Genomic DNA, 55,460 nt, shown 5'->3' with positions numbered 1-55,460 from the left:
CCGGTCGGCCCACTCCCTGCGGTCGTTTGCCGACCGACGGTCACCTCGCTCCGCGCGGTGAACTCCCGGAACGGCGAAGCCGTTCCGACTCTCGCGAACGCTTCGCGTTCGCTCGGTCCCGGCCGGCGCACTTCTAGATTTCAAACGCTATAGTTGCACTTCTATCTCCTTTCCACAGCCGCTACGACCGCCAGTACGACGGCGTCAGCAGCACCAGCACCGGGATGATCTCGATCCGGCCGATCCACATCAGGAGGATCATCGCGACCTTCGTGCTCTCGGGGAACACCTCGTAGGTCTCGTAGGGGCCGGCGACCCCGAACCCCGGACCGATGTTGAAGAACGTCGCCGCCGCGGCGCCCAGCGCCTCGAACTCGGTGAGCTGGAAGCCGACGCGGGAGCTGTCGAACACCAGGAAGACGGTGGTGGCGATGAAAAAGACGAGGCTGATCAGGGTGTAGGCGTAGACGTCGCGGATCGTCTGCTCGTCAACGACGTCGCCGCTCAGGCGAACCGGCTTGACGACCGAGGGGTGGCTGGCGACGAACAGGTCCCGCCGGAACCCCTTCAGAACGATCAGCCAGCGCAGCGCCTTGATCGAGCAGGTCGTGGACCCGGCCATTCCGCCGATGAACATGCAGATAAAGAGGAGGTGCTTGGCGGGCGAGGACCACACGTTGAAGTCCGTGCTCGCGTAGCCCGTCGTGGTCGTGATCGAGACGACCTGGAAGACGCCGTGGCGGATCGTCCGCTCGACGTCGCCCGCGTAGGTCCCGTCCGAGAAGAGGATCGCGACGACGCCGACGCTGAAGAACGCCAGAACGCCGAGGTAGAACCGGAACTCGTCGCTCTCGCGGAGGCGCTCGAAGTCGCCCTGCAGGACCAGGTAGATCAGGACGAAACTCGTCGCGCCGATCGCCATGAATACCGTCACGGTCCACTGGACGATCGGCGCGAACGCGCCCAGACTCTCCCCGCGGGGCGAGAACCCGCTGGTCGAGATGGTGGTGAACGCGTGGGCGACGGCGTCGAACGGCGTCATGTTCGGCGCGGCGCCGACTAGCCCGAGCCCGTAGAGGATCCCGATCAGCAGGAGCGTCAGCCCGATGTACAGACTCCACAGGAGCTGCGCCGTGTTCGAGATCTTCGGCGTGAGCCGGTTGACGTTTCGAGTCTGCGATTCGGTCTCCATGAGCTGCGCGCCGGCGACGCCGAGCTGCGAGAGGATCGCGGTCGCGAGAATCAGGATGCCCAGCCCGCCGAGCCACTGGATGAGCTGACGCCACAGCAGTATCGCCCGCGAGTGGACCGAGAAGTCGACGGCGGCGGTCGCGCCCGTGGTCGTGATGCCGCTCATGCTCTCGAACAGCGCGTTGATCGGGTGGGCGAGCGCCCCCTCGCCCGCCGCGACGAACGGGATCGCGCCGACGAGCGCGACCGAGAGCCACGTGAGCGAAACCATGAGGAACGCCTCCCGGTTGCCGAGGTCCCGCTCGTCGGTGAGCCGTTCGAGGAGCGTTCCGACCGCGACCGTGACGGCGATCGTCAGGAGGAACGGGACGACGTCCTCGGCTTCGTACGCGGCGAGCGCGAGCGGTAGCAGGAGCGGCACCGAGAGCCACTTGAGGACCGTCCCGACGAGGCTACAGCTGGTGCGCCAGTCGACGCGGATCCTCATGGCTCCGGTGGACCATTCCGGTCCAGCGCAGAGTCCTCTCGAAGTGACGAGTTGTACATCGGTCGTGCGCAGATCCTAACTGTGTGCTCGCGTGGGATGTCTGTACTGGTTGCCGGCGACAGTTCGCCACGCTACGCGATAGCTTCATGCGTCGTCGAACTGGCCGTCGGGTCCAGGACGCTTACTGCGGGTGAAGCCCGTAGATTAGCGAACGGCCGAACACCAGCACCGGGATGATCTCCAGGCGGCCGATCCACATATTGAACACGAACATGGACTCGGCGAAGGGGTTCATTGAGGGGCCGGTGATCCCTGAGGAGAGGCCGACGTTGCCCTGCGCGCTGGCGACCTCGAAGACGGCATCAGCGAGACCGAAGTCGGGGCCGGCGACGTTCACCAGGACGATCGCGCTGGCGACGAGTAGTGCGATCCACAGCAGGCTGACGATCGCCGCCTCGCTGAACTCTCGTTCCATCTCGTTGCGCGAGAGGGTGCGGCCGTCGATCGTCGCCGTGACGACCGCGCTTTCGGGGAGGAACACCCTCGCGAACTGCCAGACGATGCCGCGGCCGATCGTGTACGCCCGGATGATCTTGATGCCGCCGACGGTCGACCCGGCGGCGCCGCCGATCACCATGGGCAGCGTGAGCACGAACTTTCCGGCGTCGCTCCAGCCGCCGATCGACGACGACTGAAAGCCCGTACAGGAGAGGGCGCTGATCCACTGGAACACCGAATCGCGGATAGCCGTCGTCTGGGCCGCCGACAGGCCGACCGCCTGCAATCCCCCGTAGTCGGTCGGGTCGAACACCTCGGTGACGGCGACCGCGTTCTGGAGCGAGAGGACGACGACGCCGGCGCCGAACAGCACGAACAGCCACCGTGTCTGGAGATCCTCCCAAAGGAGGCTGGTGTCGCGGTTCGCGAGGATGCCGTAGTGGATCGGGAACGCGATCGCGCCGAGGGTCATGATCGGCAGTAGGACGGTCTCGATGAGCGTCGAGTCGTACGTGCCGATGGAGTTGTCCGTGACGGAGAACCCGCCGGTCGATAGCCCCGTCATCGCGTGGTTGAGCGCCTGCCAGAAGGCTTGCCACGTCGGTAACTGGGAACCGTAGTCCGACAGTGAGATCGCGACAAACATCGCGACGACCGCGAGTGCAGTGTAGAGCACGAAGATCTTCCAGACCGTCTGGACCGTGTCGATGATGCTCGGGTGGATCTTCTCCTCTCGGGCCTCGCTCCGGTACAGCGCGTAGCTCCCGCTGCCAGGGCGGGCGAGGATCGCCGTCGTGAGGACGATCACGCCGACGCCGCCGACCCACTGCATCAGCGAGCGCCACCACTGGATCGCGCGGGGGAGCGTCGGCTCGTGGACCGCCATCGTCAGCCCCGAGCCGGTCCAGCCGCTCATGCTCTCGAACATCGCGTGCAGCGGGTTCCTGAAGTACACCAGGCTGGAGCGCGACTGCATCCCGAAGACGGTGACCGCCTCGTAGTCCTCGGGACTGGGCGCCGAGAGGACGTACGACTGCATGGCCTCCGCCGGCGTCAGATACGCCGACAGGAGGAACGGGATCGCCCCGAAAACGGCGACGCAGAACCAGCCCGCGGCCGCGATCACCATCCCGTGTTTCATCCGCGGATTGGGAGCGTCGGCGAACGCTCGTCGAGCGCCGAGGCCGACCGCGGCGGTGACGCCGCCGGCGACGAGAAACGCCAGCGCGGGGTACCACTCGGTAAACAGGAGCGCGACGGCGAACGTGAACGTCATCAGCGCGCCCTCCATGGCGAGCAGCGACCCGACGTCTCTCGCGATGATCGCGAGGTCCGTCGGAATTATACCGTCCGATCGATTTCGCGCCATATCAACGTTCGTCCGTCGAGCCGTCGTGATCCTCGAAGTGGCCGAACATGTCCGTCACCTCGGGCGTCGCGCCGTGCCCGGAGTACACCGTCACGAGGTCGCCGGCGTGAATTTCCGTGTTCCCGCGCGGGGTGATCGGGTGATCCGTTCCCTCCCGCTCGATCGCGACGATGAGCATGTCATCCTCGAGTAGCCCCTCCTGGGCGGCTTCTTGGATGGTCTTGCCGACGACGGTCGCCTCCTCGCCGACGCGGATCTCGAATACCTCGGCCTCCTCGCCGATGCGCATGTAATCGACGATGGTGGGGCGTTTGACCGCACGGTAGAGATATTCCGCGATGAGCCGCTGTGGATTCTGCATCGTGTTCACGCCAATCCGGCTAAACAGGTTCATGTGATCGGGGTTGTGGACGACCGAGACGATGTGGGGGACGTCGAGTTCCTTCGCGAGCAGGCTGACCATGATGTTGGTCGCGTCCTGATCGGTCGTGGAGATGAGCGCGTCCGCTCGGTCGGCTTCGGCGTCGAGCAGCGTCTCCTTTGACGTCGCGTCGTCGTTGAGGACCAGGCAGTCGTACTCCGTTGCCGCACGTTCCGCCTTCTGTTCGTCCTCTTCGATCACGACCACGTTGTTGCCGCCCGTCGTCGCGATCTCGATCAGAGGGGTGCCGATGCTCCCGGCGCCGACGATGACGATGTACATTATTGGATTCAGTATTCTATGAGGAGTACGAAAAGATGCCGTTCTCGCTCTGGCGCGCCTACGAGGTTCAGTATCGTCGGGAACATGGATTCTGACTCGCGGTCAAATATCGAATTTCTGGCCGTCGCTTCGCCGACAGACGAGAACCGTGTTGTCCGCGCGATCGCTGATATCGTCGGTGACCGAACCGAGAACGAACCGCTTGAGCCGGTTCTTCTGTGGCTCTCCGATCGCCGTCACGTCGTAGTACTCGGACTGTTCGACGATGGCGTCCGCGACGTCCGCGCGTTCGAGGTGCCACGTGTCGGCGTCGACGTCGTCCGGTAGCCGAGCGAGCGCGCGTTCGAAGAGTTCATCGACTCGGTCGGTATCGCCACCCGTGGACACGTGGAACAGTTCGACGGCGGCGTCCGCCCCTTTCCCGAGAGCGCCGGCGACCGACACGGCGAGCGGGGAGTGGGGGCCGTCGGCGATCGGAACGAGAATCGACGAGAGGCGGTCGTCGCCCGCGTGATCGACGGACACCGCGTCGCAGTGGACGCGGTCGCTGATGCGCTCCGCGACGTCGCCCCGGAGCGAATCGACGAGCGCGTCCGGCGTGTGGCGATCGAACACGATCAGGTGCACGTCGTACGCCTGCGCGATTTTCGCGACGGTCTCTGGGGGATCCGACGTCGTCTCGATCAGCGAACTGACGCTGACGTCGTGATGCTCGTCGAGCTTTGACCGCAAGAGCTGCTTGCCGACGGTGTGGGCCTCGTCCGTGAGGGACTCTTCGTCCTCCACGAGATCGAGGACGATCAGTCCGGCGTCGGCGCCCTCGGCGACATCGCGGGCGATCTCAAACGTGTACGCGTCGTGGTCCTCGAACACCGGATAGAGGATCGACTGCGTCCCGTCCTCGCCGCCTACCGCGTCGTCGGGGTGCTCAATATCGAGGCCCCTGTCGGCGGATTCCATGGTCGGTGGGTTGAGGCCGCGGGTATTAAATGTGGACCTCACACCTCCGTTTGTTAATCTAGATATCCACGGTTACGCGATCGAAAGTTGCGTATAGATCACGTCAACCGTGCTTCCAGCACGGACTGGACACCGTCCGTCGTTCGCCCCCGAGGGCTCACGCCAAGGCGATGGTACGAGACCAATACCGCCTCGAGACCGGTGGACTCGGTGTTCTTCCGCGGCGTCCCGATGTCGACGCTCTAATCGTTCGAGGGCCGATCCGATCTGGATGACGCCGTTTTTTCACTACCCCGTCGGTACCCACGGATCAATGCCGAGCCACGTCGACTACAGGTCCTCGCTCAGCTTCGTCGGGACCGTCCTGAAGTACATCTCCGTCCCGTTCGCGTTCCCCCTGCTTGCGGCAGTGTGGTACGGTGAAAGCCCGATCCCGTTCGTCGTGACGATTTTGGTCGCGCTCGCAGTCGGCGAGGGACTCGAACGCCTCGAACCCGACCCTCAGCTCGGCCACCGCGAGGGGTTCTTGCTCGTGGGCGCGACCTGGCTCGCGGTTCCTCTGATCGGGACGCTGCCCTACCTCGTCGCCGGGCAGGGGACCATCGCCCAACCGGTCGACGCGCTGTTCGAGAGCATGAGCGGGTTCACGACGACCGGCGCGACGGTGCTGGGCGAGATTTCGATCGACCGCCACGGCCGAGGGATCATGATGTACCGGCAGTTAACGCAGTGGCTCGGCGGGATGGGGATCGTCGTGCTGATGGTCGCGATCCTCCCCGAACTGTCGGTCGGCGGCGCCCAGTTGATGAAGGAGGAGGCGCCAGGCTTCGGTATCGACCGGCTCAAGCCGCGAATCGCACAGACGGCGCGGACGCTGTGGAAGATCTACGCGGGACTGACGCTGCTCGCGGCGCTGGTGTACTACGGGCTGGGCCTTTTCGGTGCGGCCCCCGAGATGAGCGCCTACAACGCCGTCGCCCACGCGCTGACGACGATGCCGACCGGCGGGTTCTCACCGGAAGCCAGGAGCGCCGAGGCGTTCGCGCCGGTCGTCCAGTGGGCGATGATCCCGTTCATGATCGTCGCCGGGACGAACTTCGCGCTACTGTGGTACGCGCTCGACGGGCATCCCTCGCGCCTGCTCGGCGACTCGGAGTTCCGGACGTACCTCGCGGCGCTGACCGGGATCGGGGCGCTGATCGCTGCGCTGCTGTACGCCGGCCCCGGTCTCGACTCGACGCCGAGCGAGGTCGCGCCGATCGTCGGCGCGGTCGAGCCCGCGCTCCGGCAGGCGCTGTTCCAGGTCGTCGCCATCGTCACGACGACCGGGTACGCGAGCATGGACTTCAACACCTGGAGCGCGCCGGCCCAGACCATACTCCTGTTCGCGATGTTCCTCGGGGGATCGGTCGGATCGGCCGCCGGCGGGATCAAGATCGTCCGCTGGTACGTGATCTACCGGATGGTCGACCGAGAGCTGTACACGACGGTCCACCCCGAGGCGGTTCGGCCGATCCGGGTTTCCGGGTCGGTCATCGACGAGGACACCATCACCGGACTGGTCGGCTTCACGCTGCTGTTCTTGCTGCTGTTTGCGTTCTCGACGGTTCTCATCTACCTCGACACGCTGCGGACGCCGGGACTATCGCTGAACGGGCTGGAGGCGATGAGCGTCACGATGGCGACGCTGGGCAACATCGGGCCGGGCTTCGGTCCCGTCGGACCGATGAACAGCTACGGTGAGTTTTCCGCCGCCGCGAGGCTGTACATGGTGTTCCTGATGTGGATCGGCCGCCTGGAGATCATCTCCGTGCTGGTGCTGCTGACGCCGACGTTCTGGCGGCGGTGACCGCCGTCCGACCCGGTCGCCACGCTGCGGTCACCGGTTCGCGCTCGCCCTGAACGCCGCGGCGAGGACGTAGGCCACGAGCAGGCTTCCGACGAGCGCTCCGAACCGGCCGACCGTCACCGCCAGCTCGACCGCGGCGACTGCGCCCGCGACTTCCAGCGCTAGCCCGACCGCGATCGCAGCGATCGACGCCGCTGCGAGCCGGTCGCCGACGCCCGGGAGCCGTCCGACCGCGGGCGGGTAGAAGTGATAGGAGACGCCGACGATCGTCAGGCCGAGAAAGCCCAGCACGTTCAGCCGGGCGTGGACCGCCGCCAGCGCCGCGGTCGGCCCCGCGGTCGCGAAGTGAAGCCCCAGCAAGACGCCGAGAAACCCCGCCAGGGCGCCGATCCCGACGCCGTAGCGGCCGACGCGCTCGCGGTCGGACCGGCGGAGCAGCGCGGCGACGGCCAGCGCGAAGCCGACGACCGCGACCGCCTCGATCGCGGCGCCGACGAGCAGCCGGGACGTTCCGATGCCGGTCGCCAGCAGCGCGGGCCCGGCGGCGCCGGTCGGCAGCACGAGCCACGCGAGCGCTCGCGGCGGCGTCGCGACGAGCAGGCGCGGGAGCAGCCGGAAGCCGATCGCGAACACGAGCAGCGCGCCGGCGCCCGCGGCGAGCAGGTGAACGGCGCGCGGCGGGTAGCCGTCGAGCAGCGGCGGGAGCGGCGTCGCGCCGGCGGCCGTCGCGTACGAGCCGACGAGCAGGTACGCCAGCGCGATCGGGACGAACGCGTTGGCGAGGCGATCGAGCTCCCGACGGTGGGCATTGTGATCACCTGTTCCCGTCCGCCGCCCCGAGAGATTTCCGCGGAGCGTCCATAGCAGCGTCGCGACGAAGACGACGACGCCGGCGAGCCACAGCGCGCTTCCGATGGCGGCGAGCCCGACCCCGGCAAGTTCAGCCGCGGGTCGTACGGCGTCCGCCGCCAGCAACAGCGTACCGAGCGCGGTCGCTGGAAACTGCGCCGCGAGCGGCGCGGCGCCGTCCAGTTCAGCCTCGAAGTACGCCGGGACGAGCGAGTACGCCTGCCCGAACACTGCGTGGAGGACGAAGCCGTAGACGCCGAGGCGAACGCCGACGCCCGCCGGAAGCCCGGCGACCGCGGCGACCTGCCACGACACGAGAAAGCAGACGCTCGCGGCGACGAACCAGCGGACGCGCCGAGAGATCGCCTGCGTTCCCGCCATCCGGTCGACAGTTGGCCTGCGCGCCCTTTGCAGTTCGGCCCGAACGTGTTCGCCGGGGCAGCGAACGTTGCCGGGCGTCCCCGTAACGGGCACGAAATGCTGACCGTAAGCCTGCGTTACCGCCGGAAAGGTCGGGATAGGCTTGGACAACCACAGCTGTACGACGATCGTTCAGCACCGTTTGTTCGTACCCGGTCAGTAACTAAGCGGATCCCACCCCCTGTGTACTCCCGTATGCCCACCTGCAACAACTGCGGTTCGTTCGTGACCCGCGACTTCGCGCGCGTGTTCGGCGACAACAAAGAGAACGTCAGCGCCTGCGTCGAGTGCACGACTGGGCGCGATCTCAAGTCGGGCGCGGCGAAACAGTAAGTCGTCAGTTGGCTTCGGCGGCTTCCAGCGCCTCGTCGACGTACTGGGCTTCCCAGTCGCGCCGGGCTTCGATCTCCCGGCGGCCTCGGGCCGTCAGCGAGTAGTAGTTGGTTCGCCGGTCGAGCTGGCCCTTCTCGGCGAGCCCTTTTTCGACGAGCGTGTCGAGGTTCGGGTACAGCCGCCCGTGGTGGATCTCCTTCTCGTAGTACTCCTCGAGTTCCTCCTTGATCGCGAGGCCGTGAGGATCGTCCAGTCCGGCGATCACGTACAGAAGGTCGCGCTGAAATCCGGTCAGGTCGTACATTGCTCTGTCTTCATTATACTATCTGTTATATGTTAAGTCTGTCGCTCCGACGAGCGAGCACCGGTTCTTCCCGTCGAAGGTTTCGGACCGGATCGCGTTTCAAAATGGATCGGCCGGCGCTGGGATCCGGATCGGGCGGTGCACGGGGCACCAATACGAATCCGCGAGATGACTGTCGATATCGTGACAGCCCTTCGTTACGTCCTTCGAATCCCCCGATCGAGTGAAGGTTACTCCAGCCGGTCGGCGTCGGCCGTCAGCTCGCGCAGTCGCTCGGTCGGGAACGATTCGAGCTGGTCGGTCGTACAGCGCCACTCCCAGTTGCCCGTGTCCGTCCCCGGCGAATTGAACCTGGCCCACTCGCCCAGGTCGAACAGGTCCTGGACCGGAACGACCGCGAGCACCGAATCAGAGTGCCAGGCCGCGTCGATCAGCTTCCAGTTGATCTCCTCGCCGTCGGCGCCGAGATAGTAGTGCAGGCAGTCCCGGTGCTCCTCCGAGAGGTTCTCGTACCAGCCCCGGACGGTGTTGGTGTCGTGGGTGCCGGGGTACGCGACGGTGGCCTCGTCGAACGTGTGGGGCAGGTAGATGTGGTCCTCGGAACACCAGTCGGCGTACTGGAGCACCTTCATGCCGGGCGCGTCGACGTCCCGGCGAAGCTGCTCGACCGACTCGTTGATGAACCCGATGTCTTCGGCGATCACGGGCAGCTCGCCGAGTTCGTCCTCGAGCCGCCGGAAAAAGTCCAGTCCCGGCCCCTCGTACCACCGGCCCTGCGAGGGGTCCTCGTCGGCGCCGATCGCGTAGTACTCGTCGAACCCGCGGAAGTGGTCGATCCGGATCAGATCCGACAGCTCCAGCTGCCAGGCGACCCGGTCGATCCACCACTCGTAGTCCTCGGCGACGACGGCGTCCCAGTCGTACACCGGCATCCCCCACTCCTGGGCGGGGTTGTTCGCGTCGGCGGGGACGCCCGAGATCAGCGCCGGCTCGCCCGCCTCGTCGAGCTCGAACAGCTCGGGGTTCGCCCAGACGTCGGCGCTGTCCTGGGCGACGTAGATCGGCAGGTCGCCGACGATATCGATCCCCCGTTCGGCGGCGTACTCGTGGAGCTCGTCCCACTGGTCGACGGCGAGGAACTGGCGGAACTTCCGGTAGCGGATCTCGTCGGCCAACTCCTCGCGGTACTCCGCCATGGCCTCGGGCTCGCGCGAGCGGATCGGGTCGGGCCAGTCGGTCCAGGCGACGTCGCCGAAGTGGTCCTTGAGCGAGCGGAACAGCGCGTAGTTGTCGAGCCAGTCGACCCGCTCTTCGAACGCGGCGAACTCCGACGCCACGTCCTCGGGCTCCTCGGCGTCGAACCGCTCGTAGGCCTCGCGGAGTAGCGGGTACTTGAACTCGCGGACCGCCTCGTAGTCCACGCGCTCGTCGGGGAACGTTTGGTCGGTCGCGATGTCGGCCTCGTCGAGTAGACCCCGCTCGACGAGGTCGTCGAGGTCGATCAGGAGCGGTTCCAGCGCGAACGCGGAGTAGGCCTGGTACGGCGAGAAGCCGTGGACCTCCGCGACGGGGCTCAGGGGACACAGTTGCCACAGCGACTGGCCGGCGTCGGCCGCCGCGTCGACGAATCGCTTCGCCGGCTCGCCGAACGATCCGACGCCGTGCCGCCCCGGCAACGCCGTCGGGTGCAGGTACACTCCGCTCTGTCGCGAAAAGCTGCTCATAGAGGGTGTACGTCGTCCCCCATTGTAAGGATGCTGCAATAATTCGGCAGATAAATTATACTGTCAGCCCGCGTGTGACTAACTGGCTCGAAAAGACGCTTCGGCCGACCCGTCGCGGTCGAGCGCGACGCCTCAGTCGAACCGGACGCTCGTGAGCGTCGTGCCCACGCCGGCGAGATCCTCCGAGTCGGACGCCGCGATCACGGAGACCGTCTCCGTGCCGGGCCGGACCTCGACGGTCGCCTCGAACTCGTCGTCCTCGACGGTCGCGAGCGCGGTGTCGTCGGCCGTCCACAGTACGACCTCGTCGCCGCGCGTCGTCCCGGCGACGGTCGCCTCGCCCTCGGAGAGCTCCACGTCGTCGACCGACAGCGGCGGCCCGTCGGGGTCGATCTCGCGGTAGCGACGCTCGAGGAACGTCGGCGTCTCGACGGGGCTTCCCGCGTCCAGCGCGTCGGCCAGGCGCACGAACTGCGCCATGCTCCAGGCCAGCGGCGTCGCAGCGCCGGTCCCCTCGCCGATCTCCCAGCCGAAGTCGGTCGGGTACTCGCGGTCCCAGACCTGCTCGGGGATCATCCGGCCGCTGTTGGCGAACCGCTGCATCGTCTTGAGCAGCTCCGCGGGCTCGTAGTCGCCGATCTCGTCGTGGTCGTCGGTTTCGGCGTCGGCGGCGGCCGCGGTGAGCTCGTACTCGCCGCGCTCGCCGGTAAAGATCGGCCAGAGTCGCCCCGAACCGTTGCGGTCGATCGACCACGGGCCGCCCTCGTCGGGCTCGATCTCGCCCATCTCGCCGTAGCCGTCGCCGTTGTAGCGGTACCAGCCCGGTCCGTTCGGCGTGTCGACCTCGATCGTGTCGTCGGCGACCGCCAGCGAGTTGCGGATCAGGTCGTAGTCGGGGTCGCGGATCCCGAGCCGGACGAGCTCGAGGAACCCGCCGTCGATGATGTCGCGCTCGTCGAGCGTCGGCCCGTTGTTCGCGAGTTCGCGCTTGACGCCGCTGTCGGGGTCGCCGTTCCGGGACACCCGGATGTAGTACGGCGTCCGGTCGTGGCGTTCGGTCCCCTCGCGGGTCGCACACCAGCGGTCGACGCCGGTGCGCCAGTAGTCCGCGAACCCGAGGTACGCCAGCGCGTCGGCCCGCTCGCCCTCGGCGGCCGCCAGCGGCGCCGCGCAGGCCGCGCCGGCGATCTCGGCGGCGATCGTCGACGGCGAGTAGCCGGCCTCCTCCTCCCAGCGCTCCTGGCCGCTCCGCGGCCCCGAGCGCAGGAGGTACTCGACCGACCGGCGGACGTGCTCGTACTCGTACCCGACGTCGTCGAACGCGACGCCGTGGCGGTTCCAGAGCTGGTAGGCCATCACCGACGGGAACGCGACGTTGTCGAGCTGCTCGCCGCCCCAGCGGATCCGGCCGTCGAGGAACGTGTTCTGCGAGACGAACCCGTTGGGCCGCTGCTGGTACTCGTAGATGTACTCCGTGGCCTCGGTGGCGCTGCGGACGTCGCCGATCGTCTCCAGGGCGGTGAAGACCTGGTAGAGGTCCCGCGCCCAGGTGAAGTTGTAGCCGAAGTCGCGGGGCTCGGTCGCGTCGACGTTGTCGCCCCACGGCACGCACGGGCTGGCGATGCCGGCGCCGAGGAACGTCTTGTCCTCGACCGCCTTGAGCACCATCACCGCCGCGCGGTACTGGTTCGCGAGGTCGGGGTCGTCGCGAACCGACTCGGGCAGTTCGACCGCCTCGAGATACTCGCGCCAGCCGTCGACGTAGGCGTCGCGGACGCCGACGTAGCCCCGCGAGAGCGCCCGCTGGGCCTCCGTCAGCGCCATCTCGGTGTCGGCGTCCTCGGCGAACCCGAGCGCGATCGTGTCGGCGATCGAGGTCGCGCGCTGGCCGACGCGGCCGACGAGCACGCTGTGGCCCGGTCCCGCTTTCGGCTCGCCGTCGACGGCCTCGCCCTCGCTAAATAGCGCCGCGAGGTGTTCGTCGGTGGCCTCGCCGACCGTCGCCCAGTCGAACGACCGCTGGGAGGCGATCGCCGCGGCGACCTGGTACGGTTCGCCGTTCGGGTCGACGAACGCGGGCTCGTGGGCGGCACCGGTGTCCCAGGCCGCCAGCGCGTAGCCGTCGCCCTCGTCGACCAGCTCGGCGCTTTTGTCCTCGATGTACCCCGAGAGCGCGGCGTCGCCGACGACGTACACGTCGTACTGGTTGTTGTCGTCGGCCGCGAAGTCGACGTCCATCACGATCGACTCGCTGTCGGGGTCGGTGACGTACTCGACGACGAGCTCCCACTCGTGGCCGTCGGCGCCGGTCTCGGTGATCGTCTGGCGGTACACCGGCGACTCCGAGCCGACCATCCGCGTCGAGCGCTCGATCGTCTCGATGGCGTCGTCGGTGCGCTCCTCGTTGTGCGTCCGGGCGGTGTAGGTCGACTCGTCGTCGGCGTCGACGACGAGGAAGTCCACAGTCCGAAAGTTCATCAGGTCGACCCGCGGGAACCGCGGCTCGGTCATCGCGCCCTCGGTCAGCGTGAACCAGACGCGCGAGGAGTTCGACTCCCAGTGGTCGGCCGCCGTGCCGACGCCGTAGGTCTCGCCAGTGGTCCACGTCGAGTGGGCCGCCGGTCCGCTGGGTTGGGTGAGTTCGGCCGAGGACTCCAGCGCGCCGTTCTCGTGGAGTCGCGCGACGACGGCCGAGCGCAGGCCGTGGGCCCACGCGAACGGCGTCGCGCTGTCCTTCCGGCCGTCGTCGAACACCTGCTCGGAGAGGTAGCCGCCCGGTCCGGAGAGGCGACCGTCGGGCTGGATCAGGTCCAGCAGCATCCGGGCGCGCTCGAAGGCCGCCTCGACCGGCGACGCTTCGGCGTCCGGCGAGTCCGCCGCGCTGTCGCCGTCCGCATCCGCCCCGTCGCCGACCGCGTCGAGGCCGTACTCGTCGATCATCCCGGCGAGGTCGGCGTTGGCCGACGCCGCCCAGCCGACCGCGAGCGGCCAGATCTTCGGCTGGTCCTGGCCGCGACGCCGCCACTCGTCGCCCTCGTAGCGGACGAGGCCGAGCAGTTCGCCGTCCGCCCCGTACCGCGAGAGCCCCTCGACGGTCGTCTCGACGTGCCGCCGGAGTCGATCGGCGCGCTCGGCGTCGAGCGAGTCGGTGAGCTCCGCGTACGCGCGGTGCGCGCAGACGAGGACGAGCGTCCCGACGTCGAGCCGGTCGTCGCCGGGCGCGCGCTCGAAGACGCCGCGGTCGCTCCAGCGCTCGCCGATCGCGCCGTACACCTCGGTCGCCAGCTCCTGCGCTCGCGACTGCAGCGTCTCGTCGACCGGCGCCCGGCCGATCGCCGAGAGCGCCAGCAGTATCGAGGCCGCAGTGTGGGTGAATCGTCCCGTGTCGCTCTCCCAGACGTCCTGGCAGGGCTTCGGGAACCCGTCGTCGGCGATCATCCCGTCGAGCGCGTCGAGACCGTCCTCGACGGTGCCGGTGATCCGGGCGACCAGATCGGTGTCCGGCGAGCCCAGGCGCAGGTAGCGTGCGAGATACGCGAGCACGCTCGCGGTGCCGTCGGCGGGGTACTGCACGCTGTCGCCGCCGGCCACGCGGGCGTTGCCCCAGCCCGGCGCGAGTCGTCCGTTGTGCGCCCAGACGCGCTGGGGCCAGGTGCCGTCCGAAAGCTGGGCGTCGGCGTAAAACCGGGCGCTGGCGGCGTGCTGGTCCTCGAGGTCGATGCCGAAGTTCGCGTCGACGGTCAGCAGGTGCCGGGCGACCTCGGCGTCGTCGCGGAACCAGCTGTAGCCGTAGCCGCCGGAGTAGACGTGGTGGGGATCGAACTCGGGGCCTTTGATGCGGGCGCCCGTCGGCGCCGTCAGCAGGGAGAGGGTCCGCAGGTCCGACACGACGGTCTGGCGGTGGGGAACGTCCGGGACGTCGAACCGGTTGCGCGACATCGCGCGGTTCCGGATCGCCCGATCCGTCTGGTAGTGGTCGGCGAACGCGTGGACGTGCGCGAGCGCGTCCGAGCGCGAGGTCTCCTCGTGATCGGCGACCAGCGAGACCAGCGTCGTCTGGGCGAGGCTCCCCTCGTCGTCGAGGGGGACTTCGGCGACAACGGTGTCCGAGAGGTCGTCGGTGGCGCCCTGCCCGGTCGGGAGCGCGTCTGGGTCGTCGGCCAGCAGCTCGTCGAACCCGTCGCGGCGCTGGCTGACCGCGCGCGCGATGCCGGTCGAGGCGGTGAGATAGTCGTGCTCTGCGTCGTGGAACACCTCGACCACGTCGTCGTGGTGCAGATGTCCGACGCTGTCGGTCTGGCCGTCGGGGGCGAAGGCCACCGCGGCGACGAGGCTCGGTCGCTCCGGAACGTCGCCGCGCAGCTCCAGGTGGGTGAGGTGGGCCTTCTCCAGCGTGTAGTCGTACTGGTGGATCGAGTAGCCGTCCGCCTGGTGGCGGGTGACGACCATCGTCGTCTCGCCTTCGTAGGCCTGCCGGGTCGTCTCCAGCTCGTCGAACCAGGTCACGCCGTCGCCCGACCGGATCCCGTACCGGGAGCTGTCGATCCCGTGCATGTCCAGCGTCGACCCGGAGTAATCTCGAACCGCCCCGGATCGGTCGACGTACACCAGCCGCCCCTCGTCGCCGGAGAACAGGCCGTCGGTCGACGGCCGCTCGCCCGGATGAGAGTCGTCGCTTCGGTCCCGCTTGTACTCGTTGATCGCGATGCGCATCGTCATGCTGTGAAGACCAGTCCCCCGCCTGCAAAGAAGGCGGAAATTGTTCGTCACGACTTAGCCGTGTGCGGCATATAAACTTGCCTATGCCATCACGGAACTTGCCATCTATTCACAGAGCGAGGGGTTTGTGACGACTTCGTTCGAACTGATAACTAAACGAAGGCGCCGTTTCGTCGTAACGAACCCGCGCGGATCTGTTGTAACATAGACAGTACGACGTATATGGCCAGTGACAGACCTGATGAATCAGTATGATAGAGCCTGACGATAACGTACCGCGTCGGGAATCGGGAAATAAAAGACCCCTCCCACTCACCATCTAGGTGACAATGCACCATCCAGGCCCCCCTCGGTTCGAGGCAGTCGGATCGACCGTCGATCTGGCGCCGCGCGACCCCGACCCCGCCGGCGCCTACCAGTGGCGTCTCGCCGACGCGCCCGACCGGAGCGTCGCCGAACTCGGCGACGATCCGGTCGAACAGTTCACGCCGGACAAGCCCGGCACGTACACGGTCGAGCTCGACGCACCCGACGGCACCCACGAGCTGACGATCCGTGCGTTCCCCGCGTCATACGCGCCGCCGGAGCCCGACCCGACGAAGTCCGGTTCGGGCATCTCCGGGTCGGGACTGCGCTCCGGGTCGGGGTTCCAGTCGGGCTCGGGCCTGCGCTCGGGCTACGCGAGCGGTTCGGCGACGACGGCGGCCGGCTACGACAGCGGCGGCCGTCCGCGCGTCCAGCTGTTCGCCCGCGTCGAGGGCGACGAGATCGTGTTCGAGGCCGAGCCCGCATCGGCACCCAGCAGCGACGTTCCGTCCGAGAACCTGGACGTCGAGTTCCACGCCGACGACCGCGACCCCCTCGACACCGACGAACTCGAGGTGGACGGACACGAGGCCCGAGCGTCGCTCGACGCGCTCGGCGAGTACAGCCGCGTCCACGTGGTCGCGCTCGGCGAGACGTTCAGCGTGGCCGACACCGTCGGCGTCGCGGTCGGCGAGGACGTCGAGATCGAGCGGCTGAACGAACCCCCGGAGTGGGGCAAGGAGGTGACCCTCTACGAGGTGTACGTCCGGACGTTCACGGGCGGCGAGGCCGCGACGTTCGACGCCATCGCCGACCGGCTGGAGTATCTCGCCGAGATGGGCGTCGACTGCATCTGGCTCTCGCCCGTGCTGCAGAACGACGACTTCGACCACGGCTACAACATCACGGACTTCTTCTCGATCGCCGACGATCTGGGGACGCGCGAGGAGTTCGAGGCGTTCGTCGACGAGGCCCACGACCACGGCATCAACGTGCTGTTCGACCTCGTGCTCAACCACTCCGCGCGCGAACACGAGTACTTCAAACGCGCCGAGGACGGCGATCCCGAGTACCGCGACTGGTACGAGTGGGACGATCCCGAGGAGGACGTGCCCGCGACGTACTTCGACTGGCCCTACATCGCGAACTTCAACTTCGACAACCTGGAGGTTCGCCGGCACCTGCTCGACGCCGTCGACGAGTGGGCGCCCGTCGTCGACGGGTTCCGCTGCGACATGGCCTGGGCGGTTCCCACGAGCTTCTGGAAGGAGGTCCGCGACCGCGTCAAATCCCACGACTCGGAGTTCCTGCTGCTCGACGAGACGATCCCCTACATCGCCGACTTCCACGAACTCTGCTTCGACGTTCACTTCGACACGACGCTGTACCACAACCTGCGACAGATCGGCAACGGGGCGGCGGACGCGACGGCGATCCACGACGCCATCGACAACCGCGCCGAGACCGGGTTCCCCGACCACGCCGGCTTCCTGCTGTACATCGAGAACCACGACGAGACGCGCTACGCCGAGGACTGCGGCCGCAAGCAGGCGTTCACCGCCGCGGGCGCGCTCTTCACGCTGCCCGGCGTCCCGCTGCTGTACGCCGGCCAGGAGATCGCCGAGGAGACCCGCCGCGAGAAAGTCGAGTGGGAGGCCGCCGACGAGGAACTGCGCGACCACTACCGCAGCCTGATCGAGACGCGCGACGCCCACCCCGCGCTGGGCTACGAGGGCGACTACGAGCCCGTCGAGGTCGAGGCGAGCCACGGCGGCGTCGTCGCGTACGCCCGCCAGGCCGAGGGCGAGCGAGTGGTCGTCGTGCTGAACTTCGGCCCCGTCGCGGAGTCCGTCGCCGTCGACGCCGACGTCGACACGACCGACCTGGTCTCCGGCGAGGACGTCAACGCGCCCGCCGCCGACGTCGAGGTCGACGACGTCGTCGTCCTGCGGGCCTGAGCGCGGCGTCGTACTGTAGTCCGGAACCGCCCGACGATCGCGATCCGCCGCGCTACCGCGGTCCGCGCCGACGATTGCGAACGCCTTTTGCGATCCCCGTCCGTCCGAGCCGGTAGAGACGTGTCCCGAACGAACGCACCGGGGCGGGGCGAGACGATACTTCTGATCGCAGTCGGCGGGTTCGCTGGGGCCGCCGCGCGTTACGGCGTCGAACTCGCGATCTCGTCCTCGCTGCTCTCGACGCTCGCGGTCAACGTCGTCGGGAGCTTCGCGCTAGGGGCGATCGTCTACGAGAACAGACTGGTCGGTTCGTTTTCGAAGCGCGCCCGGTTCGTCTTCGGGACGGGCTTTCTGTCGTCCTTCACGACCTACAGCACGTTCGTCGTCGACGCGCTGACGGCGGCGCCGCCGCTGGGACTGGCGTACCTGTTCGCGAGCTACGCCACCGGTTTCGGCGCCGTGCTGGCCGCGCGCGCCTCGGTTCGGGCGATCGCGAACCCCCGCGGCGAGGTGGTGGCCTGAATGGAGCCGGTCGTTCTCGTGGGCCTCGGCGGTGCGGTCGGCGCCGTCCTGCGATACCTCCTTGGAGAATCGCTGCCCGCCGATCCGTTCCCCTGGGGCACGCTCGCCGTCAACGTCGTGGGTAGTTTCGCGCTGGGCCTTGTCGTGTTCGGCGGTGTCGGCGGCGACGCCGCGCTGCTGGTCGGTACCGGCGCCTGCGGTGCGTTCACAACGTTCTCGTCCTTTTCAGTCGCTGGGGTCCGTCTCTGGGAGTCGGGCGAGCGGCGACTCGCAGCGGTCCACGCGGTCGGGAACTTCGGACTGAGCGCCGCAGCCGTCGGGGTCGCCTGGGGCGCTGCGACGCTGTTGGTCGGGTAGTGAGCAGGGGGCGGTGCTACGCGTGTCGAGGTTGTTTTCGCGGCCACCTGCCGGAAGATTTTTGTTACAAGAGCAAGAATCCGAAAGCTGCCGGGAGACTGGCGACGGAGCAAGACAGGCTCAGTTTCGGGGCGACTATCGCCCTTCCCATCGACGCGCGAGTCGGGGACTCGAACGCGTCGGTTCTTTGTTAGGCCAGCAGGAACGGGATCACGAACGCCACGAGCAGTCCGACCGCCGTGACGACGGCGCCGATGCCGACCTCGCGCATCCCGTAGGGGCTCTGGGGAGCGGTCGTCCGGGCCTCGGTCGGGACTTTCTCGCCCTCGGCGAACTCCGAGTCGGGTGCCTCGACGGTCTCGCCGTGCGGTTCGTCGGACGAGTGAACGTCCTCCGTTTCGTGGTCCGGAACGTCCTGATCGGTCATGATCGAGATTTTCCGCCGTGCGAACTTAAGCGATGCTGTCTTCGCCCGCCGAGCGGGATGCCCGATCGAGGGTCGGTTTCCGAGACGCGTCTGTCACGCGACCCGACGTATCGCGCCGCTTTTGCTTCTGGGCGGCGGACCACCGGACTATGACCGAGGCAGACGCGCCCGACGTCGACCGCGAGTGGTGGAAGGAAGCGGTCGTCTACCAGGTGTACCCGCGCAGCTTCAACGACTCGGACGGCGACGGGATCGGCGACATTCCCGGGATCGTCGAGAAGGTCGACTACCTCGACGAGCTCGGCGTCGACGTCGTCTGGCTCAACCCCGTCTACGAGTCGCCGATGGCCGACAACGGGTACGACATCGCCGACTACCAGTCGATCCATCCCGAGTTCGGCACGATGGACGACTGGGAGCGCCTACTGGAGGAGCTCCACGATCGAGACATGCGGCTGATCATGGACCTCGTCGTCAACCACACCTCCGACGAACACGAGTGGTTCGTCAACTCCCGCGAGGGCGACGAGCGGTACGACGACTACTACCACTGGCACGAGGGCGAGAAGGACGGCGAGACGCCCAACAACTGGGACTCCTTCTTCGGCGGCTCGGCGTGGTCCTACGACGACGAGCGCGGCGAGTACTACCTCCACCTGTTCGACGAGAAGCAGCCCGACCTCAACTGGCGCAACGAGGACGTCCGCGACGAGGTCTTCGAGATGATGAACTGGTGGTTAGAGAAAGGGATCGACGGCTTCCGCATGGACGTCGTCAACCTGATCTCCAAGACCGATGGCCTCCCCGACGGCGAGGAGAACGGCGGCCTCACCGGCGAGGAGCACTTCGTCGACGGTCCGAACATCGAGCAGTACTTCGAGGAGATGTACGAGCGCACGCTGGACGGGCGGGACGTGATGACCGTCGGCGAGATGATCAACGTCGACGCCGAGCGGGCGACCGAGTACGTCGGCCCCGAGGGGTTCTCGATGCTGATCCACTTCGAGCACATGGGCGTCGACACCGGCGACGGCGGGAAGTGGAACGTCGACGACCTCGATCTGGGCGAGCTCAAGCGGATCATCACCGACTGGCAGGAGCAACTCGCCGGCGACGGCTGGAACTGCCTCTACCTCTCGAACCACGACCAGCCCCGCGCCGTCTCGCGGTTCGGCGACGACGGCGAGTATCGACGCGAGTCGGCGAAGATGCTCGCAACCTTCCTCTTTACCCTGCAGGGGACGCCCTTCGTCTTCCAGGGCCAGGAGATCGGCATGACCAACGCCGACTGGGAGCGCGAGGAGATCCGCGACGTCGAGGCGGCCAATCACGTCGACATCGCGCTCGACGAGTGGGCCGACTCCTACGAGGGCGTTCGACACCAGATCGAGGCGCGCAGCCGCGACAACGCCCGGACGCCGATGCAGTGGTCCGCCGAGAAGAACGCGGGGTTCTCGGAAGGCGAGCCGTGGATCAAGGTCAACGAACGCCACGACGAGATCAACGTCGAAGCCGCCCGCGCCGACGAGACCTCGATCTGGCACTACTACCGCGAGCTGATCGACCTGCGCGAGGATCGGGACATCTTCGTCTACGGCGACTACGAACTCCTGTTGTCCGATCACTCCGAGGTGTTCGCCTACCGCCGGACGCTCGGCGACGGGGAGCTGCTGGTCGTCTGCAACTTCTTCGACGGCGAACCCGAACTCGACCTCTCCGAGTTCGCCGGCGATCGAGAGGCCGACCTGCTGGTCGGAAACTACGACGCCGAGGGCGGCGACCTCGCGGAGCCGATCCGGCTGCGGCCCTACGAGGCGCGCGTCTACGACCTCTCCTGACCGATCGGAGAGACGCCGTTACCGCTGCGATGAGGGCGCTTCGGCGTCCCGCCGAAGTAGCGGCAGGTCGCCGACGGCGTCCCGACCCGGGAAAGAAAGATACGGCGCCCGACCGAACTCCCGATAGCCGCGCGCGACGCCGCGGCGGAGGACGACTGTGGCGACCGAAAACGAGACGACCGAGGAGCCGCTGGGCGACGGCGACGCCGGTCCCGCGAGTCTCGGGTACGGCCGCGACGCCGTCGCGCTGGATCTGCTCGTCCTGCTCGCCGTCCCGCTCGGGCTGCTGGTCGTCTACGCGCTCACGACGCCCGACCAGCGCGCCCGGCTCGCGCTCTACCACGCCGATCCCGAGCTTGCGGAGTTCCTGACCGCCGCGTACGTCCACGCGACGCCGATACACCTGCGTAACAACGTGCTCGGGTTCCTCGCGGGGGCGCCGATGGCGTACATGCTCTGTCTCCGCGCGCGGCGACGCCGCTGGTTCCACGCGACCACGGCCGCGCTGCTCGTCGCGGTCCCCGTCGCGGTCAACCTCGCGAACTACGCGACGCTCCGGCTCTGGTACGCCGGGCCGGCGCCGACCAGCAGCGGCTTCTCGGCGGTCGTCGCGGCCACCGGCGGGTTCGTGTTCGTCGCGCTGCTCGTCTGGCTGCGGGCGCTCTACTCCCGGTCGACCGCGACGTTCGCCGGCGCGCTCGTCTGGCTCGCGCTCGCGACGACGTTCTACGTCGTCCACGCCGACGCCGTCGATCCGCTGGTGCTGGGCGCGGTCGGCGTCAGCGCCGCGCTCTGCGTGCTCGCACTGGCGTCCGGCGGCGACGTTCCGCTCCGTCCCGACGCCGGCCAGCTGCGTCGCGTCGCCGTGCGGGCCGTCCCGGTCGCGCTGGTCGCGGTGCTGCTGGGGACGTTCGTGATCGGGCTGTTCCCGCAGCAGACCGTTCGCGACGGCATGTTCGTCAACGTGTACGCCCACGGCGCGGGGTTCGTCCTCGGCGTCGCGTTCGCCGGCGCACTGGAGCCGCTGGTCGAGGGGTGACGCCGCCGATCGCGGTTCGGCGATCGTGCGGCGACCGACCAGTGATCGTGCGGCGGACCGACCGCGGACGCGCGCTTGGCTAATTTCGCCCCGTAGCGGTCCCTTTGTATACCCCGGGCGAGTAGATTCGTTCAGAATGGGTCTCACGAAACGGATCATCCCCTGTATCGACGTGGACCTCGACGACGACGGGAACCCGGCGGTGTACACCGGCGTTCATTTCGAGGACCTCGAATACACCGGGGATCCGGTCGAGATGGCCAAGCGATACAACGAGGCCGGCGCAGACGAGTTCGTCTTCCTCGACATCACCGCCAGCGCGGACGGTCGCGAAACGATGCTCGGCGTCGTCGAAGACGTCGCCGACGAGGTGTTCATCCCGCTCACCGTCGGCGGCGGCATCCGGACGCGCGAGGACATCAAAGAGACGCTCCGGGCCGGCGCGGACAAGGTCTCGATCACCACCGGCGCGCTCGAACGCCCCGAGCTGATAAACGAGGGCGCTGCGGCGTTCGGCAGCCAGTGCATCGTGATCAGCGTCGACGCCAAGCGGCGGTTCGACGAGGGCGGCGAGCACTACTTCGACGTCGACGGCGAGTCCTGCTGGTTCGAGTGTACCAAGAAAGGCGGCCGAGAGGGCACCGGCATCGACGTCATCAAGTGGGCTAAAGAGGCTGAGTCCCGGGGCGCCGGCGAGCTGTTCGTCAACTCGATCGACAAGGACGGCACCAAGGAGGGGTACGACGTTCCCCTCACGGACGCGGTCTGCGACGCCGTCGACACGCCGGTCATCGCCTCGTCGGGCTGTGGCGGCCCGGAAGACGCCTACGAGGTGTTCACCGAGGCCGACGCCGACGCGGCGCTGGCGGCGTCGATCTTCCACTTCGACGAGTACTCGATCCGGGACGTGAAAGAATACTTGGACGAGCGCGGGGTGCCGGTGCGGCTATGAGTAGTGTACTCCGAGCGAACGAAGTGAGCGAGGAGCTTTTTGGCCCAGATTTTTGCGCCGAGTGGTGCGCGTCAGCGCACCCGAGGCGGAAAAAGGTGGTTCTGGACGAACGCGGGGTGCCGGTGCGGCTATGAGCCCGACCGTCAACGAGTTGCGCAACGAAATCCGCGTCGGCGTCGGCCGCTTCGAGCGCGAGGGGTCGGCCGGGTTCACCAAGGAAGATCTCGCGGCGATCGCTGAGACCGTCGGTCACGATGTGGGTGCGAAGCCGTTCCCCGCCAAGTCGGAGATGCGCGCGGCGATTCGCGAGCGCGTCGACGCCCTGGACGACTCGATCGACGCCGACCGCGCGCTCCGAAAGGCCGAACTCGAAACGCTGGCGGCGGCGCTCGACGGCGAGTAGCGGCGATCAGAAGGAAATCCCCGTCGGTTACGCGGCGGCGTCGTACGCGTCCTTGAACGCCGTCGTCTTGTCGCGGATTCGACCGGCTGCGTCCTCGATCGCGTCGAGCGGTTCGATCGTCTCGTCGGTCTTGACCGAGAGAATCGGCTCGGTCTGACCGCCGGACTGCTCGGGGTTCACGTCGTACGTCGCCGCGGTGACGCCCTCCGTCTCCAGCAGTGCGCCCTTCAGCACGTTCATGAACGTGTGGTCCTCCCCGCCGATCTCGATAGAGATCTCCTCGTCGCTGCTCTCGATAACCCGCAGTTCCATGGGCGGTGATTCGCCCGTGGATCGCTTGTAGCTTTCGATAGCGAGAGACGTTCCGGCGGGGCGTGACGGTGATTTATGCCGCACGAGTCCTCAGAGGCCGGTATGCAACTCCACTGGCACCGGCGCGATCTGCGGGCCGACGACAACAGGGCGCTGGCGGCCGCCGCCGAGGACGGCCCGGTCTGTCCGGTGTTCGTGTTCGACGACGCGGTGCTGGACCACGCCTCGCCCCCGCGGGTGGCGTTCATGCTCGACGCGCTCCTCTCGCTTCGCACCTGGTACTGGGAGCGCGGCGGGGACCTGCTGCTGGCCCGCGGCGACCCGCGCGAGGTGCTGCCGGCGATCGCCGACGCGCTCGACGCCGAGCGAGTGGTCTGGAACAAGGACTACTCAGGACTGGCCCGCGAGCGCGACGCCGCGGTTCGGCGGGCGCTCGACGACGCCGACGTCGAGCGGGCGAGCTATCACGACGCGATCATCCACGAGCCGGGGTCGATCACGACCAACGAGGGCGACCACTACTCGGTGTACACGTACTTCTGGAAGAAGTGGCGCGACCGGGCGAAAGACGACCCGTTTCCCGCGCCCGACGCCGACGCGCTGGCGTCGCCGGAGCCCGACGACCTGCCGGACGTGACCCTGCCGTCGCTCCCGACGCTCGACGATCTCGGCTTCGAGGAACCGGAGGCGTCGATCCCCGAGGCGGGTCCCGAGCCGGCTCGCGACAGGCTCGCCGACTTTTGCGAGGGCGACATCTACCGGTACGAGGAGCGCCGGGACTACCCGGCTGACGAGTGCACCTCGCGGCTCTCGGCGGACCTCAAGTGGGGGACGATCGGCGTCCGAGAGGTGTACGACGCCACGGACGACGCGAAGGCGTTCGCGGACGGCGAGGCCGAGATCGAGTCGGTCGAGGAGTTCCAGTCACAGCTCGCGTGGCGCGAGTTCTACGCGCACGTCCTGAACTTCAACCCCGAGGTCGTCTCGGAGAACTTCAAAGACTACGAGCACGAGATCGAGTGGCGGTCGGATCCCGAGGCGCTGCAGGCCTGGAAGGACGGCGAGACGGGTTATCCGATCGTCGACGCCGGAATGCGCCAGCTCCGCGAGGAGGGGTACGTGCACAACCGCGTCCGGATGCTGGTCGCCGCCTTCCTCACCAAGGACCTGCTCGTCGACTGGCGCGAGGGGTACGACTGGTTCCGCGAGAAGCTCGTCGATCACGACACCGCGAACGACAACGGCGGCTGGCAGTGGGCGGCCTCGACCGGCACCGACGCCCAGCCGTACTTCCGCATCTTCAATCCGATGACGCAGGGCGAGCGCTACGATCCCGACGCCGAGTACGTCAAGCGGTACGTCCCCGAACTGCGCGACGCCGACCCGGAGCAAATCCACGACTGGCCCGAACTCGCGGACGCCGAGCGCGAGCGGATCGCGCCCGACTACCCCGCGCCGATCGTCGACCACGCCGAGCGGCGGGAACTGGCGATCGAGACGTTCGAGGCGGCCCGCGGCGACGACTGAACGGATCGGCGGCAGGTTCGCGCTCCGAGGGATCGTGTGACGTGTCAACGATTGGCTTCTAAAAGTTTAACAGCCGCCGCGGTGATATATTTCACGAGGTCCTGAACATGCCCGAACAATCCGAACCAGAGCTACCGCCGCTGCCGTACGACTACGACGCGCTGGAACCGCACATCTCCGAGCAAGTGCTCACCTGGCACCACGACACCCACCACCAGGGCTACGTCAACGGTCTCGCGAGCGCCGAGGAGACCCTCGCCGAGAACCGCGAGAGCGGGGATCACTCCTCGACGGCCGGTGCGCTCGGAAACGTCACGCACAACGGGAGCGGCCACTATCTCCACACGCTGTTCTGGGAGAACATGGACCCCGAGGGCGGCGACGAGCCCGAGGGCGAACTCCGCGATCGCATCGAGGAGGACTTCGGCTCCTACGAGGGCTGGGAAGACGAGTTCCGGGCGGCCGCGTCGGCCGCCGGCGGCTGGGCGCTGCTGGTCTACGACCCCGTCGCCAAGCAGCTCCGCAACGTGAAAGTCGACAAGCACGACCAGGGTGCTCTCTGGGGCAGCCACCCGATCCTGGCGCTGGACGTCTGGGAGCACTCCTACTACTACGACTACGGTCCGGACCGCGGCGACTTCATCGACGCCTTCTTCGAGGTCGTCGACTTCGACAAGGTCGCCGAGGAGTACCAGAAGGTCTCCGGTCGGGTCGAGTAACGCGCTCGCACTTTTTTAGATCGCGCTCGGGCGTCGCCGTTCCCGGGAAGTTTCACTTCCAGCGTCACGCCTCGGGTGCGAGTTTACTGTCACCCCACAGCGTCCTCCGAACCGACCGGTCACGGGGCTTAGTAACCGGAGCAGAAATGTCGGTGCTATCTAACAAGTAATATGATGAAGAAGTTATGTTTACACAAACCTAAGTTCCTGAGATGTACGAAAAACCTCTTTTGAACCAGTATATCGAGCTCCTACGGTCAGGAGATAAGATAACTATACTGAAGAGTTAACGAGTTCCTGATGCGATCCCCGACACATTTATCAGTATCATTGTCAGATAACAATGTGGGGGAATGCAATGCACGATCTAACTGGCTTCCAGCGCGACCTTCTGTACGTGATCGCCGGACAGGACGATCCTCACGGCCTCGCCATCAAGGAGGAACTCGAAGACTACTACGAGAGCGAGATCCACCACGGGCGGCTGTACCCGAATCTGGACGCGCTGGTCGACAAGGGCCTCGTCGAGAAGGGGGAACTGGACCGCCGAACGAACTACTACGCCCTGACACAGCGGGGCCACCGCGAGCTCGAGGCCCGCCGGGAGTGGGAGGAGCGGTACCTCGACGCGGAAGCGGCCGAAGTCTCACTGTAACGCGCGTCGTCGGAGCGACACCGCGCGAACCCGCGCGCGAGAGTACCGAATCCGACGATCGCGATCTCTTTCCTTTCCGTAGAAGCGAGTCCGCTACAGCGGGTCGACCAGGTCCTCGAGCGCCGCCTGAGGATCGTCGGCCTTGGCGACGCCGCTGGCCAGCAGGACGCCGTCGGCGCCCAGCTCCTCGGCGGCGACGACGTCGTCGCCCGTCGAGATGCCCGCGCCGCAGTAGACGTCGACCGATTCGTCGACCGCAGCGGCGGCGTCGACGGCGTCCTCGACGATCCCCGGATCCGCGGTCGCGACGGAGACGTCGCCGCCGATCAGCTCCGGCGGCTCGACCGCGACGGCGTCGGGGCCGAGCGCGGCGGCGGCCGCGATCTGCTCGGGGTTGTTCGCGCAGACGACCGTCTCGAGCTCCGCCCGATCGGCGGCGTCGAGCGAGGCGTCGATGTCCGCGAGCTTCATTCGGTTCTCCGAGTGGTTGAGCAGCGTCCCGGTCGCGCCCGCGTCGGCGACGGCTTCCGCCAGCGTCGAGCCGGTGTGGCTGCCGTGCTCGACGGGGCTGACGTGCTGGGCCCACGTCTCGACGCCCGTCTCAGCGACGGCCGGAAGGTGTGCGGCCTGGGGCGCGATGCCGACGTCGACGCCGGAATCGTCCGCGACGTTTGCTGCGGCGGTCGCTACTTCGACCGGATCGCACGGGTACGCCTTGAGGTTGACGAGAACGAACATGCCACAAAAACCAACGCGGCCGGACAAATAGGTTGCGAGACCCGACTAGTCTTTCCGCTTGACGACGTCGCCCAGCGTGTACTCGCCGGTCGAGGAGCCGCCGCTCCACTCCTCGTCGTCGGCGCCGGCGCCGCCCGACAGCGAGATCTCGAGGAACTTCTCGAGCTTCGACTGGACCTCGTCGCTGGGGAGCGTGTCGCCGCGTTCGAGCTTGCGGATCAGACTCGCCTTCTCGTTGAGCTCGTTCGCGAGATCGGACTGCGAGAGGTCCCGGTCCTCGCGTGCCTGCCGGATGCGCTCGTCGTAGTCGGTGGTGATCTCGTCCATGTCGTCGAACATGTCCGAGCGGCGGCGCCCGCCGCCACCGCCGCCGCCGGAGCTCGAGGAGCCGGAGCTGTCGCCGCCGGAGCTCCCGCCCGAACTCGACGACGTGGAGTACTTCGTCGACGTGCTGGAGCTGTCCTGGGTCTTGACTTCGGTCCCGAAGCCAGCGCAGTCGTCGCAGACGTCGAGCTCGGCCCCCTCGACTTTGACCGTCTTCGGCGACGACACCTCAGCGCCGCACATTTCACACTGCACCATATAGTCGGACCTTGGCTCGCAGCACTGATAAAAGGTGCGCCGGCGTCCGGATCGGCGGAGCGGCGTCCGCGACGGCGACGGTCGATCGCCGCGACTACGAGAGCGCGCGCCAGGCGCCCCAGAAGCGCTGGAGCGCCGTGACGTGGCCGACGACGGCGAACACGATCAGGAGCACGCCGACCAGTCCGAAGCCCGCGAGGGTCACGTCGACGAACGCCGCGATCGCGGTGACGATCCCGATCAGCGCCAGTCGGTCGGCGCGCCCGAGCATCCCGCCGTACACGCGATCGAGGCCGACCGCCTGTGACTGCGTTCCCAGATACGACGTCATCAGCACGCCCGTCACCGCCGCGAGGCCGATCCCGTAGCGATCGATCCCCGCGGCTAGTCCCGCGACGATCACGATGTCGGCGTACCGATCGAGCACGTGATCGAGCAGGTCGCCCGCCTTCGAGTCGGTGCCCATCTCGCGGGCGACGGCGCCGTCGAGGATGTCGAGCCAGCCGTTCAGCGCCACCAGCACCGCGCCGCCGAAGTACCAGAGCGCGGCGTCGCCCGCGAGGTAGTACGCGCCGCCCGCCGCGGCCGCGACGACGAACGCGAGCGTGCTGATGGCGTCGGGCGTGACGCCGAGTTTCGTCGACAGCGAGACGAACGGGTCGAGCATCCGATCGGCCACGTGGCGGAACTGGTCCAGGGTCATAGGTACTCGATGAACGAGACGGTTCCGGCGCTCGGTTCGCGCTCGCCGCGGACGACCGCGTCGATCTCGGCGGCGACGGCGTCCGGACTCCGATCTGTGGCGTCGATTTCGTACACGGATTCGATCCCGTGCTCGTCGACGGCCTCCGAGAGGATCACGTCGAGCGCCTCGCTCTCGGCGTTCTCGACGATCGACGCCTCGCTCTCGTCGCCCCGCTCGCGCAGGCGCTCCTCGAGATCCTCGGGGTGGCACCGCAACACGACCACGCGGTCGACGTCGAGGTGGTGAGCGAGATGCGACTCGACCACCACGTCGTCGCGGTCGCCCAGCCACTCGCTTGCGGCCTCCAGGTCGACGATAACGCTACCGCGTCCCTCGTCGACGTCCTCGTACAGGTCGTGTTCGCGGACCGCCTCGTTGAGGTGGACCACGTCGAGGTCGGTCTCCAGGCGCTCGGTCGCCGTCGTCTTGCCGGTCCCGGGCGTCCCGGTGACTGCGACTCTCATCGTTCAGCGAGCACCTCGTTGATCGCCTCGGCGGCCCGGCGCGTCTCCGGCTTCGTGCCGCAGGTCACGCGGATGCACTCGTCCAGCCCGAAGCTCGTGCAGTCGCGCACGATGATGCCTTTCTGCTTGAGCGCCTCCGCGACCGCGCTCGCGTCGCCGACCTCGAACAGCACGAAGTTACCCTGGCTGTCGTAGGTCGGCGCCTCGACGGTCTCGGCGAGATACTCGCGGGCCCACTCGACCGTTTCGACGGTCCCCTCGACGTGTTCGTCGTCGTCGAGCGCGGCCAGCCCGGCCCGGCAGGCGATCTCGCTGGCGGCGAACGGCGTGTTCACCCGGGCGTAGGCATCTGCCCACTCGGCGGGCGTGACGGCGTAGCCCAGGCGCAGCCCGGCGAGGCCGTACGCCTTCGAGAACGTCCTGAGGACGGCGACGTCGTCGCGCTCGCCGAGGAGTTCGACCGCGCTGTCGACGTCGGCGAACTCGCCGTACGCCTCGTCGACGACGACCAGCGTCTCCTCGTCGGTCCCTGCGGCGATCCGCTCGACGTCCGCCGGGGCGACGACCGAGCCGGTCGGGTTGTGCGGGCTGGTCAGGTAGACGATCCGCTCGCCGTCGTACTGCGAGAGCACCGTCTCGGCGGTCTGGGCGAAGCCGTCGTCCTTCGAGAGCGCGTACTCGCGGACGGCGCCGTGGTGGTACCGCGCGCTCATCGAGTAGTACGCGAACCCCGGAGAGGGGACGAGTACGGCGTCGCCCGGCTCGAGCGCGGCGCGCGAGAGGTAGTCCAGCGCGCCGTCGCCGCCGTTCGCCAGCCAGATCTGCTCGGGCGCGACGTCCCACCGCTCGGCGAGTTGCTCCGCGAGGTCGGCGTGGGACGCCTTCGGGTAGCTGTGGACCGATTCGGCGCGCTCGCGGATCGCCTCGACCGCCTTCGGCGAGGGGCCCAGCGCGTTCTCGTTGGAGGCGAGCTTTACGAGATCGTCGGGCTCCCGGCCGAGCTCGCGGGCGACCTCCTCGATCCCCCGGCCCGCGACGTACTCGTCGTGGGCCGACAGGTCGCGTGGTTGCATGTTCGGGCCAAGTAACCCGCGGCTCTTAAGCGTGCTCAAGCGCGGGCGAAGGCCCCTCGAGCTGCGGAGCCCGTGTAACTGCGCTCCGACATGTCCGACGGCCACGGATCGGTCGGTACGGCGGCCGTTTTCGAATGGATCCACCGGAGAATGACACAATACTTATTATATGGAATCTCCAAGAAAGAGAGGATGCCAGACGGTCCGGTCGGCGCGTCGGAGCGCTCCGCGTTCTCCCGGCAGTTGTCCGAGCTCAAGCGGGACGGAAGCAACCTGCTCGTGGTCGGACAGCGCTCGAGCGAGGGCCACAGCGGCGTCTGTCGACATCTACTGGGCGACGACTGCGCCGGCCGTCACCGCGTGGTCGCGTTCACGCAGGGCGAGAGCGTCTGTGGCTATGCGCCCGACGATCTCGACGCCGACGGGCGCGAAATCGTCCGGTACGACGCCGACGACGGGAGCGGCGCGGACGACGATCTGAGCGCCCTCGGCGCCGACGTCGTCGACGCCGTCGACGCCCTCGAAGCGCGCGCCGAGGGCTTCGAGCCCGGCGAACTTCGGCTCTGTTTCGACTCGCTCGGCCCGCTGTTCGTCGACCACGAACCCGAGCGTCTGTTTCGCCTGCTCCACGTCGTCACGTCGCGGATTCGCCAGGTCGACGGGATGGGCCACTTCCACCTCCGCGTCGACCGCGACAGCGATCACGTGAACCTGCTCGAACCGCTGTTCGACGCCGTCGTGGAGGTGCGCGACGCCGAAGCGGGCGCCGAACAACGCTGGCACCTCCGGGACGGCGACGTGTCGACGGACTGGTTGCAGCTCTGATCGGCGCTTACGGTCTCAGTTCCTGCAGAATTACGAATAGCGACCCGAGTCTTCGCGCCGTTTGACCCGCTCGACGTCGCCGAGCCGTCACTCCCGCTCGGCCAGCTCCTGATCGTTCAGCCACTCGAACTCGCCAGGGGCGTCACCCTCGTCGGCGGGCGCGAGTGAATCCGCGTCCGCGCCGTCGGCAGTCGAGAGGGTATCCGCGTTTCCGTCGCCGGTAGCTGTGGCGGAATCCGCATCGTCGGCGTCGGCCTCCGCGAGTAGTTCTCCCAGCGTCGGCTCGTCGTCGTCCTCGCCGCGGACCCCCGGGTCGGCGATGTCAGCGGTCGGCCCTCCGGGGCTCGCGGCCCCGGCGACGACGGCTGTTCCGCCGCCCGACGCGCCGCCGTCTCCCGTGATCGCTTTGCGTTCCAGTTCCTCGAACAGCCCGTCGATGGCGTCGGGCTCCTCCCCCTCGCCGTCGGTCCGCTGATCGGACGGACCGCCCCGGGACCCCGATTCGGACACCGCGTCGTCGGCGCCGGTCCCGAGTTCGAGGACGGGTGGATCGTTCGGTCGAAGGTCCCGGCCGGTTTCGTCGGTCGCGGTCGGTTCCAGCGAAACGTCGGAGAGATCGCCGAAGACCTGCCTGAGTTCCTCGTCGCTCGCTTCGACGCCGGTACCGGACCGGCCGGACGTCTCGGCGGCCTCGTCGGCCGCGATCTCGGCCGGCGAGGCGTCGAGGACGGCGCCGGGGTCAGCGGCCGTTTCGGCAACGTCGTCGCTGCCCGCGTCGCCGTTACCCACCAGGTCGGCCGGCACGACGGTCGGTTCCCGCGCGTCGTCGTCCGCGATCGTCGTCCGCGCCGTTCCGGCCGTTTCGCCGGGGGTTTCGGGGGGTTGGGGGTACGCGGCCGCGGACTCGCCGCTGGCGTACGCCGGCGGCTGATCCTCCCGCAGCAGCGGGCGTCCGGCGAACTCGATCCGCTCGCCGTGGCGACGCCGGAGCTCGGCCAGCCGGTCGGATTCGAGCAACACGACGCGCCAGCGACGGTCGATGGCCGACAGCAGCGCGAACGTCAGGTCCGTGCTCGCGAGCAGTTCGCGCTCGACGGCGTCGAGCAGCGCCGGCAGGTTGTCGTCGCCCAGCGGCGTGTCGGGGTACTCGAAGCGCATCGTGTGGCTCGACCCGCCTGCGTCCTCGAGTTCGATCTCGACGCTGGCGCCGTCGCCGCCGTGGGCCGCGTCGCGGAACGTCACCGAGCAGCCGTACGGCTCGAACACCTCGTCGAGGTGGACTTCGGGCGCGTAGTTCCAGTAGCTCGCGGTGGCGCTGATGCCGCGCCGGGACTGGGTCAGCGTCTCGACGAGGCCGGAAAACAGCGCCTCGCGGGAACTCCCGTCGACGCGGCGCGCGACGAACTCCCGCAGCGACGCGTCGGACGGCGCGTTCCCGTCGGCGTGCAGCTCCCGGACGTCCTCGGGCGGGAGCCCGAACTCCCGCAGCAGCGCAACGTACTCGGTCAGCGGGTCCGACGACGAATCCCCTGTCATTGGTGGCTCCCCTGGAAGCGGTCTAATATCGCTTTCGGCCGGAGATATTTTTGTTTTTTCATGGAGGTCTGGCGGTCGGCGGGCCACGCTGGGACCGACGGGCGGGGCCGGAAGTCGCGATCACGCGCCGAGGTCGAACTCCTCCGCGGCGGTCTGCATGTCCTTGTCGCCGCGCCCGCTCAGGTTGACGAGGATCACGTCGTGCTCGTCGGCCAACTCCTCGGCGAGCGCGATCGCGTGGCTGGTCTCCAGCGCGGGAATGATCCCCTCGGTGCGGCTGAGCGTCCGGAACGCTTCGAGGGCGGCGTCGTCGTCGACGCCGCGGTACTCGGCGCGCCCGGTCGACCGGAACATCGCGTGCTCGGGGCCGACGCCGGGGTAGTCCAGCCCCGCCGACACGGAGTGGACCTCGACGTCGTCGTCGATGACGCGGGTCTTCATGCCGTGGAGCACGTCGTCGGTGCCGGCATCGAGCGGCGCGGCGTGGCGCTTCGAGTCCGACCCCTCGCCGCCGCCCTCGGCGCCGTAGAGCGCGACCTCCTCGTCGTCGCGGAACGCGTCGAACAGTCCCATCGCGTTCGACCCCCCGCCGACGCAGGCGACCGCGGCGTCGGGGAGCTGGCCCGCCTGCTCGATGATCTGGTCGCGGGCCTCGCGGCCCAGCACCGACTGGAAGTCCCGGACCATCCGCGGGAACGGGTCGGGCCCCACGACCGATCCCACGAGGTAGTGCGTGTCGTCGATGTTCTCGATCATGTCCTCCAGCGCGGCGTCGACGGCGTCGGCCAGCCCGGCGCCGCCGCGGGTCACCTCGTTGACCTCGGCGCCCATCAGGCGCATCCTGAACACGTTCATCTCCTGGCGTTCGACGTCCTTCTCGCCCATGTAGATCTCCGTATCCAGGTCGAACATCGCGCCGACCATCGCCGTCGCGGTGCCGTGCTGCCCGGCGCCGGTCTCGGCGATCAGCCGCTCCTTGCCCGCCTTCTTGGCGAGCAGCGCCTGGCCGACGGCGTTGTTGATCTTGTGGGCGCCGCCGTGGAGCAGGTCCTCGCGTTTGAGATAGATCTCCGCGCCGAACTCCTCCGAGAGCCGCTCGGCGTGGTACACCGGCGTGGGACGGCCGGCGTAGTGTTCCAGTACGTCGCGGAACTCGGCCTCGAACTCCGGCGACTGCGCGATCTGCTCGTACCCCGCCGCCAACTGCTCCAGCGCATCTTCCATCGGTTCTGGGACGTGCCTGCCGCCGTACTGCTCGAACTGCCCGTCGTCGTGCTGCGGGGTCTCCTTGGACATCGTTGATCGAAGATTCTCCCTGTCGTACTTAGTTGTGACGCGATGTGTGTCGTCCGTCAACAAACGACAAATACCGGTCGGCGTCACGTTTGTGGGCCGGGCCGTACAACGCCCGCACATGGAGCTCGAGGTAGTACGGGGCGACATCGCCGCCCAGTCGGCCGACGCGCTGGTCAACGCGGCGGGGACGAGTCTGCAAATGGGCAGCGGCGTCGCCGGCGCGCTGCGGCGCGGCGCCGGCAGGGAGATCAACGAGGAAGCGGTCTCGAAAGGACCGGTCGATCTGGGCGCGGTAGCGGTGACCGACGCCTACGATCTGGATGCCGAGCACGTCATCCACGCCGCCGCGATGCCACACTACGGCAGCGGCGAGGCGACCGCCGAGAGCATCCGATCGGCGACGCGCAACTCGCTGGAGCGCGCCGACCAACTCGACTGTGCGTCGCTGGTGCTTCCGGCGCTTGGCTGCGGCGTCGCCGGCTTCGAGCTCGCCGAGGGTGCCCGCATCATCTGCGAGGAGATCGACGCCTACGATCCCGAGTCGCTGGCAGACGTGCGGTTCATCGCCTACAGCGACGAGGAGTACGAGACCGTCCAGCGCGTCGCCGAGGACGTTCGCAGTGAGTGAGGAGTGAACGAGGGGCGGCGTCACGACGCCGCGTCGCGGCTATCCCAGCAGCGGCGTCCTCACGCCGCGGCGAGTGGTCGCACCCTCACGCCGAGCCGAGCAGCCGGTCGACGTCGACGCGCCCGACAGCGAACTGGACGCCGACGAGCGCCGCCAGCCCGATGCAGAGGTAGCCAGCGACGGCGATCCAGGTCGTCTCTGCGGGGCTGCCGATCGCCAGCTTCGCGATCGTGTTCAGCGGATGCTCGGGCAGCAGCGTCGTCACCCCGGCGATCGTGAGGATACCGAACGAGTAGAGGAACTGCGCCTGGCGCCGGTCGGCGGTGACCAGCGCGAGCGCGATCCCCATCGAGACGACCGCCAGCGAGAGCGCGCCGGCGACCGCGAGCAGCGCGGGCGCGTTCGCCACGGGCGTCCCGTTCGCGGACAGCAGCACCAGCCACAGCGCGGCCTGCACGGGCGCCAGTCCAGCCGCCGCCAGCAGCTTCCCGTCGACGATCTCGCGGAGTTCCACCGGCGCGACCGCGAGCAGTTCCAGCGTTCCCCGCTCCAGCTCCTCGGTGACGGCGTCGACGGCGAGGCTGCCGCTGATGAACACCGGCAGGAGGACGAGCAGCGGAACGAGCACCGTGTAGGTGAACCCGTAGTAGGGATTCTCCGAGGGCACCTCGGGGACGCCGAGCGGTCGGGCGTCGAGGTGGGCGCTCCGCTGGTCCCGCTCGTAGCGCTCGTACTCCATGAGCGTCTCCTGGAGCGAGACGACGACGAGCGTCGACTCGACGCCCGAATCGGGCGCGATCGTCTCGACCTGGATCCGCCCGTCGGACCGCTGGTTGGCGATCATCGCGGCGTCGACCGCGTGGTCGCGGTACGCCTGGCGCGCGCTCTCGCCGGTATCGTACACTACGGGTCGAACGCCCTCCTGCTGGTTGGCGATCGCGGCGAGATCGTGGCGCTGCTCGCCCGAGACGCCGACCGTCACGGTCTGCCCCTCGGCGCCGCCGGGGTCGTACAAGGAGACGAGCCCGACGACGAGGAACGACGAGAACGCCGCGACGAACAGCTGGATCACCAGCGCGAGCACGATCGTCTTCTCGCTTTTGAGCGTCGCGAGCTCTCGCTTCGCGATCGTGAGTCGCGATCCCCACGGCGAGCCGTCACGCGACATAGCGGGTCACCCCCAGGTTGTACAGCGTGTGAATCGCGATCGCCAGTCCGAGCGCCGCCGAATACTGCCAGCGACCGCGGCGCGCGCCGACGGCCGAGACGATCGCCGTCACGGCGTGCAGCGCGAGCGGCAGGAAGAACATCGCCACGGCGACCGGCGCGTCCACGCCGGCGGCGCTCTCGGGGAACGCGATGCGCCCCAGATCGAGCGTCGTGATGCCGGCGACGCTGACGACGTGCATCGCTTTCTCGGCGACGAAGAAGCCGGCGCCGCTGGCCGACCCGACGATCGCGGCCGAGCGCAACGTCGGCGTCCAGCGGTTGTGCGCGAACCCGGCGTACACGTGGAGACTCTTGGCGAGTTCCTCGATAATCGAGATCGAGAGCAGCAGTACGGGCGCTGACAGCTCCAGCGGGAGCGCGAACAGGATCGCGATCGCCAACAGCTCGGCGAGCAGGACGAAGGGGATCGACAGCGCCGTGACGCCGAAGACGCTCCGCGGAGATCGGGCGTAGTTCGCCAGCGCGTCCAGCGCCTTGAGGTGGACCGCGCGCTGGCTGAACATGTCCTCCTCGCGGTAGACGCCGGCGCCGAGCCCGAACAGCAACGCGCCGATCAACAGCGGCGGGCCGGCCGAGAACGCGTACTCCGCGGCCGTGACGGCCTCGCCCTGGAGGTCCCAGACGACCAGCGTCAGCGGCGAGATCATCGCGATCGGCGTCACGTTCGTGAAGATCGCCGGCACGAACGCGTAGGAGCTCAGCCCGACGCTGATCGTCACCGTGACGAAGGTCAGCTCCTTGAACGACCGGGAGAACATCGCGCCGACGAACGCCGCCGACAGGAACAACACCGCCAGCGGGACCACCGCGGCGACCGCGAGTCCGCCGCCGCCGATCGCGAGCGCGATCGCCGTCGAGACGATCGCCAGCGCCGCGAGGTACGGCAGCGTCTTGCCCGCCACGATGGCGCCGCGACCGACGGGCGCGACCAGCATGAGCTCGCCCCGCCGGTTGATCCGCTCGTTCATGATCGAGCCGCCGTACAGCTGGATGACGAAGTTCATCGGGACGATGAACAGAAAGGCGAGCACGAGCGACTGCATGGGGAACGGCGGGGAGATCTCGGCCGGCGAGTTCCCGGTGCTGTCGCCGCCGAGTGCGCCGCCCAGCAGGCCGCCGCCCGACTCTGTGCCGTCGGTACCGCCGCCATCGTCGGAGCCGTTCGTTCCATCACTGGCCCCGTCGGTGCTCCCGTTCCCATCATCGGTCCCGGAGCCGTTCGTTCCATCACCGGACCCGTCGGTGCTCCCGTTCCCGTCATCGGTCCCGGAGCCGTTCGTTCCATCATCGGTCCCGGAGCCGTTCGTTCCATCACCGGACCCGTCGCCCGAACCGCCGTCCGTGCTGCCGTCGTCGGTTCCGGAATCGTTCGACCCGTCCCCGGCGCCGCCGCCGGTCGTCCCGTCCTGCCCGTCCGGCGCGCTGACGGTGCTGTCGATCGGCGGTCGCTCCTCGTATCGCAAATCGACGACGACGGGGAACGCGGCGGTCTGGTTGCGTTCCTGGCGCATCATCTCGTAGTTGTACGCCTCGACGGCGCCGGCGAACTCCGAGAGCGCCGCCTCGCTCTTGCCGATCGAACTGTTGTAGTGGATCGTACCACCGTCGATCAGCAGCTCCATGTCGCTGTGGTTGAACGCGTCTTGGTCCGGTTCCACCGGCCGGAACGCCGAACTGTGCTCGACGACGGGGTAGTAGGGGTTCTCATCGTCGACCCCGACGCGGTAGATCCCCTCGTCGAGAGCGGCGCTGCCGCCCATTGCGGCGGGCGCGATCAGGCCGACGAGCAACACGCCCGCGAGTCCGAGCAGAACGGTTCGCCGGTCGAGCGTGCCCGCCGAGCGCGTCACCTCCCAGCGGGCGATCCGGAGCGTCTTGGCGGCGAACTCCCGCGCCGCGGCGGCGAGACGCCGAAACCGAGCGCCGACGCCGCGGACGCGTTGGCGGACGCTCCGCCGGCTCGGCCCGGGCGTCACGCCTCGGCCTCCCGCGGCGACTCGCCGGCGATCTCCAGGAAGATCTCTTCGAGGCTCGGCTCGTGGGTCTGGATGTCGACGACCGACCCGCCCTCCGCTTGCGCGCTCTCCCGGGTGCGCTCGACGGCGTCCATCGACTCGACGACCCGGCGGAACCGGCCGTTCTCCTTCGTGGCGCCCTCGACGGGAACGTCGGTGTAGACGCGGTACTCGGTGCGTCCGTGGCGCTCGCGGATCTCTTCGAGGCTGCCCCGCGCGATGACCTCGCCGCGGTTCATCACGAGGATGCGATCGCAGAGGCTCTCGACGTGGAACAGGTTGTGTGCGCTGAACACGACGGTCCGGCCCTCGTCGCTCAGTTCGCGCACGAAGTCGATGATGTAGTTGGTCGTCAGCGGATCGAGGCCGCTCGCGGGCTCGTCGAAGATCAGCACGTCCGGATCGTTCACCAGCGCCCGCGCGATGGCGACCTTTCGCTTCATCCCCTTGGACATGTCGCCGATGGCGCGCTCGCGGTGTTCCAGGTCGAGCCGGTCGAGCGCCTCGGTGATCCGCTCGTCGGCAACGTTTCGGGGAACGTCGTAGAGATCGGCGAAGAATCGCAGGTACGAGTGGGCGGTCATGTCCTCGTACAGCGGCGACTCCTCGGGGACCCATCCCAGGTTGCGACGCATCTCCGTCTCCCCGGCGGGGCGGCCGGCGACGGTCGCGGCGCCGCTGGTCGGCTCGATCAGCCCGGCGAGCATCTTCAGCGTCGTCGTCTTGCCCGCTCCGTTGGGGCCGACGATGCCGAACACCTCGCCCGACTCGACCGAGAAACTGCTGTCCTCGACGGCGACGAACCCGCTGTACTCCTTCCGAAGCGAGTCGACCTCGATCACGATATCGCCACGGTGGGGTGCCGGCGATTTAAATTATCGGCATGGATAGGTGTCGCCCGAGGCGGAAAATAACCCGCCCGAAGCGACGACAGCTTACAGTCCGACGCCGAGCGCGTACGCCCAGTCGGTGCCCGCGAGCGCGAGGAAGACGAACGCGCCGCCCAGCATGGCGACGTTCTTGAGGAACGCGGTCATCTCGTCTTGCTGCTGGTCCTCCGGAACCGCCCAGAAGTCGTGCATCAGCGGCGTCGTCACGATCAGGAAGACGGCGATCGCGCCGGCCGCGAGCAGCGGGAAGGCGCCGAGGGCGATCCCGAGGCCGCCCAACAGCAACATACCGCCGGTGAACGGCACCGCCAGCGAGGCCGCCGGCACGCCTTTCATCTCCGCGTACCCGCTCATCGACTCCGCGTTCTGGAAGTGATTCAGTCCCATGAACGCCAGAATCCCGCCGAACAGTACCCGCGCGAGCAGGAACGCGGCGTCTGCGCCGGCGCTCTCGAGGGCGAGCGGCGCGAGGCTCACGCCGCCACCCCCGTCGTCGCGGCGCTGTCGGAACGCGGTACGATCGAACGCGTCGATTGTGGTATCATCACGTTACCTGGTTAGGAACCGAACCTATATATCCGTTCGGCGACAATGCTGTAATCAGGTATCACCGATGTCATCTGATCTCCAGCGGGCGACCGCCGAAACCGAGGAGGAAGAGGGGCCCTGCGCCGTCATCGAATCGATCGAGCAGATCGGCTCACAGTGGCGCCTCGTCGTGCTCCACGATCTGCAGGACGGCGAGAAGCGTTTCAACGAACTGAAACGGTCGACCGACGCGAGCTCGCGGACGCTCTCGCGCGTGCTCGACGACCTCGAAGAGCTCGGGTTCGTCGACCGCCGGATGGAGGAGGACGCGCCGGTCGCGACGTACTACAGCCTCACCGACAAGGGCCAGTCGCTCTGTCCGGTGTTCGACGAAATCGAGTGCTGGGCCGGCAGCTGGCTCGACGAATAGTACCTCTCTGCGCCCTCTGAGAGCTCTTTTTCGAGCGCACCGCCGAACAGCGGCGTCGAACGGCCGGACGAAAACGATCAGGCGGACTGCGGGCGACGGGGCGGGTTTCGGAACAGGCCGTCGCCGACCGCGAGGCCCGCGACGAGCGCGCCGCCGACCAGCGCGCTCTGGAACGGGATCGAGAGCAGTTGCCCGAGCAACACCGCGGCGAACAGGGCGGCCGGAATCACCGCCAGCACGATATCGGCTCTCGACACCGAGGGGGGCCGGAACGAGCTGCTGTCGGTCACAGTCGATTCCGTTCGGCGTCGATCGGGTGTTCTCTCGACCATGTTCTACACCTCCTCGTGTACACGTGACTACGTTATCTCACTAAAATCCTTCGTCGGGCATTTTCTCGAAGTTGGTTCAGAAGTAGGTTTGGCCAATTCAAATTCAGCTTATAACTTATGAAGATCATACACTGGTGGCGATTCATCATCGTGAATGAGTGCTCACCGCACAGATCGATAGGAACGGCGCCGAAACGGGAGGAGGACTCGTTACAAGCTCTGTCAACCGGTCGGAAGAAAGCGGGGCCGTGTCGGCGTCGCTACGCTCGCAGTTCTTCGAGGCGCTCGCGGCCGGGCGCGATCAGCTCGTCAAGGTAGTCGGCCAGCGTCCCCTTGGCGTCCGCGGGATGCAGTTCACCGCTTTCGAGCGCGGCGGCCAGGGCCTCGTAGTCGTCGTACGTGACGTCGCCGCCGTACTCGTCAGGGCGCTCGACGGTCACCGACTCGAAGCGCGGGAAGACGTGGTACCGGAACAGTTCGAGGACGGGGTTCTCGCGCTCGTTGCCCTCGTCGTCGGGCTCGGGATCTCGCGTCGGCGGGCAAAAGGCCGCGTTGACCTTCTCTTCGAGCTCCTCGGCCGAGTCCTCCATCGAGATCGTCTCGCCGGAGCTGGACGACATCTTGCCCTCGCCGCTCGTCAGGTCGGCGATTATCGGCGTGTGCAGCGCCGGGCGGACCTCGTAGTCCAGGTCGGGCAGCTCCTCGCGCGCGAGCATGTGGACCTTGCGCTGGTCGAGGCCGCCGACCGCGAGATCGACGTCGAGGTACTCGATGTCCAGCGCCTGCATCAGCGGGTAGACGACGTGGGAGACCTTCGCGGTGTCGCCGCCCTGCAGTTCGGCCATCGCGCGCTGGGCGCGATTCAGGGAGGTCGACAGTTCGAGCTGGTGGAGATCGAGCGCGAACTCCTCGTCGAGCTGGAACTCCGAGCCGTAGACGAACTCGGTCTGCTCGGCGTCGAGCCCGTACGCGAGGAACTGCTCGCGCATCACCTCGGCCGTCTCGCGGATCTCCTCGAAACTCCCCTTGCCGTTGAGGTAGGCGTGGACGTCGGCCAGCAGCACGACGACCTCCATGCCCGCGTCCTGCAGGTCGATCAGCTTGTTCGCGGTCAGCAGGTGGCCGACGTGGAGCACGCCGGAGGGCTCGTAGCCCACGTACGCGCGCTTGCCGTCGGGGTCGGCCGCGAGGGCCTCGACCTCCTCCTCGGTGACGACCTCCTCGGCGTTGCGCGTGATCAGATCGTAGTCGTCCATACGGGAACTCTGACAGGGCGTCAATTTAGGGCTTCTCGTCTGGACCGCCGCGGTGGACTACAGCCCGCCGCCGCCACCGCCGCCTCGGGTGAAGATCGACGCCGGGCCCCTGTCGGGATCGATCGACAGCACGGTTCCGCGAGTCGCCCGGAGCAGGAAGTACCCGCTGAACCAGGAACACATCGCCAGCCCGAACAGCGACAGCGTCACGAACGCTCTTCCGACGGTGACACCGCCGAGAACTGCGGAACCGGCCATCGCGAGCCCGCCGAGCGCGGCACCGAGTGCGACCGCGAGGAACGCGTAGCCGACCACCGTCCCGAAAAGCGTGCGTAGTTCCATACGCATAGTTATCATCGAACGAAAAAAGGGCCGGGGTGGAGCCGTCGGCCGCGCCTGTCAACGCATAAGGGCCCGCCGCCGAAACTATCGGCCATGAACGACACGCGCCGGAGCGTCCTCGACGCCCTGGACGACGGCCCCGTGACCGGCCCGGACCTCGCGGAGCGACTCGGCGTCTCGCGGGCGGCGATCTGGAAGCACGTCGAGGCGCTGCGCGAGGACGGCTTCGAGATCGCGAGCCGCGACGACGGGTACGAACTCGAATCGGTCCCCGAGTTCGGCGGCCCCGCCGTCGAGTACGGGCTCGAAGCGCCGTTCGACGTCGAGTATCACGAAAGCGTGCCGAGCACGAACGCCGTCGCCCGCGACCTAGCCGACGACGGGGCGAGCGACGTCGTCGTTCTCGCGGACGAACAGACCGGCGGCAGAGGCCGCCTCGATCGCGAGTGGTCCTCGCCGAGCGGCGGCGTCTGGCTGAGCATCGTCCTCCGCCCCGATCTGCCGCCCGCCCGCGTCCCGGTGATCACGCTCGCCGCGGCGGTCGCGATCACCGACGCCGCCCGCGAGGCCGGCGTCGACGCCGAGATCAAGTGGCCCAACGACGTGCTCGTCGGCGAGCGCAAGCTCGCGGGCATCCTCACCGAGATGGAGGGCGAGGCCGACCGCGTCTCGTGGGTGATCCCCGGCCTCGGCATCAACGCGAACGTCGACGCCGAAGAGCTTCCAGAGGGCGCGACGAGCATCCAAGCGGAGGTCGGCGTTATCGAACGGCGGCTGTTCGTCCAGCGGCTTCTCGAACGATTCGACGAACTGCGCTCTGATCCCGAGGCCGTGCTCGACGCCTGGCGGGAGCGGGCGTCGACGCTCGGGCGGGACGTCCGTGTCGAGACGCCCGACGGCGTCGTCGAGGGCGAAGCGATAGACGTCGAGCTGCCGGGGACGCTGCTCGTCGAGACCGACGACGGCGTCGTCCGCGTCCACGCCGGCGACTGCGAACACCTCCGACCGGCGTAAGCGCTGTCCGCTTCTCCGGCGTGAGTTTGCTGCACCGCTGACGCCAGCTCAGGGCTGGGGAGTTCGTTCCTCCGCGGCGCGCTCCTCGGCGTCGGCGTCGCTATCGTCGGATTCCATTCGTACCGTGAGCACCGGCGGCTCGGCCGTTCGAACCACCCGCTCGGTGACGCTGCCCATCAGGAGCCGGTCGATCCCGCCGCGCCCGTGAGTTCCCATCACGATCAGGTCGCAGTCCTCGCTGGCGGCGTGCTCGCAGATCGTCCGGCTCGGCATCCCCTCGACGATGCGCGTCTCGACGTCGACGCCCTCCCGTTCGGCGATCTTCTCGACCCGCTCGACGGCCTCGTGGCCCTCCTCGCGCAGCACCGAGCTGATCCCCTCCCAGGACGTCTCCATGGGCAACCCGCCGAACGTCGCGGCGTTGACGACGTACAGCGCTTCGACCGTCGCCCCGTGTTCCTCGGCGAGCCCGACGGCGTGTTCCACGGCCCGCTCGACGCCCGCGGAGCCGTCGGTCGGGACCAGAATGCGATCGTACATATGTCGTACGTTACCACACGACTTCCGGAGTCAAAACTGTTCCGCGAAACCGAGCGGAAATATCCGGCTCGAACGAGACGAAGATTTTCGATTTGTTATAGCACTATTTGGTTTACATCGGCCTGGCCCGCCCGTCGAACCACGGCTCGCACGATATCCTGCGCACCGGCGAGGTTGTCGGAGTCGCCGTCGAGCACCTGCAGTTTGGCCTCCCGCCCCTCGGCGACGACGCCGCGATCCAGCCCCGCGATCTCGGCGCCGTTGATCGTCGCCATCCGAAGCACCTCGCGAGCCGAGAGGTCGAACAGCTTCGCGGCGAAGGCCATCTCCCGGAACATCGACGGGCTGTTTGTCATCACGTTGTCCGTCCCGAGCGCCAGCGTCGTCCGATCGGCCAGTTCCGCTACGGGCGCCAGTCCCACGTCGGTCACGACGTTCGAGCGCGGGCAGAGGACGATCGGCACCTCGCTGTCGTCGATCCGGTCGAGCTGGTGGGGCTCGGGGTGAACCATGTGGACCAGAAAGTCCGGATCGAGATCGAGCGCCGGGTCGACGTCCGAGCTGTCGACCTCGCCGGCGTGGATGCCGAAGAGCTTGCCGGCCTCGCGGGTGGCTCGGCGCTCGCGATCGAAGTCGGCGTCGTTCGCGCCGCTCGCACCGAAGCCGTCGCTCGCCTCCATGGCGTCGGTGGTCTCCCGACCGAGGATCACCGGCTCGACGTCGATCCCGTCGGCGGCGTCCCGCAGCTGTTCGACGCCTTCGACGCCGCCCTCGCGGAACTCGATGCAGGTTCCCGTGCCGGTCGAGCGCATGAACTGCAGCGATCGACGCATCCCGTCGACGAGTTCTTCGCGCGAGGCCGCCCTGAGAAGCCGGTGTTTCAGCCCGTCCGGCGGGGCGACGAGCTCTTCGAGCGTCAGTCCGCCGCCGGCCTCCTTGGCGATCGAGTCGCCCAGGTGCGTGTGAGCGTTGACGAACGCCGGCAGGATCACGTCGTCGCTGTTCGTGCTCGTCTCCTCGACGGCTGCGATTTCCCCGTCCTCGATCACGACCCGACCCTCGACGGGGTCGAACGATCGTCCGCGCAGAATAGTTCCTTCCAGTTCCATAGGGGGATGGACGCGCTTCCGCACCATTCCGTTTACCCTTCGCGTACGCGCGCACGGTCCTGAGAGCGCCCCCCGGCGCTACTTGTCGGGCTCGAACTCGTCGAGCGTCGCGTAGTGGCCCCGCCGCACCTCGGTGACCAGCCCGCCGTCGGCCTCCAGCCCGAGGACTGACGCCGCGGCGCCGCCGACGCCGTCGGTGACCGCCTCGGGCGCGTAGACGCCGAAGCGCCACTGCGACCGCTGGGCGGCACGGAGCGCGTCGACGAGCGGGGACTGCTGGCCCAGTCGCCTGATTTCGCCGTTGACGACGACCCGGGACGTCGATTCAGTCATCGAGGGCTTCGAGGGGACGTCGATGACGACGTGCTCGGGCGCCACGCCCGCCCGATCCGCGATCTCGGCTTCGAGCTCGCGCACGCGCTCGTGATCCGTATCGAGCAGGGAGTCGGGAACGTCGTCGATTTCGGCCCAGACGGCCCGCTTGAACAGATCGCGCTCGTCGAGCGCGCGGGCGTAGGACTCGGTCGACTCGGCGGAGCGCAGGGCGGCGATCAGATCGTAGTCGTCCATCCGCCGGATCGTCTCGGGCGTCGCCACGCCGTCCTCGATCAGCCGCTCGGTCGCCCGGCGGAGCATCGACTTGCCGATCCGGGCGACCGGATGGCTGTACACCGTCGGGTTCATCAGCGCGCGCGCGACCAGCAGGCTCTCGGCCGTCTGGACGTTGCCCTCCGCGAGCACGAGTTCGCCGTCGAGGAACGTCAGCTCCCGGACGAGCCGCTCGTGGTCGATCGTCCCGTAGGGGACGCCGGTGTGGTGGGCGTCCCGCACGAGGTAGTCCATCCGGTCGACGTCGAGTTCGCCCGAGACGAGCTGGCCGTACTGGCCGTCGCCGGCGATCAGCCCCGCGACCGCCCCGGGATCGAGGTCGTGCGAGCGCAGGACGTCGCCGACGGGGTTCGACGCCAGCAGCTCCTCGACGTCGTCGTGGTACTTCCCGGTGTGGCGGTACAGCAGCGCCTCGACGTTGTGGCTGAAGGGGCTGTGGCCCACGTCGTGCAACAGCGCGGCGGCCTTGACGCGCTCGGCCTGTCGCCCGTGGACGCCGAGGTGCTCCAGAGCCTCGCAGGCGAGGTGGTAGACGCCGAGGCTGTGCTCGAAGCGCGTGTGGTTGGCGGAGGGATAGGCCAGCGACACCGTTCCTAACTGTGAGATCCGGCGGAGCCGCTGGACCGCGGCGGTGTCGAGCAGCGCCGCCGCGACGCCCTCGACCGCGATGTGGTCGTGGACGCTGTCCTTGATCGTGGTCATGGAGCGGGCTTCGGCCCGTTCGTACAAAAAGTGTGGCCGGGGACCGACGTTCAGCGTGGGACGCCGACGTTCGACTGGTCGATGCCGATGTTCAGTCTGGCGACGCCGACGTTCGGCTCGGCGACGCCGAAACTCGCGAGTACGGCGCCGACAGCCGCAGCTACAGCGGTCGAGCACCGAGAGGAGAGAAGATCCGAAACCGCGCTACAGCACGTCGTCGAAGTCCTTGTGGCCCTGAATCGTGACCTCTTCGTCGGTCACTTCGGCGAGGAACACGCCGTTGCCGCTGCCGGTGTCGCGCTCGACGGCGCTCTTGACGGAGCGCGCCGCGACTTCCTTGGCTTCCTCGTTCGAGAGACCTTCCTCGTAGTACTGTTCGAGAGTACCGTAGGCGACCTGCATCCCGCTGCCGGTGACGGTGTAGTCGTCGCGGACGACGCCGCCCGCGGGGTCGATGCTGTAGACGTGGCTCCCCTCGTCGTCGACGCCGGCGAGGATCGGATGGATCGCGAAGAACGGGCCGCCGCGGGCGAAGTTACCCGCCAGCGAGGACAGCGCCTGCATGCTCATCTGCTCGCCGCGGCGCGTTTCGTAGAGATTCGACTCGACGCGGAGATACTTGATGAAGGACTGGGCGCCGCCGACCGAGCCGACCAGCGTGAGGACGGCGCTGGGGTGAATTTGCTCGACCTTCTGGACGTCCTTGCTGGAGACGAACCGTCCGCCGAGGCTGGCGCGCATGTCCGTCGCGACGACGACGCCGTCGTCGGTCGTCAGGCCGACCGTCGTCGTCCCGGTCTTGTTCACGTTTTCCAGTTCGTCCTCGGAGAACTCGGGCTCGGGCAGCGAGCCGATGGAGGGGCCCAGCGGATCGTCGTCGGCACCCGACAGCCGGTCGCGGTTTCGCGAGAACTCGTTGTCGTGCATCGGGGTTCGCATTGCCCGCGTCTACACGTCGCGCGCATATAAATGGCCGGCGTTCCGGACGGCGTCGCCGAATCGCTGCGAGCGGGCCGCAGGCTCCCGAGCGGCGGCGTCGAACGACCGGATAATCCCGACTTTTTCCGGGCGTACCCGATTACGGTTTCGCTCCCTCGTAGGCGCTCTCGAGGCGCTCGACGATCCGGTGGATCGGCGGCGCGCGGCCGGCGGTCCGCTGGGCCGCGAGCGCGAGCGGCATCACGAGGATGCCGACTGCGATTGTCAGCTGGTACAGGGCAAACACGCTGGATCGGTACACCCGTGCGATCATCTTGCTTCGCTCTGGAGCAACGGACCACCGTATAAAAGAATACCTGAATATATCTAACATAACGGTCGATGTCGCGCGTTCGAGGTCGACGCCCGCTTGCGGTTCAAGCGAGCTTGCATTGTGCCCATCTCCACTCGCGTTCACGCCCGTCCACGGGTAGGCACGCACTCGCTGAACGGCGGCTTCGCCATAACTTATGCGGATACTCAGGATGCCGTGCGCATCTGAAACGTGACGCGCGCGAACCACAAAGCAAGAGGACCCCCGGCGCGGAACAGTACGTATGAGCAACTACCTCGTTGCGATGGAAGCGGCATGGTTGGTGCGCGACGTCGCCGAGATCGACGACGCGATCGGCGTCGCGGTCAGCGAAGCCGGCAAGCGCCTGAACGAAGAGAGCATGGACTACGTCGAGGTAGAGGTCGGCGCGACGGGCTGTCCCGCCTGCGGAGAACCCTTCGACTCCGCCTTCGTCGCGGCCGACACCGCGCTGGTCGGACTCGTCCTGGAGATGAAGGTGTTCAACGCCGACAGCGAGGAACACGCCCAGCGCATCGCCAAGAGCGAAGTCGGCGGCGCGCTGCGGGACGTCCCGCTGTCGGTCGTCGAGACGATCGAGTACGAGGACGACGAGGAACTCGAATCGGCGTCCTGACGAGGCGAAGCCGAGTCAGGGCTCGCGGAACTCCGTTCCGCGACATCACGACGACCGAAGCGAGTGCGGGATCGCTTTCGTGCGTTCCGCTACCGCGACCCAAGCTTTTTAATATAACCCAAAGTAATTCCGGGTATGGAACTGCCGACGCCGGCCGACCTGCGCGAGCGCCGGAACGAACTCGGGCTGACCCAGAGCGAACTCGCCGAGCGGGCCGACGTCTCCCAGCCGCTGATCGCCCGGATCGAGGGCGGCGACGTCGATCCGCGACTCTCGACGCTCCGGCGGATCGTCAACGCGCTGGCGGAAGCCGAAACCGGGATCGTGCGCGCGGAAGACCTAATGCACGAGGACGTGATCCGCGTGTCTCCGGACGACGATCTCAGCGTCGCCGTCCACCGGATGGAGGAGGAGGCGTACTCCCAGCTCCCCGTCCTCCAGGACGGTATCCCCGTCGGCAGCATCAGCCAGAGCGATCTGGTCCACGCCGACGAGGACGACCGCGCCGAACCTGTCCGGGAGTTCATGAGCGAGAGCTTCCCGACGGTCTCGGAGGACACGACGCTCGACGAAATCACGAGCCTGCTCGAACACTACAAGGCCGTGATGGTGACCGATCGGGGCGAGACGGTCGGGATCATCACCGAAGCCGACGTCGCGGGGCGCCTCTCGTAACTCGACGAGAACGCTAATGTGGTCGTGCGATTAGACGTAGCTATGGACTGGCTGAAACGGAATCTGGGGAGCGGGCTCGTCATCCTGCTGCCGATCCTCGTCAGCGTCTTCGCCCTTCGATGGCTCTACACGAAGCTGGCGGCGCTCCCGCTGGTCGAGGGAATTCAGCCGCCTGCGGTCGGCGTCGTACTCAGCATCGCCCTGTTCGTGACCTGGGTGTTCGGCATCGGATACCTGATGCGGACCGCGCTGGGGACGGTGCTGGCGATGCGCCTGGACGCCCTGATGAACCGCGTCCCAGGGATCCGGGTCGTGTACAACGCCTCGAAGATGGCGATCGAAACCGTCGTCGCGGACACCGACGGGCTGAAACGCCCCGTCAAACTCAAGCCGTGGGGCGACCTCCGGGTGACGGGCTTCGATACGGGCCACGAGTCCGACGAGGGGAACCCCGTGATATTCATTCCGACGTCCCCGAACGTGACTAGCGGGATCGTCGTCGAAGTCGACGAGGAAGACGTCATCGAGCTCGACGAGTCCGTGGAGGACGCTCTGACGCGCGTTCTCAGTGCGGGGTTCGGAGAGAAAAACGGGCAGACCAACGTTCCGGGGAACGTCTTTTCGCCCTCGGACGACGAATAGCCGATCGGGACGCCTCGGCGGGTCGGTTCGTCTTCGCGCGCGCGTGAGGTTGGCGAATCTGCAGAGATGGAACGCAGTTAGCTATAGCGATATGCGATATAGAAGTTGGATACGCGGCGCCGTATCGTGTCATATGTTATCGTATAACATAAGAAGAAAACGTAGCTGACTCTTGGAAAACCAGAGTTGAGGCCCGACAAAGGACGATACAGGGAAGCACTGAACACCGCCTTTCGAGTAACGGGCCCGGGCCGGAATCTACGAGTTTTACTACTCACTGGCAGCGACGTGGTGCCAGTAGCCGCCGATTTCGTTGCTTCGGTTCGGACCCCGCCGAGTCCGGAACGCTCGAAAGTACGAAGAAGAGCAGTAAACTGCTGACGCCGACGGGGAACGAGACGCTGCACGGACCCGGGTCGAACGGTTGGGCAACTGACGACGGGAGACCGAAATCGCACTAGCGACGCGCGGATCTCCTCGCACCCACGTCACGCCGCTTCCGACGGAAATCACTTGTCCGTGCGCCGAGGGCGACCAGTTTGTCAGACTGATCCGCAACGCTACGACGCTGATATCCCGTCGACGAGCACTGGTTGTCGTGAGAGCACCACCGGGGGCTCGGGACAGGAAGCGCAATGTTCTAAGATATATCAGACAGCCCGGCAGCGTCGATCAATCGACGTTCTCGTTCCTCCCGATCCAGCGTACGAGGTAGTGCGACGGCCACCTCGAAAAGAGGTGCCGATCACGTTTCGAGGAGATAGCCAGATAACGATAGTGAATAACAAGCAAGATTTTATCTGGTTATGTAGCACCACTTTGGGGATTTACGGGGCTAGTTTGTCAAAATAACCCCAACTACGCGGCACCAATAGACAGAATAAGATACTTTATCCTGAGTAATGGAAACATTGAAGGTAACAGCGTTCATCGGTCGTCGCGTGACGACCGAACGAGACGCGGACACGTCCCGGACGGCCGTGAAGACGTACGTCCCGACGTACCAAAAACGTCTGTGGGCCGACCACGCCGACGAGCTCGGGATGAGTCAAAGCGAGTTCGTCCGGACGATGGTCCAGGCCGGACGCAGCGACTTCTCCCCGCCGGAGGCGACTGGTGAAACGGGTGAGTTCTCGGCACCGAGAGAGCAGGAAGAATCAGTCAAAGAACAGGATCGGGGAGAAATGGAGCCCCGTTCTGGAGGCGCTACCCCAGGGGTTGAGAGCGGTGAAACGGGGTCCTCTCAGACGGGATCGGACAACAGTGGCGACGACCTGACCGACCGCGTCCTCGAGGTGCTCGATCGAGATGGCGTGCTCTCGTGGGACGAGCTCGTCGAGGCGGTGACCGACGACATCGAGCGCCAGCTCGACGAGGCCGTCCAGGAGCTCCAGGACGAAAACGCCATCCGCTACAGCGGTCGCGAAGGAGGGTACACCGTTCAGTCATGAGCGAGGCACGGAGCGGCGCCGGCGACGTTGACGATCCGATCGCGTACTTCGTCCAGGACGTGGGGTATCACGGAAAGACCGAACGGACGCAGGAGGCCTACGAGCGCGTTCTGCGGGAGTTCGAGGCGTTCCTTGCTGACGGCACGACTCGGTCGTCGAGCGGCGTGACCGTCCGCGAAGCGACCCACAGGGACTGTATGGAGTGGATCCACGCGAAGCGCGGCGAGCTGGCCGACAGCACGATCGCGACGTACGCGTCGTATCTCCACCGATTCTACGGGTACATGACCCAGGTCGACGCGTTCGATTCGAACCCGATGACGATCGTCGTCGAGCAGATGGACGAGTCGATCGACACCGACCCGGCGCGCAGGGAACTCTCCGTGGCGGAGATGCGGTCGTTCGTCGCCGATATTCGCCATCCCCTGGATCGTGCGGTGATCGTCACGTTGTTGAAAACCGGTATGCGAGCCGGCGAGCTGTGTAATCTCGACGTTCGCGATCTGTACCTGTCCGACGAGCCGGGCGGGGCCAGACAGTCGATCAGACCGTCGGTTTCCGGGCGACCGGATTCGCTGTACGTCTCCGCGGAACCGCGACAGGGCGTCGAGGTCAACGGCGAGCGGCGGACCGAATCCAACAAGCGAAAGCGCGACACCGTGATTCCGGTCGACGACGAGTTGTCCCGGGTGTTGGTCCGGTGGCTTGCGGTTCGTCCCGACGCCGTGTCGGACGCCGAGCCGTTGTTCGTCGGGACGCGAGACGGCTGGGGCCAGCGGCTCTCCATCGACGCCGTCCATCGGATCGTCACCGACCACGCTGCGGATCAGGGGTGGTATCGAACCGGCGGCGGCGCAGCCGAGAACGTCACTCCCCACTACTTTCGGCACTTCTTCACCACGCACCTCCGGAGCGAGACGGGGGATCGGGGGATCGTCAAGTACCTGCGCGGCGACGTCGCCGAGGACGTCATCGACACGTACACCCACGACTGGGGCGATAGGGTCCGCGAAACCTACGAGTCGAACGTCTACGCGCTGCTGTCCTGAACGAGTCGCCGCTGTATCAATCGCAGCATCCGCTTCCCGCGGACGCCACGGCACTGCCTCGCCAGACGGTTGTCCGCTGGAGAGGCGCTATCGGCGCCGATCTCGGATTCGTCCCGACAAATGGATGGAAATATTACATTTCTTGCATGGGCGATGCGAGACTCGTAAATCCCATGATGATATATAGAATCGTCGGGAGTCTGCCGGTCGGAGAGATGTCGCAAATAGGCCGCAAACCCCCTGAATACGCGGTATTATGGGTACTGAGGAGTGTTCCAGCCTCACGATCGTGGCGGCCTTTCGAATTGTATGCTAACTGTTGGCAATAGTTAAGGACGAGCCTGTCGGTCACTCGCACATGGGGCTGTTCGATCAGCTTCGCGATGCCGTCGGCGGGCACGACGGCGGTCGGCGTTTCGAGTGTGCGGACTGCGGGAGAGCGTTTGCGTACGCGCCCTCGGTCGAAGATCCCAACTGCCCGTACTGCGACTCGGCGGAGCTACGCGCCGGGAGCCGGCGAAGCAAAAAGTGATCTGGCGTCAGTAGCCGCGCTCGATCAGGTAGTCGGCCAGCTGTTCGAGCAGGTGTCTCGCTTCGTTGTCGGGGAGCACTTCCAGCCGCTCCTTTCCGGACTCGACGAGTTCCGCCGCCGTGTCGCGGGCGTAGTCGATGCTGCCCGCGGCCTCGAGCTCGGCGACCGCCTCGTCGATCTCGGCTTCGGTGACGGCCTCGACGCTCTCGGCGTCGACCAGCGAGTCGACGTCGACGCCCTGCTCTCGGGCGTGGAGCGTCAGCAGCGTCTGCTTGCCCTCGACGAGGTCGCTACCGCGTTGTTTGCCCAGCTTCTCGCTGGGGACGGTGAGATCCAGCACGTCGTCCTGGATCTGGAACGCGCGGCCCACGTCGATGCCGTACCCGTACAGCTGCTCGACGGTCTCGTCGTCGGCGCCAAGCAGCAGCGCCGGGACGCTGGACGACGCTCCGTACAGGACGGCGGTCTTCTGTTCGATCATCTCGAGGTAGTCCTCCGTGAGCACGTCCGAGCTCGTCTCGAACTCGACGTCCAGCGCCTGGCCCTCGCAGATGTTCGTGCAGGTCGTCGCCAGCACGTCGAGAGCCCGGACCGTCCGGTCGGCCTGGGCGTCGGTATCGAGCATGATCTCGAACGCCTTCGAGTAGAGCGTGTCGCCGGCGAGGATCGCCGTCTCGAGATCGTACTCTCGGTGGACCGCGGGGACGCCCCGCCGAAGGTCGTCGTCGTCCATGATGTCGTCGTGGATCAGCGTGAACGACTGGATGGTCTCGACGCTGACCGCCGCCGCCATCACGTCGACGTCGGAGCCGTTCAGCGACGGGAACGACCGGTAGTCCGCTGAGAGCGGTTCGACGTCGGCGAGCGCTTCCGCGACCAACAACAGCACGGTGGGGCGGAGACGCTTGCCGCCCGCGTCCAGCAGGTACCGTGAGGCCTCGTAGAGCCGCTCGGGGTCGGTGATCGGGAGTTCCTCGGGGATGGCGTCGTTTACGAGTTCCCGCCGCTGTCCGACGGCCTCCAGCACCCGTTCCTCTCGCGCCTCGGATCCAGTCATATCACTCGACCAGCTGGATCATGTTGCCGTTCCGGGTGACGTGGAGATCCCGCCCGAGCTTGTACCCCTCGCTCTCGGCGAGATCGACGTAGCTGGAGTAGCCCTTCATGTCCTGGTGGGCGGGGATGACGTGCTGGGGCTGGAGCGCGTCGAGCATCTCGTAGTGACCCTCCTGTCGGAGGTGGCCCGAGACGTGGATGTCGTCGTAGATGCGGGCGCCCTGCATGCCCAGCAGTTTCTCGGACTGGTAGCGCTGCCCCTCGTTGGTCGGCTCCGGGATCACTCGCGCCGAGAAGATGACCTTGTCGCCGTCGTCGAGTTCGTACGGCGTGTCGCCGCGACCCATTCGGGTGAGCATCGCGCGGGGCTCGCCCTGGTGGCCGGTGACGATCGGCAGGTAGTTCTCCTTGCCCTCGTTCATGATCCGCTTGAACGTCCGATCGACGGACTTGCGGTGGCCGAACATCCCGAGATCCTCGGGGAAGTCGACGAAGTTCAGTCGCTCGGCGGTGCCGGAGTACTTCTCCATCGACCGGCCGAGCAGGACGGGCTGGCGCCCGATGTCCTTGGCGAACTCGACGAGGCTGGAGACGCGCGCGATGTGGCTGGAGAACGTCGTCGCGACGATGCCGCCGTCGTAGTCCTCGATGCTGTGCATCACGTCGCGCAGGTGCTCGCGGGCGACGTTCTCGCTGGGCGTGCGGCCCTTCTTGTTGGCGTTCGTGCAGTCCTCGATGTAACACAGCACGCCCTCACCCTCGCGGCCGATCTCGCGGAACCGCTCCATGTCGATCGGGTCGCCGATGACCGGCGTGTGGTCCATGCGCTTGTCCAGCCCGTAGACGACAGCACCCTCGGGTGTGTGAAGGACGGGATTGATCGCGTCGATGATCGAGTGCGTGACGTTCACGAACTCGAGCTCGACGTTGCCGGTGTCGCCGATGCTCATCTTCTCGCCGGCTTCCATCTTCACGAGGTCGTTCTCGACGCCGAACTTCTGCTCGCCCTCGATCTGCTGTTTGACCAGCTCGATCGTGAACGGCGACGCCACGACCGGCGCGTTGTACCGGTGGGCGAGCTTGCTGATGGCGCCGATGTGGTCGAGGTGACCGTGCGTCGGCACGATGGCCTTCACGTCGCCCTCGAGGTCGCTCATCACCCGATCGTCCGGGATGGCGCCCATGTCGATCAGGTCGAGGCTGTGCATCCGTTCGGTCTCGACGTTGTCGTGGATCAGAACCTTCGAGAGGTTCAGACCCATGTCGAAGATGACGACGTCCTCGCCAGCTCGTACCGCCGTCATCTGCCGTCCGACCTCCTCGTAACCGCCTATCGTTGCTATTTCGACTTCCATAGTTGATCCGAGCATTCAAAGCCACGTTGCGGTGGCGATGCGCTCACGGAAACACCCACGAATAACGGGAACGTGACCCCGGCGTCTTGCAGCACGTCGGCCGCGCACCCGCCCGCAGCGCGCGTCTCGAGGACGCACGCCACTACCCGCGGGTCGTGTTGGGAGACACTATGCGCTCATGGTTTAAAAAGGCGTGGCATCCGAGCCGGACGCCGACGCGGACGACGCGCTTAATGGATCGGACGCCCTTCCTCGGGTATATGATGCTGACCACCCACGTGCTGATCGGGCTGGCGCTGGCGACGCCGATCGTCGTCGCCGCACCCGACCTCGGCACGGCGGCGCTGGTCGGCGGGGCCCTCGGCGGCGGGTTCCCCGACGCAGACATGTACACCGCCCACCGTCGGACGCTCCACTTCCCGGTGTACTTCGCCGCCCTGTCGATCCCCGCGGTCGCCCTCGCAGCCATCGTCACGACGCCGGCGACGGTCGCGCTCGCGCTCGCGGTGGTCGCCGCCGCGGTCCACTGCTGCATGGACGCCCTCGGCGGCGGCCTGGAACTGCGGCCCTGGAGGGGAACCTCCGAGCGCGCCGTGTACGACCACTACCGGGGACGCTGGCTCCCGCCGCGGCGCTGGATCCGGTACGACGGCGCGCCCGAGGACTTCGTGCTCGGACTGGGCATCGGCGTCCCGCTGTGGTTCTTGCTGGAGGGCCGCTTCGAGCTGTTCGTCCTCGTCTTGCTCGCGATTTCGGCCGTCTACGCCGCGGTGCGCAGGCGACTCCCCGACCTCGCGCCGGTAGTCGCGGACGTCGCGCCGGACGCTCTTTCACCGTACATTCCCGACGAGAGCGACAAACCCTGAACGGCGGTCGCCTCGCTACTTCTCGTCGCCGCGAATCGTCGTCCCCGGGCGCTCGCCCGCGAGAAACGCCGAGAGCGCGTCGAGGTCGAAGATCGAGGCCGGAACGTCGAGCGCGAGCAGTTCGCGAACTTTCCCGGCCATGCCGCCCGAGACGTCCGTCGCGTCGCTGCCGCCGAGCACGTCCGCGACGTCGTCGAAGGACGATATTTCGGCGATGACGGACGCCTCGTCGACGCTATCCTCGTCATCCGCGTCGAGCACGCCCGGCACCGTCGAGCAGACGCCGACGCGCTCGGCGTCCAGCTGTCCGGCGAGTTCCGCGACGATCTCGTCGCCGCTCAGCACGGTGACGCCCTCGCCCGCGTGCGCGATCACGTCGCCGTGAAGCACGGGCACGAACCCTTCGTCGAGCAACGTCCGAACCTGTCCGGTGGGCAGCGTGAGGTCGGCGTCGGCGTCCCGGTGCGCGGCAGAGAGGGGATGGACCGGCACCGCGGGGACGCCCTCGTCGCGCAGGCGCCGGAGGACGAACTTGTTCAGCGTCGTCATCGCGCCGTGGATCGCCAGCACGCCGTCGGCGTCGCGGGTTCCCTCCTCGGTTGTGACGCCCCATCCCGCTGCG

Annotated in this window: 54 protein-coding genes (1 of these 54 cut by a window edge); 22 read left to right on the top strand and 32 right to left on the bottom strand. The window is 67.4% G+C overall.

Annotated features, from left to right (window positions below):
• Positions 1-181: 181 nt before the first annotated feature.
• From ABDZ81_RS13650 to ABDZ81_RS13635, 4 genes are all read right to left on the bottom strand, one after another.
• Positions 182-1,678 (bottom strand): TrkH family potassium uptake protein, encoded by a 1,497-nt coding sequence (locus ABDZ81_RS13650; protein WP_343774558.1) that lies wholly within the window; start codon positions 1,676-1,678, stop codon positions 182-184.
• Positions 1,679-1,859: 181 nt separating this feature from the next.
• Positions 1,860-3,545 carry a TrkH family potassium uptake protein gene (locus ABDZ81_RS13645; protein WP_343774557.1) on the bottom strand — a complete coding sequence of 562 codons (1,686 nt, stop codon included), beginning with the start codon at positions 3,543-3,545 and terminating at the stop codon, positions 1,860-1,862.
• 1 nt (position 3,546) lies between these two features.
• Positions 3,547-4,248: a potassium channel family protein gene (locus ABDZ81_RS13640; RefSeq protein ID WP_343774556.1), complete on the bottom strand. Its 702-nt coding sequence runs from the start codon at positions 4,246-4,248 to the stop codon at positions 3,547-3,549.
• A 102-nt stretch (positions 4,249-4,350) separates the two neighbouring features.
• Complete coding sequence (locus tag ABDZ81_RS13635; RefSeq protein WP_343774555.1) at positions 4,351-5,208, bottom strand: universal stress protein; 858 nt, start codon at positions 5,206-5,208, stop codon at positions 4,351-4,353.
• A gap of 313 nt (positions 5,209-5,521) precedes the next feature.
• Here ABDZ81_RS13635 and ABDZ81_RS13630 point away from each other — a divergent pair, with 313 nt between their 5' ends.
• Complete coding sequence (locus ABDZ81_RS13630; protein ID WP_343774554.1) at positions 5,522-7,057, top strand: TrkH family potassium uptake protein; 1,536 nt, start codon at positions 5,522-5,524, stop codon at positions 7,055-7,057.
• Between the two features lie 30 nt (positions 7,058-7,087).
• Here ABDZ81_RS13630 and ABDZ81_RS13625 read toward each other — a convergent pair whose 3' ends face one another.
• Positions 7,088-8,287, bottom strand: coding sequence for a hypothetical protein (locus ABDZ81_RS13625; RefSeq protein WP_343774553.1), 1,200 nt, complete (start codon positions 8,285-8,287; stop codon positions 7,088-7,090).
• 234 nt (positions 8,288-8,521) lie between these two features.
• On the opposite strand from ABDZ81_RS13625, the gene ABDZ81_RS13620 reads away from it, so the two are divergent.
• A complete protein-coding gene (locus ABDZ81_RS13620) occupies positions 8,522-8,659 on the top strand; it encodes a DUF7563 family protein (RefSeq protein ID WP_343774552.1) in 138 nt (45 codons plus the stop codon).
• A gap of 4 nt (positions 8,660-8,663) precedes the next feature.
• Here ABDZ81_RS13620 and ABDZ81_RS13615 read toward each other — a convergent pair whose 3' ends face one another.
• The 3 genes from ABDZ81_RS13615 to ABDZ81_RS13605 form a co-directional block, all read right to left on the bottom strand.
• Positions 8,664-8,963: a PadR family transcriptional regulator gene (locus ABDZ81_RS13615; RefSeq protein WP_343774551.1), complete on the bottom strand. Its 300-nt coding sequence runs from the start codon at positions 8,961-8,963 to the stop codon at positions 8,664-8,666.
• A 230-nt stretch (positions 8,964-9,193) separates the two neighbouring features.
• Positions 9,194-10,687, bottom strand: coding sequence for a 4-alpha-glucanotransferase (gene malQ / locus ABDZ81_RS13610; RefSeq protein ID WP_343774550.1), 1,494 nt, complete (start codon positions 10,685-10,687; stop codon positions 9,194-9,196).
• Between the two features lie 132 nt (positions 10,688-10,819).
• Positions 10,820-15,406: a DUF7997 domain-containing protein gene (locus ABDZ81_RS13605; RefSeq protein WP_343774549.1), complete on the bottom strand. Its 4,587-nt coding sequence runs from the start codon at positions 15,404-15,406 to the stop codon at positions 10,820-10,822.
• Between the two features lie 329 nt (positions 15,407-15,735).
• Between ABDZ81_RS13605 and malA the strand changes: the two genes are divergently transcribed.
• The 3 genes from malA to ABDZ81_RS13590 all read left to right on the top strand — a co-directional run bounded on the left by malA (position 15,736) and on the right by ABDZ81_RS13590 (position 18,549).
• Positions 15,736-17,670 carry an alpha-amylase MalA gene (malA, locus tag ABDZ81_RS13600; RefSeq protein WP_343774548.1) on the top strand — a complete coding sequence of 645 codons (1,935 nt, stop codon included), beginning with the start codon at positions 15,736-15,738 and terminating at the stop codon, positions 17,668-17,670.
• A gap of 120 nt (positions 17,671-17,790) precedes the next feature.
• A complete protein-coding gene (locus tag ABDZ81_RS13595; RefSeq protein ID WP_343774547.1) occupies positions 17,791-18,192 on the top strand; it encodes a CrcB family protein in 402 nt (133 codons plus the stop codon).
• On the top strand, positions 18,193-18,549 hold the full coding sequence (locus ABDZ81_RS13590) for a fluoride efflux transporter FluC (protein ID WP_343774546.1): 357 nt from the start codon (positions 18,193-18,195) through the stop codon (positions 18,547-18,549).
• 190 nt (positions 18,550-18,739) lie between these two features.
• On the opposite strand, the gene ABDZ81_RS13585 is transcribed toward ABDZ81_RS13590, so the two are convergent.
• The gene (locus ABDZ81_RS13585; RefSeq protein WP_343774545.1) at positions 18,740-18,976 is read right to left on the bottom strand and encodes a DUF7550 family protein; all 237 of its coding nucleotides are present in this window, start codon (positions 18,974-18,976) and stop codon (positions 18,740-18,742) included.
• A 149-nt stretch (positions 18,977-19,125) separates the two neighbouring features.
• On the opposite strand from ABDZ81_RS13585, the gene ABDZ81_RS13580 reads away from it, so the two are divergent.
• The 4 genes from ABDZ81_RS13580 to ABDZ81_RS13565 all read left to right on the top strand — a co-directional run bounded on the left by ABDZ81_RS13580 (position 19,126) and on the right by ABDZ81_RS13565 (position 23,208).
• Positions 19,126-20,814 carry a glycoside hydrolase family 13 protein gene (locus ABDZ81_RS13580; RefSeq protein WP_343774544.1) on the top strand — a complete coding sequence of 563 codons (1,689 nt, stop codon included), beginning with the start codon at positions 19,126-19,128 and terminating at the stop codon, positions 20,812-20,814.
• Positions 20,815-20,971: 157 nt separating this feature from the next.
• The gene (locus ABDZ81_RS13575) at positions 20,972-21,853 is read left to right on the top strand and encodes a hypothetical protein (RefSeq protein WP_343774543.1); all 882 of its coding nucleotides are present in this window, start codon (positions 20,972-20,974) and stop codon (positions 21,851-21,853) included.
• A 136-nt stretch (positions 21,854-21,989) separates the two neighbouring features.
• Positions 21,990-22,805: an imidazole glycerol phosphate synthase subunit HisF gene (gene hisF / locus ABDZ81_RS13570; RefSeq protein WP_343774542.1), complete on the top strand. Its 816-nt coding sequence runs from the start codon at positions 21,990-21,992 to the stop codon at positions 22,803-22,805.
• A 130-nt stretch (positions 22,806-22,935) separates the two neighbouring features.
• Positions 22,936-23,208 carry a hypothetical protein gene (locus tag ABDZ81_RS13565; protein WP_343774541.1) on the top strand — a complete coding sequence of 91 codons (273 nt, stop codon included), beginning with the start codon at positions 22,936-22,938 and terminating at the stop codon, positions 23,206-23,208.
• A 27-nt stretch (positions 23,209-23,235) separates the two neighbouring features.
• Here the strand turns inward: ABDZ81_RS13565 and ABDZ81_RS13560 are convergent, their stop codons facing one another.
• Positions 23,236-23,520, bottom strand: a complete 285-nt coding sequence (locus ABDZ81_RS13560; protein ID WP_343774540.1) for a DNA-directed RNA polymerase subunit L — start codon at positions 23,518-23,520, stop codon at positions 23,236-23,238.
• A gap of 102 nt (positions 23,521-23,622) precedes the next feature.
• Here ABDZ81_RS13560 and ABDZ81_RS13555 point away from each other — a divergent pair, with 102 nt between their 5' ends.
• From ABDZ81_RS13555 to ABDZ81_RS13545, 3 genes are all read left to right on the top strand, one after another.
• The gene (locus ABDZ81_RS13555; RefSeq protein WP_343774539.1) at positions 23,623-25,047 is read left to right on the top strand and encodes a cryptochrome/photolyase family protein; all 1,425 of its coding nucleotides are present in this window, start codon (positions 23,623-23,625) and stop codon (positions 25,045-25,047) included.
• A gap of 107 nt (positions 25,048-25,154) precedes the next feature.
• Complete coding sequence (sod, locus tag ABDZ81_RS13550) at positions 25,155-25,766, top strand: superoxide dismutase (protein ID WP_343774538.1); 612 nt, start codon at positions 25,155-25,157, stop codon at positions 25,764-25,766.
• 358 nt (positions 25,767-26,124) lie between these two features.
• Positions 26,125-26,421: a PadR family transcriptional regulator gene (locus ABDZ81_RS13545; protein ID WP_343774537.1), complete on the top strand. Its 297-nt coding sequence runs from the start codon at positions 26,125-26,127 to the stop codon at positions 26,419-26,421.
• A 93-nt stretch (positions 26,422-26,514) separates the two neighbouring features.
• Here ABDZ81_RS13545 and tpiA read toward each other — a convergent pair whose 3' ends face one another.
• From tpiA to hisC, 5 genes are all read right to left on the bottom strand, one after another.
• Positions 26,515-27,159, bottom strand: coding sequence for a triose-phosphate isomerase (gene tpiA, locus ABDZ81_RS13540; RefSeq protein ID WP_343774536.1), 645 nt, complete (start codon positions 27,157-27,159; stop codon positions 26,515-26,517).
• A gap of 45 nt (positions 27,160-27,204) precedes the next feature.
• Positions 27,205-27,741 carry a multiprotein bridging factor aMBF1 gene (locus tag ABDZ81_RS13535; RefSeq protein ID WP_343774535.1) on the bottom strand — a complete coding sequence of 179 codons (537 nt, stop codon included), beginning with the start codon at positions 27,739-27,741 and terminating at the stop codon, positions 27,205-27,207.
• 94 nt (positions 27,742-27,835) lie between these two features.
• Positions 27,836-28,444, bottom strand: coding sequence for a CDP-alcohol phosphatidyltransferase family protein (locus tag ABDZ81_RS13530; protein WP_343774534.1), 609 nt, complete (start codon positions 28,442-28,444; stop codon positions 27,836-27,838).
• Positions 28,441-28,950 (bottom strand): adenylate kinase family protein, encoded by a 510-nt coding sequence (locus ABDZ81_RS13525; protein ID WP_343774532.1) that lies wholly within the window; start codon positions 28,948-28,950, stop codon positions 28,441-28,443. The genes ABDZ81_RS13530 and ABDZ81_RS13525 overlap by 4 nt, the downstream gene beginning before the upstream one ends.
• The gene (gene hisC, locus ABDZ81_RS13520) at positions 28,947-30,023 is read right to left on the bottom strand and encodes a histidinol-phosphate transaminase (RefSeq protein ID WP_343774531.1); all 1,077 of its coding nucleotides are present in this window, start codon (positions 30,021-30,023) and stop codon (positions 28,947-28,949) included. The genes ABDZ81_RS13525 and hisC overlap by 4 nt, the downstream gene beginning before the upstream one ends.
• A gap of 192 nt (positions 30,024-30,215) precedes the next feature.
• On the opposite strand from hisC, the gene ABDZ81_RS13515 reads away from it, so the two are divergent.
• The gene (locus tag ABDZ81_RS13515) at positions 30,216-30,848 is read left to right on the top strand and encodes a DUF7504 family protein (RefSeq protein WP_343774530.1); all 633 of its coding nucleotides are present in this window, start codon (positions 30,216-30,218) and stop codon (positions 30,846-30,848) included.
• An 87-nt stretch (positions 30,849-30,935) separates the two neighbouring features.
• On the opposite strand, the gene ABDZ81_RS13510 is transcribed toward ABDZ81_RS13515, so the two are convergent.
• Together ABDZ81_RS13510 and trpB are read right to left on the bottom strand one after the other, a co-directional pair.
• Positions 30,936-32,384 carry a hypothetical protein gene (locus ABDZ81_RS13510; protein WP_343774528.1) on the bottom strand — a complete coding sequence of 483 codons (1,449 nt, stop codon included), beginning with the start codon at positions 32,382-32,384 and terminating at the stop codon, positions 30,936-30,938.
• Between the two features lie 120 nt (positions 32,385-32,504).
• A complete protein-coding gene (gene trpB, locus ABDZ81_RS13505; RefSeq protein ID WP_343774526.1) occupies positions 32,505-33,680 on the bottom strand; it encodes a tryptophan synthase subunit beta in 1,176 nt (391 codons plus the stop codon).
• Positions 33,681-33,798: 118 nt separating this feature from the next.
• On the opposite strand from trpB, the gene ABDZ81_RS13500 reads away from it, so the two are divergent.
• Entirely contained in the window at positions 33,799-34,308 is a 510-nt protein-coding gene (locus ABDZ81_RS13500) for a macro domain-containing protein (protein WP_343774524.1), read from the top strand.
• Between the two features lie 85 nt (positions 34,309-34,393).
• Here ABDZ81_RS13500 and ABDZ81_RS13495 read toward each other — a convergent pair whose 3' ends face one another.
• The 4 genes from ABDZ81_RS13495 to ABDZ81_RS13480 all read right to left on the bottom strand — a co-directional run bounded on the left by ABDZ81_RS13495 (position 34,394) and on the right by ABDZ81_RS13480 (position 38,920).
• Positions 34,394-35,476, bottom strand: a complete 1,083-nt coding sequence (locus tag ABDZ81_RS13495; RefSeq protein ID WP_343774522.1) for an ABC transporter permease — start codon at positions 35,474-35,476, stop codon at positions 34,394-34,396.
• The gene (locus ABDZ81_RS13490) at positions 35,466-37,514 is read right to left on the bottom strand and encodes an ABC transporter permease subunit (protein WP_425541914.1); all 2,049 of its coding nucleotides are present in this window, start codon (positions 37,512-37,514) and stop codon (positions 35,466-35,468) included. The genes ABDZ81_RS13495 and ABDZ81_RS13490 overlap by 11 nt, the downstream gene beginning before the upstream one ends.
• Entirely contained in the window at positions 37,511-38,395 is an 885-nt protein-coding gene (locus tag ABDZ81_RS13485; RefSeq protein WP_343774521.1) for an ABC transporter ATP-binding protein, read from the bottom strand. The genes ABDZ81_RS13490 and ABDZ81_RS13485 overlap by 4 nt, the downstream gene beginning before the upstream one ends.
• Positions 38,396-38,488: 93 nt before the next feature.
• Positions 38,489-38,920, bottom strand: coding sequence for a DoxX family membrane protein (locus ABDZ81_RS13480; protein WP_343774520.1), 432 nt, complete (start codon positions 38,918-38,920; stop codon positions 38,489-38,491).
• A 136-nt stretch (positions 38,921-39,056) separates the two neighbouring features.
• Between ABDZ81_RS13480 and ABDZ81_RS13475 the strand changes: the two genes are divergently transcribed.
• The gene (locus tag ABDZ81_RS13475) at positions 39,057-39,401 is read left to right on the top strand and encodes a winged helix-turn-helix transcriptional regulator (RefSeq protein ID WP_343774519.1); all 345 of its coding nucleotides are present in this window, start codon (positions 39,057-39,059) and stop codon (positions 39,399-39,401) included.
• A gap of 77 nt (positions 39,402-39,478) precedes the next feature.
• Here the strand turns inward: ABDZ81_RS13475 and ABDZ81_RS13470 are convergent, their stop codons facing one another.
• The 3 genes from ABDZ81_RS13470 to ABDZ81_RS13460 form a co-directional block, all read right to left on the bottom strand.
• Positions 39,479-39,733, bottom strand: coding sequence for a DUF8015 family protein (locus ABDZ81_RS13470; protein ID WP_343774518.1), 255 nt, complete (start codon positions 39,731-39,733; stop codon positions 39,479-39,481).
• A 260-nt stretch (positions 39,734-39,993) separates the two neighbouring features.
• A complete protein-coding gene (locus ABDZ81_RS13465) occupies positions 39,994-40,989 on the bottom strand; it encodes a tyrosine--tRNA ligase (protein ID WP_343774517.1) in 996 nt (331 codons plus the stop codon).
• A 57-nt stretch (positions 40,990-41,046) separates the two neighbouring features.
• Positions 41,047-41,331 (bottom strand): hypothetical protein, encoded by a 285-nt coding sequence (locus ABDZ81_RS13460; RefSeq protein WP_343774516.1) that lies wholly within the window; start codon positions 41,329-41,331, stop codon positions 41,047-41,049.
• A 93-nt stretch (positions 41,332-41,424) separates the two neighbouring features.
• Here ABDZ81_RS13460 and ABDZ81_RS13455 point away from each other — a divergent pair, with 93 nt between their 5' ends.
• Positions 41,425-42,345 (top strand): biotin--[acetyl-CoA-carboxylase] ligase, encoded by a 921-nt coding sequence (locus tag ABDZ81_RS13455; RefSeq protein ID WP_343774515.1) that lies wholly within the window; start codon positions 41,425-41,427, stop codon positions 42,343-42,345.
• Positions 42,346-42,393: 48 nt separating this feature from the next.
• Here ABDZ81_RS13455 and ABDZ81_RS13450 read toward each other — a convergent pair whose 3' ends face one another.
• The 5 genes from ABDZ81_RS13450 to ABDZ81_RS13430 all read right to left on the bottom strand — a co-directional run bounded on the left by ABDZ81_RS13450 (position 42,394) and on the right by ABDZ81_RS13430 (position 46,557).
• Entirely contained in the window at positions 42,394-42,885 is a 492-nt protein-coding gene (locus tag ABDZ81_RS13450) for a universal stress protein (RefSeq protein ID WP_343774514.1), read from the bottom strand.
• Between the two features lie 95 nt (positions 42,886-42,980).
• Positions 42,981-43,994 carry an amidohydrolase family protein gene (locus tag ABDZ81_RS13445; RefSeq protein WP_343774513.1) on the bottom strand — a complete coding sequence of 338 codons (1,014 nt, stop codon included), beginning with the start codon at positions 43,992-43,994 and terminating at the stop codon, positions 42,981-42,983.
• 78 nt (positions 43,995-44,072) lie between these two features.
• Entirely contained in the window at positions 44,073-45,305 is a 1,233-nt protein-coding gene (locus tag ABDZ81_RS13440) for an HD domain-containing protein (protein ID WP_343774512.1), read from the bottom strand.
• Between the two features lie 204 nt (positions 45,306-45,509).
• Positions 45,510-46,244: an archaeal proteasome endopeptidase complex subunit beta gene (psmB, locus tag ABDZ81_RS13435; protein WP_343774511.1), complete on the bottom strand. Its 735-nt coding sequence runs from the start codon at positions 46,242-46,244 to the stop codon at positions 45,510-45,512.
• A gap of 139 nt (positions 46,245-46,383) precedes the next feature.
• A complete protein-coding gene (locus ABDZ81_RS13430; protein WP_343774510.1) occupies positions 46,384-46,557 on the bottom strand; it encodes a hypothetical protein in 174 nt (57 codons plus the stop codon).
• A gap of 283 nt (positions 46,558-46,840) precedes the next feature.
• On the opposite strand from ABDZ81_RS13430, the gene ABDZ81_RS13425 reads away from it, so the two are divergent.
• The 5 genes from ABDZ81_RS13425 to ABDZ81_RS13405 all read left to right on the top strand — a co-directional run bounded on the left by ABDZ81_RS13425 (position 46,841) and on the right by ABDZ81_RS13405 (position 51,029).
• Positions 46,841-47,212: a DUF555 domain-containing protein gene (locus tag ABDZ81_RS13425; protein WP_343774509.1), complete on the top strand. Its 372-nt coding sequence runs from the start codon at positions 46,841-46,843 to the stop codon at positions 47,210-47,212.
• A gap of 135 nt (positions 47,213-47,347) precedes the next feature.
• Entirely contained in the window at positions 47,348-47,887 is a 540-nt protein-coding gene (locus ABDZ81_RS13420; protein WP_343774508.1) for a CBS domain-containing protein, read from the top strand.
• Between the two features lie 42 nt (positions 47,888-47,929).
• Complete coding sequence (locus ABDZ81_RS13415; protein ID WP_343774507.1) at positions 47,930-48,529, top strand: DUF502 domain-containing protein; 600 nt, start codon at positions 47,930-47,932, stop codon at positions 48,527-48,529.
• Between the two features lie 941 nt (positions 48,530-49,470).
• The gene (locus tag ABDZ81_RS13410; RefSeq protein ID WP_343774506.1) at positions 49,471-49,980 is read left to right on the top strand and encodes a DUF5805 domain-containing protein; all 510 of its coding nucleotides are present in this window, start codon (positions 49,471-49,473) and stop codon (positions 49,978-49,980) included.
• Positions 49,977-51,029 carry a tyrosine-type recombinase/integrase gene (locus ABDZ81_RS13405; protein WP_343774505.1) on the top strand — a complete coding sequence of 351 codons (1,053 nt, stop codon included), beginning with the start codon at positions 49,977-49,979 and terminating at the stop codon, positions 51,027-51,029. The genes ABDZ81_RS13410 and ABDZ81_RS13405 overlap by 4 nt, the downstream gene beginning before the upstream one ends.
• A 539-nt stretch (positions 51,030-51,568) precedes the next feature.
• Here ABDZ81_RS13405 and idsA3 read toward each other — a convergent pair.
• Both idsA3 and ABDZ81_RS13395 read right to left on the bottom strand, forming a co-directional pair.
• Entirely contained in the window at positions 51,569-52,618 is a 1,050-nt protein-coding gene (gene idsA3, locus ABDZ81_RS13400) for a geranylfarnesyl diphosphate synthase (RefSeq protein ID WP_343774504.1), read from the bottom strand.
• 1 nt (position 52,619) lies between these two features.
• A complete protein-coding gene (locus ABDZ81_RS13395; RefSeq protein ID WP_343775283.1) occupies positions 52,620-53,972 on the bottom strand; it encodes an RNase J family beta-CASP ribonuclease in 1,353 nt (450 codons plus the stop codon).
• Between the two features lie 260 nt (positions 53,973-54,232).
• On the opposite strand from ABDZ81_RS13395, the gene ABDZ81_RS13390 reads away from it, so the two are divergent.
• The gene (locus ABDZ81_RS13390; protein WP_343775281.1) at positions 54,233-54,838 is read left to right on the top strand and encodes a metal-dependent hydrolase; all 606 of its coding nucleotides are present in this window, start codon (positions 54,233-54,235) and stop codon (positions 54,836-54,838) included.
• Positions 54,839-54,853: 15 nt separating this feature from the next.
• Here the strand turns inward: ABDZ81_RS13390 and ABDZ81_RS13385 are convergent, their stop codons facing one another.
• A protein-coding gene (locus ABDZ81_RS13385; protein WP_343774503.1) for an isopentenyl phosphate kinase crosses the window boundary here: on the bottom strand, positions 54,854-55,460 show its 3' portion. 203 nt of this gene lie beyond the right edge of the window; 607 of the gene's 810 nt are visible here — the last part of the coding sequence; its start codon lies beyond the right edge, outside the window; the stop codon is at positions 54,854-54,856.

This window comes from Natronoarchaeum mannanilyticum, assembly GCF_039522665.1.
Lineage (GTDB): Archaea > Halobacteriota > Halobacteria > Halobacteriales > Natronoarchaeaceae > Natronoarchaeum > Natronoarchaeum mannanilyticum.
The sequence above is the reverse complement of the archived record's forward strand: the minus strand, read 5'-3'. Positions and strand labels throughout refer to the sequence as shown.

Bases quoted from the DNA above. Each gene is read 5' to 3' on its own strand.
- tpiA (WP_343774536.1), bottom strand. From the start codon at position 27,159: ATGTTCGTTCTCGTCAACCTCAAGGCGTACCCGTGCGATCCGGTCGAA.
- ABDZ81_RS13495 (WP_343774522.1), bottom strand. From the start codon at position 35,476: ATGTCGCGTGACGGCTCGCCGTGGGGATCGCGACTCACGATCGCGAAG.
- ABDZ81_RS13395 (WP_343775283.1), bottom strand. From the start codon at position 53,972: ATGGAAGTCGAAATAGCAACGATAGGCGGTTACGAGGAGGTCGGACGG.
- ABDZ81_RS13405 (WP_343774505.1), top strand. From the start codon at position 49,977: ATGAGCGAGGCACGGAGCGGCGCCGGCGACGTTGACGATCCGATCGCG.
- ABDZ81_RS13650 (WP_343774558.1), bottom strand. From the start codon at position 1,678: ATGAGGATCCGCGTCGACTGGCGCACCAGCTGTAGCCTCGTCGGGACG.
- ABDZ81_RS13510 (WP_343774528.1), bottom strand. From the start codon at position 32,384: ATGACAGGGGATTCGTCGTCGGACCCGCTGACCGAGTACGTTGCGCTG.
- ABDZ81_RS13415 (WP_343774507.1), top strand. From the start codon at position 47,930: ATGGACTGGCTGAAACGGAATCTGGGGAGCGGGCTCGTCATCCTGCTG.
- idsA3 (WP_343774504.1), bottom strand. From the start codon at position 52,618: ATGACTGGATCCGAGGCGCGAGAGGAACGGGTGCTGGAGGCCGTCGGA.
- ABDZ81_RS13555 (WP_343774539.1), top strand. From the start codon at position 23,623: ATGCAACTCCACTGGCACCGGCGCGATCTGCGGGCCGACGACAACAGG.
- ABDZ81_RS13465 (WP_343774517.1), bottom strand. From the start codon at position 40,989: ATGGACGACTACGATCTGATCACGCGCAACGCCGAGGAGGTCGTCACC.
- malQ (WP_343774550.1), bottom strand. From the start codon at position 10,687: ATGAGCAGCTTTTCGCGACAGAGCGGAGTGTACCTGCACCCGACGGCG.
- ABDZ81_RS13515 (WP_343774530.1), top strand. From the start codon at position 30,216: ATGCCAGACGGTCCGGTCGGCGCGTCGGAGCGCTCCGCGTTCTCCCGG.
- ABDZ81_RS13630 (WP_343774554.1), top strand. From the start codon at position 5,522: ATGCCGAGCCACGTCGACTACAGGTCCTCGCTCAGCTTCGTCGGGACC.
- ABDZ81_RS13535 (WP_343774535.1), bottom strand. From the start codon at position 27,741: ATGGTGCAGTGTGAAATGTGCGGCGCTGAGGTGTCGTCGCCGAAGACG.
- ABDZ81_RS13605 (WP_343774549.1), bottom strand. From the start codon at position 15,406: ATGACGATGCGCATCGCGATCAACGAGTACAAGCGGGACCGAAGCGAC.
- sod (WP_343774538.1), top strand. From the start codon at position 25,155: ATGCCCGAACAATCCGAACCAGAGCTACCGCCGCTGCCGTACGACTAC.
- ABDZ81_RS13500 (WP_343774524.1), top strand. From the start codon at position 33,799: ATGGAGCTCGAGGTAGTACGGGGCGACATCGCCGCCCAGTCGGCCGAC.
- ABDZ81_RS13635 (WP_343774555.1), bottom strand. From the start codon at position 5,208: ATGGAATCCGCCGACAGGGGCCTCGATATTGAGCACCCCGACGACGCG.
- ABDZ81_RS13590 (WP_343774546.1), top strand. From the start codon at position 18,193: ATGGAGCCGGTCGTTCTCGTGGGCCTCGGCGGTGCGGTCGGCGCCGTC.
- hisC (WP_343774531.1), bottom strand. From the start codon at position 30,023: ATGCAACCACGCGACCTGTCGGCCCACGACGAGTACGTCGCGGGCCGG.
- ABDZ81_RS13525 (WP_343774532.1), bottom strand. From the start codon at position 28,950: ATGAGAGTCGCAGTCACCGGGACGCCCGGGACCGGCAAGACGACGGCG.
- ABDZ81_RS13420 (WP_343774508.1), top strand. From the start codon at position 47,348: ATGGAACTGCCGACGCCGGCCGACCTGCGCGAGCGCCGGAACGAACTC.
- ABDZ81_RS13565 (WP_343774541.1), top strand. From the start codon at position 22,936: ATGAGCCCGACCGTCAACGAGTTGCGCAACGAAATCCGCGTCGGCGTC.
- ABDZ81_RS13425 (WP_343774509.1), top strand. From the start codon at position 46,841: ATGAGCAACTACCTCGTTGCGATGGAAGCGGCATGGTTGGTGCGCGAC.
- ABDZ81_RS13580 (WP_343774544.1), top strand. From the start codon at position 19,126: ATGACCGAGGCAGACGCGCCCGACGTCGACCGCGAGTGGTGGAAGGAA.
- ABDZ81_RS13460 (WP_343774516.1), bottom strand. From the start codon at position 41,331: ATGGAACTACGCACGCTTTTCGGGACGGTGGTCGGCTACGCGTTCCTC.
- ABDZ81_RS13450 (WP_343774514.1), bottom strand. From the start codon at position 42,885: ATGTACGATCGCATTCTGGTCCCGACCGACGGCTCCGCGGGCGTCGAG.
- ABDZ81_RS13390 (WP_343775281.1), top strand. From the start codon at position 54,233: ATGATGCTGACCACCCACGTGCTGATCGGGCTGGCGCTGGCGACGCCG.
- ABDZ81_RS13625 (WP_343774553.1), bottom strand. From the start codon at position 8,287: ATGGCGGGAACGCAGGCGATCTCTCGGCGCGTCCGCTGGTTCGTCGCC.
- ABDZ81_RS13620 (WP_343774552.1), top strand. From the start codon at position 8,522: ATGCCCACCTGCAACAACTGCGGTTCGTTCGTGACCCGCGACTTCGCG.
- ABDZ81_RS13430 (WP_343774510.1), bottom strand. From the start codon at position 46,557: ATGATCGCACGGGTGTACCGATCCAGCGTGTTTGCCCTGTACCAGCTG.
- ABDZ81_RS13475 (WP_343774519.1), top strand. From the start codon at position 39,057: ATGTCATCTGATCTCCAGCGGGCGACCGCCGAAACCGAGGAGGAAGAG.
- ABDZ81_RS13645 (WP_343774557.1), bottom strand. From the start codon at position 3,545: ATGGCGCGAAATCGATCGGACGGTATAATTCCGACGGACCTCGCGATC.
- ABDZ81_RS13530 (WP_343774534.1), bottom strand. From the start codon at position 28,444: ATGACCCTGGACCAGTTCCGCCACGTGGCCGATCGGATGCTCGACCCG.
- ABDZ81_RS13445 (WP_343774513.1), bottom strand. From the start codon at position 43,994: ATGGAACTGGAAGGAACTATTCTGCGCGGACGATCGTTCGACCCCGTC.
- ABDZ81_RS13470 (WP_343774518.1), bottom strand. From the start codon at position 39,733: ATGGTCGAGAGAACACCCGATCGACGCCGAACGGAATCGACTGTGACC.
- hisF (WP_343774542.1), top strand. From the start codon at position 21,990: ATGGGTCTCACGAAACGGATCATCCCCTGTATCGACGTGGACCTCGAC.
- ABDZ81_RS13560 (WP_343774540.1), bottom strand. From the start codon at position 23,520: ATGGAACTGCGGGTTATCGAGAGCAGCGACGAGGAGATCTCTATCGAG.
- ABDZ81_RS13545 (WP_343774537.1), top strand. From the start codon at position 26,125: ATGCACGATCTAACTGGCTTCCAGCGCGACCTTCTGTACGTGATCGCC.
- ABDZ81_RS13640 (WP_343774556.1), bottom strand. From the start codon at position 4,248: ATGTACATCGTCATCGTCGGCGCCGGGAGCATCGGCACCCCTCTGATC.
- ABDZ81_RS13440 (WP_343774512.1), bottom strand. From the start codon at position 45,305: ATGACCACGATCAAGGACAGCGTCCACGACCACATCGCGGTCGAGGGC.
- trpB (WP_343774526.1), bottom strand. From the start codon at position 33,680: ATGTCCAAGGAGACCCCGCAGCACGACGACGGGCAGTTCGAGCAGTAC.
- ABDZ81_RS13615 (WP_343774551.1), bottom strand. From the start codon at position 8,963: ATGTACGACCTGACCGGATTTCAGCGCGACCTTCTGTACGTGATCGCC.
- malA (WP_343774548.1), top strand. From the start codon at position 15,736: ATGCACCATCCAGGCCCCCCTCGGTTCGAGGCAGTCGGATCGACCGTC.
- ABDZ81_RS13585 (WP_343774545.1), bottom strand. From the start codon at position 18,976: ATGACCGATCAGGACGTTCCGGACCACGAAACGGAGGACGTTCACTCG.
- psmB (WP_343774511.1), bottom strand. From the start codon at position 46,244: ATGCGAACCCCGATGCACGACAACGAGTTCTCGCGAAACCGCGACCGG.
- ABDZ81_RS13455 (WP_343774515.1), top strand. From the start codon at position 41,425: ATGAACGACACGCGCCGGAGCGTCCTCGACGCCCTGGACGACGGCCCC.